This window comes from Dolichospermum sp. DET69 (assembly GCA_017355425.1).
Lineage (GTDB): Bacteria > Cyanobacteriota > Cyanobacteriia > Cyanobacteriales > Nostocaceae > Dolichospermum.
Map to the genome: position 1 here is coordinate 3,543,676 of CP070233.1, position 57,671 is coordinate 3,601,346.

Below are 57,671 nucleotides of genomic sequence, written 5' to 3' on the forward strand. Positions count from 1 at the left end.
GCTGTTGGGGGTAAAAATTGCTTTTTAATATAATCTTCAAATTTGGCAATTTGTCTATCTGTACGGGGTAAATCAATACTCACATAACCAGCTTGGGGAGCAATTAAAGGCGGATATTCTAACCCCAATTGTACTTGTAAATCAGCGGATAATCGTAATAGAGAACTGACTTTAACACCCAGATTTGGTTTAAGTTTTACTCGAATAAATGCTGGACTTACAGCAGCACCTTGATACTCAACACCAATACCAAAAGATTGCAAAGTATTAACCAAAGCTTCTCCTATTTCATCAGCATTAATATTTGGTAAACTCTCCCCCCTTTCTAAGGGGGGTTGGGGGGGATCAGATTCCACATTTGTAACTAAAGATTCCCCTGTTTCATCAGCATTAATAGTTGACGTAGTTCTCAACAGATCACATATATCTATCATTTTCTCTATACATTGATGCAAAGAAACATTAGTATTAAAAAAAGTCTGACATTTTTGTTGTTGAGGGCAAATTTCACATAAATGAGGTTGAGTTGTAACTGGTGGTGGGTTAGGATTTGGAGATTCCCAACTCAACCATTGTTGCATCTGTAATAGTTTGTAAGGAATTAATTGATGAACTGTATTTTCTAATTGTTCCCAAGAATATTTGTATTCTTTAAAATCAGGTAAAACACAATAAACAGCAGAATCAACAGGTGCTTTTTTCTTCTCCCATAACATATAACTATAGAGAGAAACTTGTGCTAATTGTGCTGCTGAATCTACAGGTTGATAGGTTTTAAACTCTATCATACAAAGGCGTTTGAGTTCAAAGTTAAAAACTAAACAATCAAATTCACCTCTTACCAGTTGTTTTGTGCTATTAGGTAAATTAAAATAATGTTCTAAAATGCGTTCTTCATTAATAAAAGTATTTCTAATCACTGTTTCTGCACTGCAATAACGGCGATTAATAATTAATAATTCCGTCAATTGTTTAATAAGTCCTTGTATTCCCTGCCAAACTTGTAATAAAGCGGGTGCTTTACTAGGATCTTGACTAATAGTATTTTGTAAATAAGGGAAAAATTTAACTTGGTAGAATATTTGTTGAATTTCTGAGGCTATTTCATCTACATTTATTCTGGTTGCATCTGGGTTGAATAAAGATTTAATTTGTGGTTCAATAATCAGTAAGTTAATAAAATCATCTGCTAATTTATGAAAAGCATTACCAATTCCTGATACTACATTTTTAGGGAAAAATATGGCTTTATCACCAAATTTATGGTTAAGGTAAAATAAACGAGGACATTCAAAAGCCAATCTCACTTTAGTCGGAGTTAAAGAAGAATTTTCTGATTGATGATTTACCATATTAAATATATTACTAATAGCATCAGGGTTAGATATTTGCAGTAAGCGACGATGAACAGCAGCGAGATATACTGTATCCATTGCTGCATAGTTTAGTTGTTTTTGAGAGAGAGGGCGTTGTCCCCAATCGCTTGTTCCTTCTTCAGCATCTACATGAGAAAAGTGACAGAGTTCAGTCGCTAAAGTTTTTAGTTTTAAGTTGGTAGTTTGTAAAACTTTACGGTTAATTTTTTGGGCTAATTTTAAAGTACAGGTAACATTTTGGGCTAAAGTTTTTCCCAGATATTTTAAATCAAAACCCGCACTATGAAATACTTTTTCAATTTGGGGATTAACCATAATTTGGTTAATAAAATATTCTGCTAAATCAGGTTTATCTAAAACATCAAAAAGGTAAGCATATTCACCTGTTAAGTCCGTAGGATTAGCCAATGCTTGAATTAGTGCTAATTTGGGATAGTGAGTATTCCAATCAGCAATTTCTGTATCTAGCCATAAAACTTTATAAGTTCCTAGTTGAGATATTTGATTGTAGATTTCAGAAGATTTTGTCAGGTAGTGCATTGGCTGATAATATCTTAAAAGATAAGTAGATTTAAGCAACTAAACAAATTAATTGATCTGGTAATTTAGCTTTTGGGTTAATTAACTTCACTTTCTTTTCTTGACATAATAGATCAATTAAATGTTGAATATCAGTTTCTTGAGTATCAGAAAACTGATTAGCAGCCTGTGAAATCAAAGTAGGTACTCCCATAAATTGCTGAGTTGTGACAAGATTTAATAAGAAATCCTTAACGGGTCTTAAATCTTTTTTGCCATTTCTATTGGTATCTGGTGGTGTTTCTTGTTTATAAACAATTCCTAAATTCTGAAACAAGGTACATTTATACAAAATTTGGGATTCACGAATTAAAACTTCTAGTTTTTGTACACTAATAGATTTACCACTAATTACTAAGTCTTGAGATTTTGCAGAATTTACCAAACTTTGGTATGTTGCCAAGTAATGAATAGACTGTAAATTTGGTTTGATATGAACATGATTAGTATCTGTAAATATCTGTCTATAGATTTGATTGCCAGCTAGGTTTGGCTTTCCTAAATCTCCACCACGAATTAAGTACATAGTTTGACATAGATTTTTTTGAATTGCTGTTTGACAAGCATTCATTATATGAAAAAAACTATTCATATTTGCATCTTCTGTCCACACTACTCCTACTCTTTCTTGTTTGTGAGACTTTTGATAACTCAAGGAATAATTAGCATACTTTCCGCTTACAAGTTTAGGCTTAATTTCTTGTATTTGTAAGGCAGATATAGCTTGTTGTAACATCTGAATTAGATCAGATGATGACAACAAAGATATTTTGGTAATTTTTTCCTGGTTTTTGTTATATTCTTTCTGCCATAGTAATTGAAATTCTGCTTGAGTTGTATCCTGATTACTTTTATCTGGATCTACTTGTGTTGGGGGAATAATACGTATAGTTTTAGGAGTCCCATTTTTATCTGGTATTAAAACATTTATGGGATTTATTGGAACTTCAACTATTGCTGGCTTTGGCTTTTCAGTTAATAGGGAAATTTTATATTTTTGATATTCATCACGACCTAGAATTAATGTATTTCTAGGCATGGTTTTACCACCAGGGTAATTTGTAGCTAAAATTTGTTGATTTAGAGGAAAAATAGCAGATTTAGGTTTGGGAGTTGCTAGTTGATGTAATGGATTCAGTTGATAAGCCCAAAGTGCTTCTGCTTGTTCTATATTAATACGTTTTAACTGAATTGTTTTATGTATTCCTGCTTTATCGGCTGGAAGAATCTTGTCAAAATGGCGTTTTAAAGTATCTGTAATAACACTGATAATCACTAAAAAGTTTTTTAAACTATCCCCGTGAATAGTTGTGTTGACATTGAAAAAAGGTTGTATATCCAGAAAACCTTCTGGTAACTGGGGCATAGTATCTAAATTGTCAAAACATAAAACTATTGGTTGGGTTTGTGTGGAAATTCTGCCAAAGTTAGCCAAAATATTTTTTGCAGCATCTTCTGTATCAATGCAGTTTTTTACTCTGATTTCTTTCATAGACTCTTCGCTTAGATCATCCCCGCGCAACCATTCGCAAGCTAAGTCATATAATTCTGGATTTGCGAGATCATGCAGCACTCCAAAAAAGATGTCAGGATTATAAATACCTGCTTTCTTATAAGTATCTTTGAGGTGTTTGATGAATTTTTGACGATTGCTTTGTAGTGCTTCCCAAAAATTATCATTAAATATTCGTTGTTTTATATTAACTTTACTAAATGCAGATAAACTTTTGAGCCATAACATTAACTGTGATTCTTTTTCACCTTCGGGAACTTGAATTAAACTATCAACAGTATGCCGTAAAATATGCCGCCAAATATAGGTGCTATCAGCCCAGTTACAGAGAATATAGGCAAAAAAGGCTTTCGGGTTAAGAGTACGTTTGAGCCGACCTAGTAAATAACTTTTACCAGAACCAGAATCACCCGCTAACAAAACTGTCCGACTACGATGATCTTTACCTACTAAGTCAAGTAAACCTTCAATCTCTATTATTGTCTCTTGATGAATTGACTCAACCATTAGCGTTGAATCTTGTTCGTCAGCCCAAAAATTAGTAGGTTTTAAATTGATTATGTCAAAAGGATTGACCTCACGTTTAATAATGTTGTTGATGTCTGTCATAGCTATAGGTTAGTGAGAGGGCAAACGAATGAAAAAAGAAATAGTTGAAATCGTTTTAATTGACAGTGATAAAGAACAGTTGACCACCAATATTTTGAGGGATACCAGCATCAATTTGCTTTGGTGTATAAGCACTGACTTCTTGCAAGGAACTCAAATCAATTTTGTCAGTTTTCTGCAATCTATACAATGCCTGATCTAATTCATCCCGTGACATTGGTGGTTGTAATTTTTGCCGTAAATGAAAAATAGGTAAATAATTCTCTGTACCCAATTCCTGATCTAATTTCTGAATAATTTTTAAAATTTCTTCATCACTTATATCTGACGGTTCACTTGCAGCTAGTGAAGCAGAAACTTGTTCTGACTTAACCCGCAAATTTTTTCGTAAAAAGTGCAGATAATTACCCAGCATATCTAAACTGACAGCAGGGTTAACTCCCTTGTTGGGAATATATTCATCCCGCAAAAACTCAATTCCTCTTTCAGTCAACCAAACCTCAGCTTTAATTCTTTGAATTTTGATTTCTGTCGCAATTAAACCGCGTTCACTTAAGCTTTTTAGTATCTCTCCTCGTTCAGCAGCTTTTAGAAAAGTTATTTCACTGGGGGCGATTTTAGCAGTAGCTTTACTGAGCTTATCCAACACCTTACGCTCTTTGTCAGTGATGGGTAAATCGGCTGATTCGAGTTTCAAGAGTGCTTGAGCAGGGGGTAAAATTTTAACTGTGGCAATCTCCCGTGAATAGTCTACCAGTTCACGTTCCCCCAAATCTCGACAAATTTTGTCCCTACCTTTGAAGGAACTAAAAGTGCTGGAACTCAATCCAGTACGATAGTCGGCACATCCCAAAAGCTTCAAAAGGAACTTTAACTCATTCGTTTCCATACGGGTAATCTTGCTGTATTTGACACCTGATTACTTTAACGCGAATCACAACAAATTAACATACATTTTCTATACTAACTCTAAGAGGTTGTTTGATAGCGTGGCGTAGTTGTGATTTTTACCCCCCTTAGAGGGTGTTTGAAAAGTATTAAATAAAACCAATAATCTCCAAAAACCTAACCCCCCTACCCCCCTTCCCTACGCTACGGTGTACACACAAGTCTTCTAGAGTTGCCCCACAACGTTTAGATCCCCCCAACCCCCCTTAAAAAGGGGGGCTAAATTCTTCAAAGTCCCCCTTTTTAAGGGGGATTTAGGGGGATCGGATCACGTTTAGCATCCTGTCTAGAGATGTGTGTACACCGTAGGTATAAAGGGGAGGGAACTAATTTTTCTTGTTTCCCCCAAATACATCGGGGGGATTAAGGGGGGTAATTTAACTTGTGTGTACACCGTAGCTTCCCTACGAGGGAAGGGGGGTTTCAAAGCCTCACCCCGCTTCGGGGAGAGGTTTACAAGAGGGGTTAATTTATACCTTGAAAACTTTTAAAACATCCTCTTAGATTTAGACATCAAATATCGTAAATCTTTTAAATTAATCACTGTACCAGCAATGACTAAATTTCCTTCACAAGCACTTTTAACTAAACTATTATATGTAGCTTTCTCAGTAGATAGGCTGTAATAAGATAGGAATCATCAATGATATTTGAAAAATTTTAAGTAGTGTAGGGTGGGCATTGCCCACCAAAACCCTTATCCAGTAGGTAATTCCCACCCTACCTAATTATAGAACGTCTCTACATTCTTTATGATAGATGCTTATTTGATCCCACTCATCTTCAGACAGAGGTTTTACCTCTATTTCCATAGAAAAAAAATCACAAGCTGCGGCTATTAAAGCCTTAATTATGGTTTCTTGATTGATAGTTTCAGGAAATTTTAGAGAATTAAAAGACTCTTCATTAAATACTTGTGCAAACAAATCTGCATCTGAATTTAACCGCATAGAACCATGCTGAAGAACTGCCTCAGCTTTCCGCAATTGAGCGCTACCAATGAGTTTAGAACCATCTGCTAAAACTAAATCTGCACCTGTCGCCGTCCCAAAACAATTAGGATTATGAATATAACCCCGCCCAGCTTGTCCATAATACAACTCTATCCCAAGCGATCGCCATCCTTGAATCAAAAACTCACAAATCTTTGCATACACATCTAGACGATTTCCCCCTAGTCCCGATGTCACCACAGAGTAAGTTAAATCACCTTGATGTAAAACCGCCCTCCCACCAGTAGGACGACGCACCAAATCCAATTTTTCACCTTTCCAGATTAAATTTTGCCAAAATTCGGGATAGTGGCGCTGATGATAACCCAAAGAAATTGCAGGTGGCGACCAAGTATAAAAACGTAAAGTTGGCAGATTTTTTCCCGCCTCATGCTGTGCCAATAACCAGCGGTCTATAGCCATCTGGACATCACCAGCGGCTGCTAAAATCGGAATAAGTCGCCATACCTGCTGTTCAGGCATTAAATTTCACATCCCTAAGCTAAAATTGTTTAAACTGCACCAAACTCAGATTGCAGATATTCATCATTATCATCAGCAATAGTAGCAACGATAGTAATGATCCGAGAAACTTCCCCTGGTGACAATTCAGCTAAGGTGCGTGTAGAAATCACCACTACTTGATTGTCAATAATCCCAAAACGGGCTTCAAAGGTACTGACACAGTTCAACTCTAAGAGATATCGGGTCAATTTTGGTTCATCTTTAGCTGGTAACTTTAGCACCGCAGCCCAGACTGTGATTGTATCTTCATCAGTAATTCCCGTTAACTGCACAAACACTTCCACACTGCCATACTGGAATTTCCACAGATATCCACCCTCAGCAGCACGACTAACCATTGCACTTTGATCTTGTGCTAAGGTATCAATTACATTTTCAATCACTTCCACATGGTTTGGGGCTGTGGTTTCTTGAATAAGTTCGTCCAGTAACTCATCTGGAGATGGGGTTTCGAGGTAGCTTGCCATACAGATTTTTTGCTAAAAATATAGTTACTGCTTTAATCTACTATTATGCTACCAGAAATGCCAGTATCTACCTTGCCTGTCGTCCAAAGTCAAGATGCCAAAATGCCAAGAACATGATACAGTATTGATGCAGATCACAGCCATATCCGTTGGGATCATCCTAAAACGTAGTAATACGGATTAGATGTGAACCAGACCACCCACAAGCGTAGTCAAAGGGTAAACGTTATTTAAGTCATGACACCTTGGGATTCGCTAGTTCCATGCTCTGTCGGTACTGATTAAACATTCCGAAAGGAACGTGTCTTTACCTTAACAAACTTAGATAACTAGGTTGAAGCAAACTTTACTTAGAAATAAGGATTGGTCAAACCGACCACAAACGTCAATAGTAGGAAATATTTTCCTGCTATTGACTACGAAACACTACATTATTCTGGGATTAGGACCTATGGCATGAAATAACCTGAAGTTATTGTTGAACAGGTAACACTTGGTTAATATTTCAATTATTTTTTCCCGGTTTCAGGCGTTCACATCCAGAACCATTAAACGTAAGTCACGTTTACCCTCATGGGGGTGTCAACATTAGGTAAAGATTTTAAAATTTATTGTCTACTGTGTCCCATTAATGACACAACAAACAAAAGTCTAGTTAAGTAAAGTGGTAGTCAATAACTCAAAAAGCTGATCTGATTTGCTTTTTAGTTACTTTGAATAGTTTCTTTATTTACTACTTAATTAAGTTTACATCATTCTCTGCCTTCTGTCGGTTACATAAGTTACCAATTTTATTGAAAACAGGTCATCAAAAACAGTTTATTTGGGATATGACAAAAATTACTCGCTGGTTTAGTCTAACAAGATGTAACGATGATGGAAAAGGAATAATTTGCTAATTTATAGCATCAAGGGATACGGAACTATGAGTTAAATTGTGCATTGCCTAATGTACAATAATTAATTAAAACGCAAGTTGACAAATTGGGGTGCTATCTGCTAGAAGGTTCTAGAATCTCACCTAAAAAAGCCGTAAAAAAACCAAAAAACTTTTGGAGATTTTTCCGGATTAGCCAAAAAATCTGCGATTATTGTTACACTGATTTCAATAAGCACTATGAATATTAAACTTGATCACAGCACTCCATGTCATTTAACTTCCTTCTTTAGCCTACTCATGAAAGAAGGTATTTCTCCCAATCAAATCGTTCTAGGCATTGTTCAATTAGCCACAGAGACTCAGGAGTTAGAGGGGATGATGGCATCAGCAGATTGTTTACGGTTGCTACTGGTACTGATGCCAGCACAAGAATGTGCTAAAGGTGTTTCCGAATATATATCATCTTTAGCAGCAGAAGGTGTTACTACCTTAATGCTGTTAGATGCTCTGAGCCTAGCTTGCTATGTTTGTGGACAATCAGATGAAGCTAACCTAGTTCACTTGACTTACAAGAGATTACAAGCTGATGCGATCATTTCCCAAATGCTTCGTGATTAAGAACTAAATTGTTAATTTTTCATCCTTTTTTACACAGTCTAACTATCTGCAAGTTAATTCATACTCGTACATGACAATTTTGTACTGAATATATCCGTTTGTTCATTAGCAAATCAGTCAGTTTAATTAATCTATATTTTCTCTGTGATTTTTAGTCAATGGCTGTTAGCTGTGGCTATGATTTGAATATTGCAATATTTCTCTTGAGTTTGATTGACAGCACCGTATCTATCGCTTATAATCTGGTCTAGAAGTTTCTAGCGCTGGGGCAATCCCTACATCAATAACTTCTCAACTTTCTCTTTAACCCTGTTGATATTCTATTAAAGCTGAAAACTAAAATAGATATCTGCCAAATTGCCAAAATATGAAATTATCGTCAAAAGATTTCGGGAATTTTATATTTTGCAAATGAAGCGAGCATTTGGTTTTCAGGAAAATATATTTTATATTATAAAGTAGAGACGTTCCATGGAACGTCTCTACGATTTTTTTCGGATATGTTTATTGCCAGAAAATTTTTATTCCCATTAAAAAACGCCTGGGAGTGTTGCCGTGTTTCCACCCCAGACGTTTTTTAAACTTGCTCCTCACACACAAATATAATTTATCACTATTTCAGTTAATTGGCAAGTACCTTAGACAACTATTTTGAAAATTGTTTTTAACAGGGAACAGGGAACAGGTGACAGTGGGGCAAGAATTATTACCAATGACCAATGACCAATGACCAATGACCAATGACCAATGACCAATGACCAATGACCAATGACCAATGACCAATGACCAATGACCAATGACCAATGACCAATGACCAATGACCAATGACCAATGACCAATGACCAATGACCAATGACCAATGACCAATGACCAATGACCAATGACCAATGACCAATGACCAATGACCAATGACCAATGACCAATGACCAATGACCAATGACTAATGACTAATGACTAATGTAAAAAGTGGCGTACACCAGTCAGAACCATTAATAAACCCAGTTCATTAGCGGCTTTGATAGAGTCTTTATCCCGGAGACTTCCTCCTGGTTGGATAACAGCAGTAATTCCGGCTGCTGCGGCTGCTCGGATGGTATCATCGAAGGGGAAAAAGCCGTCACTAGCGAGAAATGCTCCTTGGGCTTTTTCTCCAGCTTGTTCTAGGGCGATTTTTGTCGAACCGACGCGGTTCATTTGTCCAGCACCGACACCTAATGTAGTGCGATCGCTCGTAATTACGATAGCATTTGATTTAACGTGCTTGCAAACTTTCCAAGCAAATAGTAATTCTGCTAAGTCGCTGGAATTAGGTTGACGTTCGCTGACAACTTGCCATTGACTAGGATCAGCAATGATATCATCAGCGGATTGGACTAAAAATCCACCAGCGATCGCTTTCACAGTTTCTTTAGGTCCAGTCAACAAGTCTGGTAAAATCAAAACGCGGACATTGCCTTTTCTAGTTAAAATTTCTTGGGCTTCCTCGTCACAACCAGGAGCAACCACACATTCTAAAAATGTCTTTGTTAATTCATTCGCTGTGTCTGCATCAATCGGCCGATTTAAGGCAACAATTCCCCCAAAAGCCGAGGTAGAATCAGCATTAAAAGCTTTTTGATAAGCGTTAAAAATGTTTGGTGCTTCCGCAGTGCCACAGGGATTAGTATGTTTGATAATTGTAGCTGCGGGACTGTCGGTAAATTCAGCAATGATGCGGCGTGCAGCTTCTAAATCTACCAAATTATTATAGCTGAGTTCCTTCCCTTGTAACTTTATCGCTGCTGCCCAACCAGTGGCCTTATTTCCAGTTTGATACCATGCTGCGGGTTGGTGAGGATTTTCCCCATAACGCAAAGATTGGATTTGTGTACCAGAAATAGTAAATTCTTCTGTTTGTGTGCCAGCTAAATAGGCAGCGATTGCATTATCATAACTAGCAGTATGCAAAAATCCCTTTAACGCGCATTTTTGGCGGAATTCTAAAGATGCTGACCCATTTTGGCGTAATTCTTGCAAATACTCACCATATTGCTCAGGATTACATAATACTGTTAAATGGGCGTAATTTTTTGATGAAGCCCTTAACATTGCAGGGCCACCAATATCAATCTGTTCCACCGCGTCAGCTAAGGTAACACCTGGTTTCGCAATGGTTTCCTCAAAAGGATAAAGATTCACCACTACCAAATCAATCGCCCGAATTTGATTATCTGCCAAATCTGCGACATCTTGCTCTACATCTCGCCGTGCTAGAATACCGCCATGAATGCGGGGATGAAGAGTTTTCACCCGACCGCCTAAAATTTCCGGTGAACCTGTATAATCAGAAACTTTTGTAACTGGTATTCCTGCATCTTTCAGGGTTTTGGCTGTTCCCCCACTGCTGATGATATCAAAGCCAAATTCCTCAACTAAACTCCGGGCTAAATCAATTATACCAGTTTTATTAGATACACTCAGTAGGGCTAAACGCGCCATAATTCCCCAAATTCCTTTGGACTAAATTGCTTTCGTGAAGAATATTCTACCGAAAGTATGGTCAGATTGGTGACATACTCCACACACTCCCCTTCGGGTGAGTGTGGGCTTCTCAACGACTCCTCTATGAGGACATTGATTGAGCTTTGGGGGCGTGTGTCCCACGCGCCTTTATATTTATAGCCGCATTTAGATCCCGACACAAGCTGACCTTACAATTAGGGCAATTGTGCGTTCTTTCTGATAGCGGCTTTTTGACTTTGTGACTGCAATTAGAACATTCTTGGCTCGTACCGTTTGGATTTACAGCTATCACTTTCAAACCAGCATTTTCGGCTTTGTTTGAAAGTATAGTAATGAACTGTCCCCATCCAGCATCGTTAATACTTTTTGCCAATTTTGTTTTAGCAAGTCCTTTTATATTCAATTTTTCAACAACTACTACATCGTACTTTTTGAGCAGATTATTAGCAGTTTTAAAGTGAAAATCTTTTCTAGTATCACCAACTTTTTTGTGCTGCTTACTTAGTTTTTTAATAGCTTTTTTACGGCGATTAGAACCTTTCTTTCTACGAGAAACACGACGTTGAGCAGATTTTAATTTACGTTCAGCTTTACGCAAAAACTTAGGGGCTGCAATTCTTTCATCGTCTGAGGTGACAATAAAATCAATTAACCCGACATCAATACCAACAGTATTATTAGCATTAAAATCAGGTTTAATCGTGGGAACTATCTTGTCGTCAAGGCTTAGAGTCACATAATACCCGTCTGCTTTTTTGGTGACAGACACAGTTTTAATATCAAAACCATCGGGTATTTGCCGATGAACAATTACTTTTATATCTCCTATTTTTGACAGTGTAATTCTGTTATTAATAAAGTGATGTTGTTTAAATTGGGGAAAAGTAAATGTTTTGTATTGCCCTGCACTTTTCAATCTAGGTCTACCCGACTTTTTCCCATTAGCATCACATTTTAACCATCGATCAAAAGCTAATTCAACCTTTTTTGGAACTTCCTGTAGCACCTGAGAATGAATTTCTTTGTACCAAGGACGGTCTTCTTTAAGTTGAATTAATGATGCTTGCTGACTAAAGCGGTTAGGCTTATCTTTTAGTTCTGGTAAATAACAAACAAGAATGGAACATCTATCAATAGGAGAACGGTTTTGTTCGTACCAGTGGAAGCGTTGAGCCAGTTGATAATTATACTGATGCCGCAGCATATCTAGTGTTTTATCAATTTTTTCTGCTTGCTCTTTTGTTGGTTTTAATCGGTACTGATAAGATGTTCTCATTTTTTTGTTTCCTTTCGACCTGTTTTTATGATAGCATAAAGGATAGCCATTAACCACCCTTTATGAAAAATAAAAGATTAAGCCTAAGAATCAGTGAAAGAAGAATGCGAGTATTGCAAACTTACGCCGCAGCCAAAGATAAAACTATTACGTCCTTAGTCGAAGATTGGATAGATTCTCTTAAATCAGAAAATGTTCATTCGTCATTGACCAACGATCCTGATTGAAATGCGTTCAATTTCGCCCGTTGGGCAATTCCTCACTCACGCGCATTCATCCCACACTCCGGTATAGTGAGATGTGGGACTTCTGCTGTTTGTGTTAAAGCTCCCGACTCTAATAGAGGGATTTGGGGGACAAGGCAGACAAGGTGACAAGGGAGGAAAACCGGACAAGAAAGGGATGATTGGTCATAAAAAAAACCATAAATTGAGTATTTTGTGGACAAAATCCTCCTTGTCTTCCCGGTCTTGCCTTTACAGAGAATATTAAAAACCTATACTGTCAGATAAAGGGACGGAGATTTTTGCTTCAATGACCAACCTTATATAAACAATACCTATATATTTGCCCAATAAGTATCATATTTTTATATTCTTAGAGATTTAAACGCTGATCATCAGATCCAAATTACGGTAAATGCTCATATTGTCAATTAGGCAGAAGCTTTATGTATTATTGCCGCATAAATAATCTTTATCATAACAATAAAAATTTCTAGAGATTTAAACGCTGATCATCAGATCCAAATTACGGTAAATGCTGATATTGTCAATTAGGCAGAAGCTTTATGTATTATTGCCGAATAAATAACCTTTATCATAACAAATAAAAAGCTTTTTCTCTGTAGAAAAAGCTTTTGAGTTGTTTAGAATAGGTAGTTTATTGACACTATGGGGTAGTAGATTTTCTGAGTTATTTCTAGATCACCCTCTCACTCGGTTCTTCACATTCATACAAAACTAATTACAGCTTTTCTAGCAGGAAAAACAGCAATGAATAAGCAGATTCGTCCCTTTTATCGCCTTCTAGCACTAGCTATAGGTTCGATGGTTCTGGCAATTTTTGCCCCCACAGTTGTCCAGGCAGCAGATCCTGTGACACTGGAATCATTAGATGCAACAACTAAACAATTACAAATTTCCATTGATACTACCTGGGTACTACTCACAGGCTTTTTAGTATTCTTCATGCAAACTGGTTTTTCTATGTTAGAAGCGGGTTTGCTGCGCCAAAGAGGTGTAGTAAACGCCCTATTAGAAAACTTTATTGATGCGGCTGTCACCATTCTCATCTGGTGGGGTGTAGGATTTGGCATTGCCTTTGGCACAAGTGCTGGTGGATTCATTGGTACAGACACTTTTTTCTTGAGTCAATTACCAACTAATGGTGTTTTTACCAATGGTGGTTTACCAGGAATAGCTTCTGGACTCAATGCCTATACTTTGTTCTTCTTTCAGTTTGCCTTTGCGGCTACAGCCAGTACAATTACCACTGGGGCAATGGCTGGGAGAACAGACTTTATTGGTGATTTAATTTACAGTGCTGTTATGGCTGCATTCAGCTATCCCGTGGTTGTGCATTGGGTATGGAATTCCAGTGGTTGGTTAGCGAAAATTGGTTTTCATGACTTTGCTGGTAGTGCCGTAGTTCACACTGTTGGCGGTTGGACAGCCTTAGTAGGCGCTTATTTACTCGGACCCCGGCCTGGACGGACTCCTTGGGGACAAATTCCTCCTGCCCATAACTTAGGTTTAGCAGCTTTGGGAACAATGATTCTCTGGTATGGCTGGTATGGCTTTAACCCCGGTTCAACTCTGGGTACTGGTAGTCCTGGGTTAATTGGTTTGATTACCCTGAATACTACTCTTGGTGCTGGTGCTGGGGCATTATCAGCAATATTTTATCAATATACACGTTCCCATAAATGGGATTTAGTCTATTGTCTGAATGGTTCTTTGGCAGGACTGGTAGGGGTTACAGCAGGTTGCGCTTTTGTCGCACCTTGGGCTGCGGTTGTGATTGGTTTAACTGGCGGGATTTTAGTAGTTTTAGGCATTGATATTATTGAATCATGCAAAATTGATGACCCCGTGGGAGCATTTGCTGTTCATGGTATTAATGGCATGATGGGTACATTGGCAGTTGGCTTTTTAGGTCAATCAGAATTGACTTTAAACAAAAAAGCTGGACTGTTATTAGGGGGTGGTTTTGATTTACTGGGTGTGCAAATTTTAGGTGTAGTTGCAATATCAGTTTTTACTATTACTTTTGCCCTAGCAATGTTCTCTGGACTTAATGCCATTGGTAGACTGCGTGTTAATCCTGAAGCTGATCAAATCGGGATTGATAACTATGAACATGGTGCAACTGTATGGCCTGATGTCTATGCAGTTGAGGAGTTTGTAGAGGAAGAAAAAAGCCACTCTAAAAATCCTCAAACAAGTCTGTAGGGTTTGGGAAATCAGTTGTTGGTGGGTTAGCTTGCACCTTAACCCACCCTCGTCGAACACAAAAACGCTAACCGAAAAAAAAGTTACTTTAGGGTATTGACAAAAATTTTTCGGTGTGTTATCGTAAAGTTGATAAGGAAGAACTATTTAATAATAACTAAATAACTAGATCCCCGACTTCTTTAAGATGATGTTTTAAAAGTTTTCAAAGTATAAATTAACCCCTCTTGTAAACCTCTCCCCTATAAGGAGAGAGGCTTTAAAATCCCCATTCCCTTGTAGGGAAGGGGGGTTAGGTTCAAGGTGTAAATTAACCCCTCTTGTAAACCTCTCCCCTATAAGGAGAGAGGCTTTAAAATCCCCATTCCCTTGTAGGGAAGGGGGGTAGGGGGGTTAGGTTTTTGGAGATTGTTGGTTTTATTTAATACTTTATGGCTAACGCCACGCTATGCCTCCGGCACACTTCGTGAACGCTATCAAACACCCTCTAAGAAGTTGGGGATCTAAATTCTATTACTTCTTAGCTGCTGGTTGAGTACCAGGAATTGTGATATCTATTGTTGTTACCTTGTCGGCTAAATTGGTTAGTGGTTGTTTCATTGCTGCTTTATTTCCAACTACTAAAGTGACTAAATTTTTTGGTTGTAGGTATTTCTGCGCTACCCGTTTAACATCTGCGGCTGTGGTGGCAGTGACGGCTTTTTGATAGCGAAAGAGGAAATCAGCGGGATAACCATAATATTCGTAGCGCATTAACCTAGATAATGTTTGGCTAGGATCTTGAAAATTGAAGACAAAGGAATTTAGCGTTGAGTCCTTGGCTTTATTTAATTCTTGGGCTGTAATATTTCCAGTTTGCAACCGTTTGATTTCGGTTTGCAGTGATTTGATAAACTGGACTGTGGTTTCTGTGCGAGTTTGTCCCCCAGCCACAAATGTTCCTGGATAGTCAAAACGGGGACTCCACATCCCATACACAGAATATGCTAAACCTTGGCGCGATCGCAATTCATTAAATAAGCGTCCTCCAAATCCATTTAAAACGCCATTCATTACGTCCAAAGCTGGATAATCAGGATTATCGAATTTTCCGCCTAAATGGCCGAGTAAAACACTACTTTGGGTGAGTTGGGGTTGATTCACGAAAAATACACCACCTAAATTAGCTTGTGCAACTTCTGGTAGTTGGGTTTTAGCAATTTCTGGATTTGATTTCCAGTCACCAAATTTGGCTTGAATGAGCGATCGCATTTTTTGAGGATTAAAATCGCCAACAATCCCTAAAATTAAATTATTGGGGTGAAAATATTGCTGGTAAAACTTGAGTAAATCATCACGGGAAATTTTATCAAGAGTTGCATACTCAACTGTCCGCGAGTATGGACTTTCTTTCCCATAGATTAATTTTCTCAACTCTCGACTGGCAATACTATTAGGGTTATCATTTCGTCTAGCAATACCACCGCGAATCTGAGTTTTATCCAAATCCAACTTTTCTTGAGCAAAAGTTGGTTCTCGCAGTACCTCAGTAAATAGCCCAAAAGCCATTTCTAAATCTTCAGTCAATGCCTCAAAACTAGCACTACCAGCAGCTTCACCCATATCTGTTTCTACAGATGCTGCTCGTTGTTCTAAAATCTCATTTAACTGATCAGCAGAATGCTTTTGAGTGCCACCACTTCGCAATGTTGAACCAACTAAACTAGCTAAACCTGCTTTTTCGCCTTCCAACCGGCTACCTGTTCTAATCAATGCTGTACCAGTTACTAATGGTAGTTCATGATCTTCCATTAAATAAACTACCAAACCATTTTCTAGGACATACCTTTCATACTTGGGTAATTTAACTGCTGAAACTGGGGCAAATTTTAACTCATCGTAATGCTTTGCTGCTGTTGCTGCCCAAGAAAAATTTTCTGAAGAAAAATTAAAATTTACTAGCAAACAAGCAACAACCATTCCCAAGATAAAAACGAATCTTTGTCCCTTGGAAAAGTGGAATTTTTGGCTTTTCAAATCAAACCTTAACATATCTGTCTTCAACTTTGAATTTTAAATTTCTATCTGGCTTATTTTGACAACAACTTGCCAACTATGCGATTTTCTGGGGTAAAAGTTGCTTTGGCTACTCTTTGAATATCTTCAGGAGTGACAGCGGCAATTTTGTCTAATTGCTGGAATAAATTGCGCCAAGAACCGGTTTTTACTTCATATTCCAACAATTGTGCTGCCATACCTGAGTTAGAATCAAGGCTCCGTAATAAACCCGCTCTAGCTTGGGTTTTTAGTCTGGCTAATTCCACCGCAGATACAGGTTCAGTTTTCAAGTTATCAATTTCTTGTCGTAATGCGATCGCCACTTGATCCACTGTTTTTCCTGGAGATGTGAGAGCATAAAAGAAGATCAGATTGGGATATTTATCTCCTGGAAATCCACTAGAACCTTGGGCATTTAGGGCTAAACTTTGTTTTTCTACCAAAGACTTATACAGTCTTGATGTTCTCCCGTCACTCAATAAACTACCAATTATTTCGTAAACTGCATTGTCGGGATGAGTCACAGCCGGACGATGATAACCTTCTAAATACCAAGGTTGGGTAGCTAATTCTAAAGTAACTTCCCTGGTAGCGGTTTGTTGGGGTTCTACTGGTAGTTTTTGCTGTGGTTTGGGTTTAGCTTGATAACGTCCAAAATAAGTTTGTGCCAGTTTTTTCACTTCAGCAGGATTGACATCTCCCACAATGGCAATAGTTAAATTACTGGGAGCATAATAAGCATCAAAAAACTTCTTAACATTCTCTGGTGTTAAGTTGCGAATATCTTGATCATAACCAATTACTGGTCGGCGATAAGGATGAACTTTGAAAGCAGCATCTATAAATTTTTCCACCATTTGGCCGATAGGTGAATTTTCTACTCGCAACCGTCTTTCTTCTAAAATTACCTCTTTTTCTTTATAGAATTCCCGAAATACAGGATCTAAAAAACGATCAGATTCCAAGGACATCCACAGTTCTAATTTATTGGCAGGAAAACTATAAAAATAGCGGGTAGCTTCGGAGGAAGTATTGGCATTTAAACCCACACCTCCAGCTTGTTCGACAATTTGCCCCATTTCGTTTTGTTTAACTAATTTGAGTGCCTGGCCTTCCATGGCTTTAAATTCAGTTTCTAACCGCGCTATTTCGGCTTTTTTGCCGCTGGTTTTTGCAGTTTTAATTTGGTTATCTAACTGTTCTAATTTTTGTAAAAGTGGTGCTTCAGCTTTATAGTCTGTAGTGCCAATCCGCTTTGTGCCTTTAAATGCCAGATGCTCTAAAAAGTGGGCTACACCTGTTTGTCCATCTGGTTCATCAATACCACCGACATCAGCATAAGTGAGAAAGGAAACTACTGGGGCTTGATGTCTTTCTAAAACAATGAATTTTAGTCCATTATCGAGGCGAAATTCTGTGAGCCGATTAATTACTTGTTCTAGGTAGGGTTGAATTGAATTTTCGGATTTTTGCAGGGCTATGGCCATTTCTGGCATCCATCCCCAATTAAATAAGATCAACGCCAAAGCAGTTGCTAATAGCCGACGGCATGGGGATTTTTTCAGGTTATCCATGAATGATTCTAAAATTGTCTGGTGCATAAGCAAAAGTTAAAGTTAATGTAAATTTACATTACTGGAAAAATTGAATAATTAACACGAAGAGATTTAACCTTCTATTAAGCTTTCTGTAATTTTTACATTCTCCATTGCACAATAGGGCTACAAATCTTGTTTTGGAGATATCAAAATAATTACCATGCGAGTTTTTAATTCTCCTCCATCGTCAGAAATACAGACGCGCACACGTATTTTGCAAGCAGCACAACGGTTGTTTGCTGCGAAGGGATTCGAGGGAACCACAACCCGTGATTTAGCGCAAACCGCAGGGGTAGCTGAGGGAACTCTCTTTCGTCATTTTGCCAATAAAAAAGCAATTTTGGTGGAAGTGGCCACGAGCGGTTGGGTGGATATTCTCACGGATTTGCTGACCGAGTTAAGCGAAATGGGTAGCTATAAGGCGATCGCCCAAGTTATGCGCCGTCGGATGTGGAATATGCAAAAAAACGCCGATATTATGCGCGTTTGCTTTATGGAAGTGCAATTTCATCCAGATTTGCGCGATCGCATTCAAACAGAAGTCATTGATAAAATGACTTCTGTTGCTGAAGCATTTTTTCAAACTGCAATAGATAAAGGCATCTATCGTCAGATGGATGCCAAAATTGGAGCTAAAGTTTTTTTGGGTTTATTTGCGATCGCCGGTTTTTCTGATCATACCCTTATAGAACCCAACGCCTCCCCCCAAGAAATGCAAAAAATGGCGGAAGGATTAGCGGATATATTTCTTAACGGTGTTCTAGCAAAGGAATAGATAACAGTTGACGGTTGACAGTTGACGGTTGACGGTTGACAGTTAACAGCGAACAAGAGGTAAGGATCTTTACCACTGACCACTGACCACTGACCACTGACCACTGACTACTGACCACTGACTACTGACCACTGACTACTGACCACTGACCACTGACCACTGACCACTGACCACTGACTAATTCCCCATTGCTTGCGCTTGATGACTCCACTGTTGCACTAATTCAACTGCTGGACACAAATCGCGGTTATGCAATGTTGCTACTTGCAAACGCATAACTTGTCTATGTAATCTGTGAGTAGGAGTTTGCGCTAATTGAGCAATGGAAATAACACCAGAGTGAAGCAATATACCGCAATATTGAGTTCCTACACTGGGAACACGGGCTAAACCTGCTAAAACTACCCATTTATTCACAGAATGGATATTTACCTGTAATTTACCTGCTAATACTATTCTCTCTTCTGGAGTTTTTCCTCTTTTAATTAGTTCTTCTGTGGTGTTGATGCCACAATTTTTTAGTTGTGCTTGATCTTCTGCGCTTAATCCTGGTAAGTCTTTAACAGGCCAATCGGATTTTTGAAGTAAATTTCTATTAGTTGCACGGTTAATGGTCATTTTTTGAGTTTTTAGTATGGGTTAATTTATGTAAAAATTCAGGATTTACCGGGATTTTACTTTTTGAATTTTCACATTTTTATCAAATAGCCATCCTTCTTTAGGACAGTATTATGGACATTATGACCTAGAAAAATTCAAACCTGCAATTTGTTTATTGCTCAACTTCCTTGATTAAAGGACGTTCACAGTCAATAATACCCGATAACTGTCATCTTACGATCCAAAAACTTAATTACAAATATTAACTTATTGGATAATTCACCAAAAAAAAGGGGTTACTGAATCAGAAGAAAGAAGGCGTGCTGTATGGCTTTCAACCTAATTTTTGTATTTCATTCCAGCGAATATCCCTATGATAATTATCAGTATTGGCAAACTTTTATCTCCCCTATTTCGTTAAAAAGTCAATCCTTAACCTATAGTTAATTTTCCTTGCATTACTGTTACAGCTTGTCCAGATATAAAGACGCGGTTTGCTCCTGGATAGTATACTTTCACTACTCCACCCCGACTGGAAGCTTGATAGGCTAAAAATTCATCTTTTCCCAATTTATCTCGCCAAAATGGGGCTAAACAACAATGTGCCGCACCTGTTACCGGATCTTCATCAATACCTAAACCTGGGGCAAAAAAGCGAGAGACAAAATCATATTTTGAGTCATAATTAGCGATGCTAGTAACAATAATATCAGCCTTAGTCAAGGTTTTCATCTGTTGAAAATTCGGCTGCATTTCTCTGACTAATTGCTCAGATTCTACTTCCACTAAATAGCTAAGAGAATTTTGGACAACAGATTTACAAGTTACTCCTAAAACTTGACTTAATTCTGGAAATAATTCGACAGGTTGGGAAATATTCACTGGAAAATCTAACTGAATCCAATCATTTTCTAGTTTAGCTACAAGTATACCACTTTTTGTATAGAAACGCGCCTCTTGATTTGGTAGTAAATGTCCTTGAGACCATAATACATGAGCGCTGGCCAAGGTTGCGTGTCCACACAGAGGAACTTCTACTTTTGGTGTAAACCACCGTAAATTAAAACCGTCATCTTGTTTAATTAAAAAAGCGGTTTCTGATAAATTCATTTCCTGGGCAACATTTTGCATCCATGATTCAGATTGTGGATCATCTAAAACACAGACAGCAGCCGGATTTCCCTTAAATGGGATATTGGTAAACGCATCTACTTGGGTAATAATTTGGTTCATTTTTAGTCAAGATCTAGCAATTTATAATTCTGTGTGGGATTTTAGCCACTGTTCCAAATCGTTAATATCTCCAAAGTCTAATAATGCTTCTCCCAGGTCTTCTAACTGTGCTATTGTTAATCCGTTGATGGTTTCTATATAGCGCACTGGCAATTCATATTTGCCACCACTGCTTAATTTTCCAAATCTCTTAGATAATATTCGCAGCAGTAAGTTTTTCTCACCTTCTTGTTGACCTTCTTCTTTTGCCTCTTGATAAACTCTTGTTTGCTTGATATCACTAAGTAAAAACATCGCTTCAACCTCCTGACGGCTTAATTGTGAAAATTTCGACACCAAAACAGTTTCCAATAACTCTATAATACCTTTTTTTTCTCTATCATTGCTAATCTCTGTCTTGGTTCTTGCCATAAGATTTTGTACTAATTGTGGTGCTTGGTTTTCTTTACTCACAATTAATTCAATTAACCCCATACCGATTGAACCTGTTGGAATTTCATCTAAATAAATTCTTTGAATTCGACCACTATTAACTAATTCTTGTTGATAATTAGTTAATACTTCCACATCCAAACTACGTTTAGCAAATAAAGCCACTGCTTGCCAATCTTGTTGCGGTTTGTATTGATTGAGATAAATGTTAATTTCTGTGATTAATTCCCAATAAAATTCTGGTTTGTTTTGGAATTGAACTTCCACAAAATAGATAGGTTTTTCGGCACTATCGGCCATAAAAATGCCATCAAATCGAAAGGCTTTTTCTTTAACTTCCACAGAAGTGAACTGATAACCTTCAGCATTTTCTATGGGTTGTCCCAGGAGTTCAAATAATAAACTGTGGAAGGTGAGAAAGATTTGGTAAAATATGGTACCTGTGTGCATTATTTATGATTTTATGTGAGATTTTAACCATTGTTCTAAGTCGTTAATATCTCCAAAGTCTAATAATGCTTCTCCCAGGTCTTCTAACTGTGCTATTGTCAATCTGTTGATGCTTTCAATGTAGCGGACTGGCAATTCATATTTGCCACCACTGCTTAATTTTCCAAATCTCTTAGATAATTGACGCAGCAGTAAGTTTGTTGCTTCTGCTTGTCTACCTTCTTCTTTTGCTTCTTGATAAACTCTTGTTTGCTTGATATCACTAAGTAAAAACATCGCTTCAACCTCCTGACGGCTTAATTGTGAAAACTTCGACACCAAAACAGTTTCCAATAACTCTATAATACCTTTTTTTTCTCTATCATTGCTAATCTCTGTCTTGGTTCTTGCCATAAGATTTTGTACTAATTGTGGTGCTTGATTTTCTTTACTCACAATTAATTCAATTAACCCCATACCGATTGAACCTGCTGGAATTTCATCTAAATAAATTCTTTGAATTCGACCACTATTAACTAATTCTTGTTGATAATTAGTTAATACTTCCACATCCAAACTACGTTTAGCAAATAAAGCCACTGCTTGCCAATCTTGTTGCGGTTTGTATTGATTGAGATAGATGTTAATTTCTGTGATTAATTCCCAATAAAATTCTGGTTTGTTTTGAAATTGGACTTCTACAAAATAGATGGGTTTTTCGGCACTATCGGCCATAAAAATGCCATCAAATCGAAAGGCTTTTTCTTTAACTTCCACAGAAGTGAACTGATAACCTTCAGCATTTTCTATGGGTTGTCCCAGGAGTTCAAATAATAAACTGTGGAAGGTGAGAAAGATTTGATAAAATATGGTATCTGTGTGCATTATTTATGATTTTATGTGAGATTTTAACCATTGTTCTAAGTCGTTAATATCTCCAAAGTCTAATAATGCTTCTCCCAGGTCTTCTAACTGTGCTATTGTCAATCTGTTGATGCTTTCAATGTAACGCACTGGCAATTCATATTTGCCACTACTACTTAATTTTCCAAATCGTTTCGATAATATTCGCAGCAGTAAGTTTGTTGCTTCTGCTTGTCTGCCTTCCTGTTGACCTTCTTCTTTTGCTTCTTGATAAACTCTTGTTTGCTTGATATCACTAAGTAAAAACATCGCTTCAACCTCCTGACGGCTTAATTGTGAAAACTTCGACACCAAAACAGTTTCCAATAACTCTATAATACCTTTTTTTTCTCTATCATTGCTAATCTCTGTCTTGGTTCTTGCCATAAGATTTTGTACTAATTGTGGTGCTTGATTTTCTTTACTCACAATTAATTCAATTAACCCCATACCGATTGAACCTGTTGGAATTTCATCTAAATAAATTCTTTGAATTCGACCACTATTAACTAATTCTTGTTGATAATTAGTTAATACTTCCACATCCAAACTACGTTTAGCAAATAAAGCCACTGCTTGCCAATCTTGTTGCGGTTTGTATTGATTGAGATAAATGTTAATTTCTGTGATTAATTCCCAATAAAATTCTGGTTTGTTTTGAAATTGGACTTCCACAAAATAGATAGGTTTTTCGGCACTATCTGGCATGAATATGCCATCAAATCGAAAGGCTTTTTCTTTAACTTCCACAGAAGTAAACTGATAACCTTCAGCATTTTCTATGGGTTGTCCCAGGAGTTCAAATAATAAACTGTGGAAGGTGAGAAAGATTTGGTAAAATATGGTATCTGTGTGCATTATTTATGATTTAATCCCGTTTCTGCTAAATGCTTAATTAGTGTAGACTGTGGTAATGGTCCTTGCAAGTGATTCCAAGGTAAAATTTTCTCAGTTGACCAATTGCTATAAACATAAAAATCTAAGTCGGGAATTTGTCCTTTCAGTTGTTTAAAAGCCCGTTTATAACTTCCCAAAGAGTCACCAAAATCACGGGTTAATTCTAATAATGGGGAAAGTCGGCGATCGCCTCTGGACAACAAAGCCTGTATAATTGACCAATTATAGCTTTCTGGTCGAAACTCTATCCCTTGAGGCTTAATATATTTTTGTAATAATTGTAACCTCTTTTCTGCTTGTTTATTAACCCCAAACCATTGAAAAGGTGTATGCGACTTAGGGACAAAGGTACTGCAACCCAACGTTAACCGCAAACCAGGAGCAGCTTTTTTGACACTTTGCATCATTTTTACAGTTGCGTCCACATCTTCGGCTTCTTCTCCAGGAATTCCCACCATTCCATAGAGTTTTAAACTAGATAAACCACCAGCTTTTGCATTGATAGCTGCTTGAATAATTTCATCATTATCCAATTTTTTATTGACAATTTTCCGGACTTTTTCTGAACCACTTTCGACCGCAATTGTCAATGATCTTGTATCTCGTTTCGCCAAAGTTTGGGCTAATTTAACTGTAACTGTATTGGTTCTCACAGAAGCCACACTCAAACGCACATCATCATATTTTGGCTGACTAATATAATCTAATAATTCTGTAAATTCTGGATGTTGGGTGACAGAAGCACCCAATAAACCCAAGCGATTTGTAACTTTTAATCCCCGTTCAATTCCAGGAATTAAAGAATCTTCTAAACTGGCAGTTCTAAAAGGTAAAGTTAAATAACTGGCTAAACAAAAGCGGCACATTTCGGGACAACTTCGCACCACTTCCACCATATAAATATTTTCCCAAGCGGCTTTTTCGGTAACGACAGTAGAAGCAGAAAGAGTATTACCTCGGTAAGTTTGCTTTTGGATAATTGTGGGAATTTCTGACGAAATGGGATTAATTGATTTTATTTCTCCATCTGGTGTGATATATTCTATTACATATAAACTAGGAATATAAATTCCGGGAACTTGGGCTAATGTTTTTAATTGAGTTTCTCTATCAGCATTTCTAACTTTTTTATAAGTATCTATAAAATCACCAAGCAGATTTTCACCATCTCCCAACAGAACCACATCAAAAAATTCTGCATAAGGTTCAGGGTTAGCCGTAAGAACAGGTCCACCACCAAAAATTAAAGGATGATTTTGACTACGAGAATTAGCACGAATGGGAATTTCTAAAGATTCCAAAAGATTAAAAATATTCACATAATCTAATTCCCAAGACATCGAAAAACCTAATAATTCTGGATGTCTAGGGAGTTGTTCCCGAATATCAGTAAATAAACGACTTACCTGCAAATCCTCACGCATAGCCAAAGTTGCCCATACCACCTGATAACCCAGACTCGTTATCCCCACCGTGTACTCATTGGGAAAGGCGAAAATTACAGGAATAGCGTCGTGATTAGGGGTTGCGGGGGTAAATAGAAGGTGTTCCGAGTCAAATACAGATGAGGTCACAGCTTTTTTAGTAGAGTTATCTATATTTAATTTTAAGCCATAGAATAATCAAGTTAAAAAATAATGTCACCCCATTAGCGAGAATCACTGGTAAAGCCCCGAGAATAATCCCATAGATTAACCACAGAAATAAGCCACTCATGAAGACAATCAGCATCACATAGGACACATCTTTTGCTGATTTTGTCCGCCATATTTGGAACATTTGCGGTAAAAAAGCAATAGTGGTCAATGCCCCGGCAACTAATCCTAAAATGGTGATAAAATTCATGTTTAAAAATATATCCTAAATTTAAAGATTATACTCCATTAATTGCAGATATTTAGCCAAATATAGCAGTCCGATATAGCGGTATGCAGTTGAATGAGATACAAAATTTTCCTAAGAGGTTGTTTGAAAACTTTTTCGTGTGGTATCTAACACCCGCAGATCCCCCTAAATCCCCCTTAAAAAGGGGGACTTTGAGGAATTTAGCCCCCCTTTGTAAGCTACGGTGTACACACATCTCTAGACAGGATGCTAAACGTGATCCGATCCCCCTAAATCCCCCTTAAAAAGGGGGACTTTGAAGAATTTAGCCCCCCTTTTTAAGGGGGGTTGGGGGGATCTAAACGTTGTGGGGCAACTCTAGAAGACTTGTGTGTACACCGTAGCCTTTGTAAGGGGGATCTCGATTAATTCTGATACTTTTCAAACATCCTCTAAGAAACCATACAGAAAAAGACTTTTAACTCTGTTCCCTACTATAGGATAAATTAACTATGCCAGAAGTTTTGATAGATGATGTTATTTGATTATTAAATTCAAAAAAGAATATTATTTCTAAGTTATTGTTTTGCTGCTAATTCGGGCATTATATAAAGATAGTCATCAATTGCTATATCTAATTAGTGAGAAATCGAAGATGAAACGATATATGCCTTTTTTGATTATTGCCTTTATTCTCTTTATAATCCTGGGAGATAAGGTATTACCAGGTAAATTAGGGAAATCTAGCATTCAAACCCGCATAGCTTTAAATGACTTTGCACTTAACCTATTTCCCACCGTTAAGCCTCCTAAAAACCCTTATGAACGAACAGAGAAGCAGCTAGAAGAAACAGAACAAAAAAGGTAGAAATATCAATCAACTTGAGGACAATCATCCCATAAAGTGGTAATTTCTCTTAAACTCTGATGAGTGCCATTACCTAAGATTAAATGATCTAAAATGGGAATGGCTAGAAGTTCCGCACCGGCTAATAATTGACGAGTCAATTCTATATCGGCTTCACTGGGTTCTAAACTACCAGAAGGATGATTATGGGCAACTATTACCCGTGTAGCACCTTGACGAATAACTTCTCTAAAAATATCACGAGGTGAGGCTAGAGTTTCTGTTGCAGTACCAATAGTAATTACCCTTGTTCCTAATAACTTATTTTTCACATCTAATAATAACACGGCAAATCTTTCTTGATTTTGCCACATCAAGTCTTGACTAAGCACAGCAGCCGCAGCAATGGGACTATCAATGACTGTTCCATCGGAAGGACGGGATAAAAAAGTCCGTTTACCTAATTCAATTGCAGCCAAGATAGTTGTCGCTTTTGCCGGTCCCACACCGGGAATTTCCATTAACTCAGCGGGGGAAACATCTCGTAAAGCGGCTAAGGGATCACACTGACCTTTGCCTAATACTTGTAATATATATTGCCCTAAACCAACTGCGGATAATTTACCAGGTCCTTGACCAGTACCCAGCAAAATAGCGATTAATTCCGCTGTAGCTAAAATTTTCGGTCCGTGAGTTATTAATCTTTCACGGGGGCGTTCATTTTCGGGTAAGTCGGCTATTCTCAGGCAATAAGTCATACCAATCGGGGATTTTGAATTGGGAATAATTGGGTAGAGCCATCCTTATTTATCCCTTATTTCCAGTGACAATTATTCCTGCTTGACAAAATCTTTATTTTTTGTAGAGATTACCTGAGTGATACTGAATGAAAAATGTAAATTAATTACTGGTATATTTGCGTAGCTTTGAGCATATGGTAAGTAATAATTAACTGAGTGAGGGCGAGGGGGTAACTTTGCAATGTTTCGCCAGTTGTCCCCGCTATTTTACCTAATTCTGGATTGCTTTCGCGATCGCACACACTATTCAAATGCGGCATATCGTTACACATAATCCGTTCGATTTTATTCACCTGTTCCAATGTTGCATGACCGTCAACCTCTAAAACATCTACCGGTTTTCCCATATCTCTATCCAGTCCCAAGCGGATAGCTGATTGGGAATCACTACGCCCTGCATGGATAATTTCCGTAAAATCGGGATGAGGAATCGAAGGACGCAGCACCAAGCGCACATTTAAACGTCCATTAGTTTCATCAACTTCATCATTGGGAGGATAGAAACTGACCACAATATCTGACCATTGCCGCTGAGGACGAATATACATTTCTGAATCTGGTTCGCGTTTGTCTAATTCCGCTAATACCTGTTCTGGAGAATAACCACGTTTTTGCGTATCTCGTTTCACCTTCCAATCAGCACGCAGTGATTCAGGAGGGGCAAGATAAACCTTTACATCATAAGCTTCACGGGCTGCACGGGTAGAATAACCTAGTAACCCTTCGATAATCACAAATTTACTGGGCTTGATATATTGCGGCGGCTCAAAAGTCCCTGTGGAGTGGCTGTAAACCGGCTTGAGAATTGCCTGTCCTGTGCGTAGCAGCGATAAATGTTGCTGCATGATATCCAGATAGTTACAATCGGGATGGAGGGCTGTAATCCCCAATTCTGCCCGTTGTGTGCGATCATAACGATGGTAATCGTCCGTACAGATAATAGTTACATTTTCAGGACCTAGTACCTGAGCAATACCTCTAGTCAGAGTTGTTTTCCCAGCAGCACTATCACCAACAATACCCAGAATAATTGGACGGCTCATGAATACCCTCTCTGACGCGAGTAAGTTTATAGAATAATCCTTAATTTTAGAAGGCAGATAACCAATTTATTCAGAAAATCCTCTGTTTGCAACATCTCTACACAAACTTTTCAACCACCAATATAACCCACATTCCGCACCCTTAACTGTCACAATCGGTTATTACGGAAATTAATTAATAAAAAAGGAGTAAAAAATTACCTTTGGCTCAAAAAAAATGGATTTTGGATAGGAAAATTTATTAGATGTATTCTCAATAAGGAGCAATAAATACAAGAGTGGTTTGGTAGAGAATTTTAATAATATAATTATATGCTGATAATATTAATATATAATTGTAACTTATGTTTATCTAAAAATAAAGTTAAAAACGCCATGAAAATTTCAGAACATTAATTTTATTAATGAACCAAATGGTCTAATTAAAATATTGATAATATTGATAAATCAACTTATATATCTGTAGTAATTACGGCAATTTTCTGGGAGGAATAGGAGAATGTACTTCATTTCTGATGTTAAATTATAAAATTCTCTTTTTTCTTGAAAAGTAACAAGATGAACTGATTGAAAACATTGAAATATCCACCGCATGGTTGGATTGTTTATGGCTTTTCCCAATTGATTTTTTACAGTATAGTTTAAGGATTTTAAAGCGGCTCTAATTTCTCTTTGTGCTAGAGTATAAACTAGCAAACATAACCCCATTATCATTGCCAAGGCTTCTATTCTTTCTGGGCTTTTGAGAAAAATACTATCTGCTAAAAATAAAGGATTTTTGAGAAAACTAAATCCTCTTTCACATGATTGCTGCGCTTTATATTCAGATAGCATTTTCTCATCGCTCAGTTCCTTTTCACACAGAACATTCGTAGCAATTATAAACCTTCCTGCACTTAACATTTCTTGCTCAATAACATCTTTATTTTCATCAACCGTTGCTGAAATTTGATAGTATTTTGATTGATTTTCTTCTTTGATGTTGGGAATTTTTTCCGTAATTTCGATATTTGCTACCTGATGATATTTAAATTCTTTACTTATTTTGGTTAATTCTTTTCTAGCATCAGCAGCGCAAGCAAATTTTTCTTGTGCTAGTTTTTTTAACTTAGCTTCAGTATTTATCAAAGCTTTTTCTATTTTCTTAGATAATTTCTGTAAGTCAGATTTTTTTCTATCTTGACTTTGTACAACTAACCATCTTTGTTCTATGTCTCCATAAGTTATTTTTCTTTGGGCATAAGAATATCCTGATTTTTCACTTTTAACAAATTCCGATTCTGCTAAACTCATTACTAAGCTTTTTGCCAATTTTATCGTCAATGGTACTCGCGTCAACCATTTGATACTCGACATTAACTTGATATTTGATTCTGTATATAATGCGCTATCTGCTACTATTAAACTATCAACTTGTATTCTTTTCTGATACTCAACTGCAATTTCTCCAAACTTTTTAGAATCAACTTCATTTCCTGACACTGCTTTTATATATATTGGTATATCTCCATCTCCTGAACATATTAATTGTGTAATAAATTGTTTTAAATCTGGTCTATGGTCACGGGAATAACCATAGGTTAGGTTTATTGTTTGAGGTGATTTTTTCTCTTCATTTTCTTTTTCTAATGAACCTGATTCTTTTTGATTTTTGAAGATTACTTCTGGTAAACTATATTCATATTCTCCATCTACATGAAATGATGTTGAATCCAAGTGTGATGATAAAAGTGATATCTGATATATTTCTACCGTATTTAAACTGACTGCTAAAAATACTGTATCTAGTCCTTTTATAAATAATTTATCTAATACTCTCCCCAGCTTATCATCATTGAAATATTCTGGTTTTGCTCCTGCACCAATTAAGTGTTCACAAGCGATTAATTCAAAGAATTTTGGGAACATATATAAAGGCTGTGACATCATGCTTAATCCGTTTAAAATCATCGCCTTTACTACCTGACCCGCACTGACTTTTTCTTCTGGTTCTGACCCTAGTAAATTATTAATTATTTCTACTATCCCAATTGAATCTGCTATTCCTGCTACTATTCCCAAATGATCAATCTTCTTCAATTCAAGGTCTTTTATATTAAACATGACAACAGAAACTCCACAAAAGTATCTGTTTTGTATTTTCTCATTTTTCTGTTGAGTCAACACATTTTTTTAGTTTTTTCATCGTAATTGAGGATAAACTTTTCAATGATTTTGAACTCAGTTTTCTATCAAAATAACCTAAGAACCAATAATTTCATACTTGGTCGTAAATATTTAACTATATCTCTAGCTTAATAGTAATAATTCCTATTTAGCTTAAACAAATCCTCTCGGCAATTAGTTCCTATGTACTAACTACATCCGTTTCCTTGGGGTGTGACAGTTGTGGGTGCGGAATGTGGGATATAATTATTTTCCTCTTTATCCTGTCAATCCTTAAATCCTGGACATCCTGATATGGCTACGCCACGCTACGCTATCAGACAATCAAGACTTGACAAATCTCAAAGACTAGGCTATATTTATGTTATGAGTGGAAAAGTGTGCGCCCATATATAGGCAACCTGATAATTTTGTCAATGTCTGAATCAGGATATCCACCGATTTGAGGATTTACAGGATGTTGTTGGATGATTGTTTGTGGGAAGTTGGGATTTTGGAGATGATTTTGTCAGAATCAGGATATCCACCGATTTCAGGATTTACAGGATGTTGTTGGATGATTGTTTGTGGGAAGTTGGGATTTTTCAGGATGTTGTTTAATGATTGTTTGTGGGGATTTTGGAGATGATTTTGTCAGAATTAGGATTTAAGGATTTTCATTCAGGATGAGTAATTGGTAATTGCGAAAATGCTGTAAACTAACCATCGAAAGAAGAGCATAAAACAACATCTTTAAAATATCCCAACTTCCAAAAATCACCACTTCCTCAAAAACAATCTTTCAATCACATCCTGTAAATCCTCAAATCCTGGATATCCTGATTCAGACTAAAAAAATCACCACTTCCTCAAAAACAATCTTTCAATCACATCCTGTAAATCCTCAAATCGGTGGATATCCTGATTCAGACTAAAAAAATCACCACTTCCTCAAAAACAATCTTTCAATCACATCCTGTAAATCCTCAAATCCTGGATATCCTGATTCAGACTGAAAAAATCACCACTTCCTCAAAAACAATCTTTCAATCACATCCTGTAAATCCTCAAATCCTGGATATCCTGATTCAGACTGAAAAAATCACCACTTCCTCAAAAACAATCTTTCAATCACATCCTGTAAATCCTCAAATCCTGGATATCCTGATTCAGACTGAAAAAATCACCACTTCCTCAAAAACAATCTTTCAATCACATCCTGTAAATCCTCAAATCCTGGATATCCTGATTCAGACTAAAAAAATCACTACTTCCTCAAAAACAATCTTTCAATCACATCCTGTAAATCCTCAAATCGGTGGATATCCTGATTCAGACTAAAAAAATCACCACTTCCTCAAAAACAATCTTTCAATCACATCCTGTAAATCCTCAAATCGGTGGATATCCTGATTCAGACTAAAAAAATCACCACTTCCTCAAAAACAATCTTTCAATCACATCCTGTAAATCCTCAAATCCTGGATATCCTGATTCAGACTAAAAAAATCACCACTTCCTCAAAAACAATCTTTCAATCACATCCTGTAAATCCTCAAATCCTGGATATCCTGATTCAGACTAAAAAAATCACTACTTCCTCAAAAACAATCTTTCAATCACATCCTGTAAATCCTCAAATCCTGGATATCCTGATTCAGACTAAAAAAATCACCACTTCCTCAAAAACAATCTTTCAATCACATCCTGTAAATCCTCAAATCCTGGATATCCTGATTCAGACTGAAAAAATCACCACTTCCTCAAAAACAATCTTTCAATCACATCCTGTAAATCCTCAAATCCTGGATATCCTGATTCAGACTAAAAAAATCACCACTTCCTCAAAAACAATCTTTCAATCACATCCTGTAAATCCTCAAATCCTGGATATCCTGATTCAGACTGAAAAAATCACCACTTCCTCAAAAACAATCTTTCAATCACATCCTGTAAATCCTCAAATCCTGGATATCCTGATTCAGACAATTAAGCTTTTATATCACCTTTTAATGCTTCTAGACAATTACCTAAGGGAATTTTTAAATCTTCTAGGCTTGTAACTGAGTCTAGAGGATTTGGGGGTTGACATTTGATTTTAAATTTGTTATCATAGAACCGATAAGGAAGAACTATCATAAAATAATTAATAAATATAAATCATGTCAAAACAAACCCTGGGTTTAGAACAAAACTTATATGATTATTTGCTGGCAGTTTCCCTGCGCGAACCAACTATTTTAACCCAACTGCGTCAAGAAACCGCTCAAATGCCCAGGTCTATCATGCAAATATCCCCTGAACAGGGGCAATTTATGGCATTATTAATTAAATTGATAGGAGCAAAAAGAACCTTAGAAGTCGGTGTATTTACTGGCTACAGTTCCTTAGTAGTGGCTTTGGCTTTACCCGCAGATGGTAAAATAGTCGCCTGTGATGTCAGTGAAGAATATACAAGTGTTGCCCGTCGTTATTGGCAACAAGCGGGAGTTGCTGATAAAATTGATTTGCATATTGCCCCAGCTTTAGAAACTTTAGATAAGTTATTGACAGCAGGGGAAGCAGGAAGTTTTGATTTTGCCTTTATAGATGCTGACAAAGGTAACTATGATAATTATTATGAGCGATCGCTGGAATTAATTCGCCCAGGTGGACTAATTGCCATTGATAATGTGTTGTGGTCAGGTAAAGTTGCAGAGACAGAAATACAGGATAATCAAACTAACAAAATTCGGGCTTTAAATCGCAAACTACATCAAGATTCCCGAATTACCTTGAGTTTAGTTCCCATAGCCGACGGATTAACCTTAGCGATGAAAAATTAGTCCGAATAGATAGCGCAGGAATCTCGCTTACTTCTATTTATAGCTAAACTAGGAATATAACTTGAAAATATCAAATACAATGTCCAATCATCCTTCAGTTATAAGTGTCTCTTCTGAAATTATGAGTGGTACTCCTGTTTTTACGGGAACAAGAGTTCCTATACAAACACTCTTAGATTATTTAAAAGCAGGAGACTCAATAGATGATTTTTTAGATGGTTTTCCCACTGTTACTAGGGAACAAGTCATTACATTCTTAGAAGAAGCAGGAAAACAAATGATTAACAAGGTAGCTTAGGATGAAACTGCTTCTAGATGAATGTATTGACCGCAAGTTAACTAAGGAATTTGTAGGTTATGAAATCAAAACAGTTCCCCAAATGGGATGGGCAGGAACTAAAAATGGTAAACTACTAGCTTTAGTAGAACAGGAATTTGATGTTTTTATTACGGTTGATAGAAATTTATCTTTTCAGCAAAATTTGTCTCAGTTTAATATTGCTGTAGTTGTTTTGCAAGCATCTTCTAATAGATTAATTGATTTGAAACCTTTAGTTCCTAAGATTTTAGATATTTTATCTACATTAGTGAAAGGTCAAGCTGTAGTTGTTAGTCTTGAATGATAAGAAACTGAAATAAGATCCCCGACTTCTTTCTGGATCTTGTAAATAAATGATAAACTGATCTCAGAAGTCGGGGATCTGGATATTATATTTTTCTAAATTTCCAACTTATCACCCCGAATCGCATAATCTAATAACTCCATTGGGTGCATAATAGAAATAGTTTTCCCTTGTAAATATTTACTAATCTGCAAACTACAACCAGGGTTAGGAGAAGCAATTAAATCAGCACCAGTATTGATTAAATTCTCAGCTTTTTGTTTACCTAACTCTTCTGCAACTTCCGGTTGCAACATATTATAAACACCCGCACTACCACAGCATAAGGCCGCGTCTATGGGTTCTTTTAAAATCACACCCGGAATTTGTTTTAACAGTTGACGGGGTTGGACACTAATTTTTTGACCATGTAATAAATGACAAGCATCTTGATAAACTAAAGTGAGAGTTTTATCAGTTAATGGTGAAAGTTTTGCAGTTAAACCCACATTAGCTAAAAACTCCTGTGAGTCTTTAACTTTTGCGGCAAATGCTTTCGCTTTTTCGGCATATTCTGGATCATCAGCTAAAATATGTCCATATTCCTTTAAAGTATGACCACAACCAGCCGCATTGATAATCACAAAATCCACATTAGTATCAGCAAAACTATCAATCATTTGTCTGGCTAATGTTTTTGCTTGTTCAGTTTGTCCTTGGTGTTCAGGAAGCGCAGCACAACAACCTTGAGATTTAGGAATTACAACTTCACAACCATTTGCAGTTAAAACCCTCACTGTCGCTTCATTTACACCAGAGAAAAACAGCCTTTGCACACAGCCTAAAATTACACCCACCCGATATCTTTTTTCATCCTTGGCTGGGATGATATCTGGTAAATTATCCTGAAAAGATTTAAGAGTAATTTCCGGTAAAATAGATTCCATAGCTGCTAACCGGGGAGATATAGCTTTAATTAACCCAGTTGCTTGTAATAACTTAGAAATCCCTAACTTTTGATAAACTAATAAAGGAAAAAGTAAAATTCTTAAAAGATCAGGATTAGGAAACAGAGAAAAAATCAATTGTCGAACTAACTTATCAGGTAAACTGCGGTTATAATTCCTTTCCACCTGATGACGAGTAGCCGAAATTAACTTATCATACTGCACACCAGAAGGACAAGTAGACACACAAGCCAGACAACCCAAACAAGAATCAAAATGTTCAACAGTAGCCGGATTGAGAGCAATTTCACCCTCATTAATAGCATCCATTAAATAGATTCTTCCCCTGGGAGAATCCATCTCCTTACCTAATACCCGATAACTAGGACAAGTAGCCAAACAAAAACCACAATGAACACAACTATCAATCAACTTTGGATCAGGTGGATTACTATTATCAAAACCCTTCAAATTCTTAATACTAGCAACATTATTAACCAAACCTTCCGAAACTTGCATTTTATTCTTCCCTCTTTCTTCGTTTCTTCGTCCCTTCGTGGTTCATTCTCTTAGAGGATGTTTTAAAAGTTTTCAAGGTATAAATTAACCCCTCTTGTAAACCTCTACCCGAAGCGGAGAGAGGCTTTGAAACCCCCCTTCCCAGCCTTCGGCACGCTGCGCTAACGTAGGGAAGGGGGGTAGGGGGGTTAGGTTTTTGGAGATTATCGGTTTCATCTAATACTTTTCAAACACCCTCTTAAATCTTAAATCCCACCCACAAACCGACCAGGATTTAAAATACAATTACCATCAAACTGTTTTTTAATACCCCGCATTACATCCAAACTATTGCCAGTATACCCCCAAACATCAAACTTTTCTTTTACCTCAACAGGCGCAGACAAAATACTCAAAAAACCAGAATTTGCTTGACATAAATTCCGCAAAGGTAAAATTTGCTCCGATTTTTCCAACCGCACCAAACCCAAACCACTGCTAATATGAATTAACCCAATATCTATTTGATTGAGAATCTCCACCGCAGCAGTTGGTAATACTCCTATTTTGCAAGTGATTGGAGATTCTGTAACATCAGAATGTATTTGTTCTGGTAATCGTTGCCATAAATCAGCTTCATGATTTTCTGCATAAATTACTCCATGTAAACCTAGTTTTTCACCAATTATTAACAGTCGTTTTGACTGTTCTTGGACACTTTCGCTAATACTTTGAAAACGGGCAATTAATCCTATACCTGTCCCCAAATCTAAATTGGTAACTAACTTAGTTGATAATAAATCAGCTTGAGTTGGTGTTAATTCCGAACTTTGCAAAGTTCTCACCGCTTGGGATATGGCTTCAGGTTTACCAGTTAATATAACAGTTCCTGAACTTTCGGGAATAGGATAAACACGAAATGTGACTTGGCTGATAATTCCTAAGGTACCGTAAGCGCCAGTAAATAATTTCATTAAGTCGTAACCAGCCACATTTTTAACAACTCGTCCCCCAGCTTTGGCGATTTGACCATCTGCACGGATAAAAGTTATACCTAAAAGTTGGTCACGCACACCGCCATAACGTTGACGCAGAGAACCTGTATCGGCAGTAGCAACAATACCACCAATGGTAGCAGAATTAGGAAAAGCCGGATCAAGTGCTAGAAATTGGTGATGTTTAGCTAAAATCTCCTGAAGCTGGGCAAATTTCATCCCTGCTGCGACAGTGACAGTTAAATCACCTACAGCGTGTTCTATGAGTTGGTTAATGCGTTCGGTGCTGACAATAATATCAATATTTTTAGCTAAACCACCCCAATTGATTTTACTACCGCTACCACAGCTTAGAACACGCCATTTGTGACTGTTGGCAGTGGTGATAACGGCGGCTAATTCTGCTTGGCTATGGGGATAAATGACACAACTAGGCTGGCTTTTGGGGTCTATTCCTTGTTGGATATTATGCTGTTGGGTGGGGCTGAGATTTTCCCACGATAAAACTGCGTTTTCGGTGCTGAGAATAGAAGTTAAGGTAGATATTATTGAATTCATTAGTCTCTTTTTTATTCTTAATTTAATATGAATTATATTTTGCGTAAAGCTAAGAGGTTATCTCGTTCCCAGTCTCTGACTGGGAATGCCATGATGTAGGCTCTGCCTAATTGTATTATTAAAGGCAGAGCCTTATGGAATTCATTCCCATACAGAGTATGGGAACGAGAGATATTTCACAAATAAATGTAGGGGTTTAGCAGTGCTAAACCCCTACTCATACTAAACTATTAATCTCAGTTGATTCTAGAAAGTGAAGGTAGTCCGTAAAGTACCAACGTATTCAGTCCCATTCTGGTCATTATGCTCAGGATTTAAGATTACCAATACACCAGGAGTCAGAAGAATATTGTCAGAAATCTTCATCTTGTACAGTCCTTCCAAGTGATAAGAAGTGTCAAAATCTCTAGTAACACCAGCACCTGTACCACCAGTTAATTTAGGTGATTGACCGAAGATTAAACCTAAAGTATTACCTTCTTTACCAAAGTCTTTAATACCCAATGTACTAGCCCAGTACCAGATTTCTCCACTTCTACTAGCACCACTTAAAGTGCTGGCAGTAGTATAACCACCCCAAGCACCTAATGTGATTTTAGGACTGGGTTGCAAGGTAGCTTGTACACCGTAATTGTTGGTTTCAGTTCTTGGTTCACCAGTAAAAGGAGCATTAGCTCTAGCGCTACCTGTACTACCAAGAAGACCAGTACTAGCACCAAAGTAGGAATGAGCATAGGTTAACCCAACATTGATAGCTTTGTTAGGCTTGAAAGCCAACTGACCAAAGATAGTGTTACCACCATCGAATAGTCCTCTTCCAGGTGCGGGGTTAGCAGCATTATCCCTACCTGTTGCAAAATAAGCTGCACTCAAAGCGATTTTATCGCTGGGAGTGACGTTAACTGTGATACCACTACCATCATTAGCTTGACGATAAATTGGGCTGAAACGTCCGTAGCGAGATAAAGCACCTGAACCACTGCTTCTAAAGTCAGGGTTGAAAACGTTAACGTTTTCGTTTAACTCAGCACCAGTAGCATCAACTTTGACGCGAATTTTTTCGCTCAAGTTGAAGGCGTAGTTGAGTTTGTCAATAGTTACAGTGTTATTACTGTTATTACCAGTAGCACTACCATCATGACCTAGACGGGTCATGTTAGTACCTGTACCAGTAGTACCTGAATTATTTGGAGAAATATTTACCCCTTGCAAACGAGTTTGCAACTGGTCTGTCCCTGTAAAACTGCTGTTCAAGCTCAACCGCACACGGTTAGAGAAAGTTGTGTTGGAATCTACATCTGGAGATGCGGGATTAATATTATTAGCAGTAGAAGCAACTGCTACCTTATCCCCAAAAGCTTGAGACAAGCTGAAAATTGCTTCACCAGATAGTTTAGTGGTGGTGGAGAACTGATTAGCTTCTAATTCGCCAGTACGAGCTTCTAAAGCATCTACTTGACCGCGAATAGTTGCTAGTTCAGTGGAATATTCTTCTTGCAAACGCTGTAAGGTAGCTAAATCTTGCTTGCTTACCATGTCAGCGGTTGCGGTAGCAATGAGTTCATTAACGCGGTCTAAGCAGGAGTTTAAACCAGCCGCAAATTCATAACGACTCAAGGCCCGATTACCACGGAAAGTACCGTTAGGATAACCAGCTACGCAACCGTAGCGTTCAACTAAAGACTGTAAAGCTTGAAACGCCCAATCTGTGGGTTGTACGTCGGAAAACTGAGAAACGGATGTTACTTGAGCCAGGTTGTTAGACTCTTGGGACAATTGAGCAACACTTGTTACTTGTTCCTTAGCTTCACCAGCAAAGGCACTGTTACCTGTCAATAAGGTCAAAGCTAGGACAGGACTAACCTTGAGGATATTCCAAAAAGCTTTTTTCATAAATTTCAATCTCTCTCACACCTATAATGAATCCAGTCTATGGTAAAGTCCCAAGGGAACTTATACATAAATGTTCTATAGTAATTCTACATCATTAATGGCAATTAAAACAACTAAATATCAAAATTTTTATACAAGGTTATGATTTATTTATTATTTGATAAATTTGAGATTATACCCTGTCTATGGTATGTATTGATGGCGATCAATATCCAATTTACGATCGCTGACCTGTAACAATATATGTGACTCGTTGAGCAATATTAGTTGCGTGATCTGCCATCCGTTCTAGGCAACGGATTGCTAAAGTTAACAGCAGAATTGGCTCCATGACTCCGGGAAAATTTTCCAAGTGGGCAAAGGTTTGATAAAGCTCCTCATAAGCATTATCTACAGCATCATCTAAGTGCTTCATTCTTTGTCCGCTAGTTTCGTCTAAGTCTGCCAGAGCGACTAAACAAGTTGCTAACATTGCTTGGGCGTGCTGAGACATAATCGCAATTTCTGGTAAAGAACTATGTTGCGGATAGGGGAATAGTTTGATGGCAATTTCCGCTAAATCTTTGGCATAATCTCCTATCCGTTCTAAGTCACGAACTAATTGCATAAAAGCACTTAAACATCGCAAATCTTTCTCTGTGGGGGCTTCGCGGATGATAATAGTTGTGCAGTCTGATTCTATTTGTCTATAAAAGCGATCTATTTTTTTATCTAATTTGGGTATTTGTTCCGCTGCGATTAAGTCACCAGCAAACAGAGCTTGATGACTCAGCCGAAATGATTGTTCTACTAAAGCACCCATGCGTAACAAATCCCGTTCTAAACGCCTAATAGAGCGTTTTATTTGCGGTACTTCATGATTTTGTGTATCAAATACAGTTTTCACAGTGGTTATATAAAATGTGTATATATTTTTTTAACTATAATCTTGACTAGGCGAGTTTGTCATGATCTGCGAAAAGTGAATTTGTATCCAAGCACTACCTGTTTCTGGGTGGTTCATGGCTTTAATTACACCACTATGTGCAATCACTATTTGCTGGACAATGGCTAAACCTAACCCAGTACCAGCAATTCCGGTTGTAGAATTATTGACTGGGGAACGATAACGGGCTTTATCCCCGCGATAAAACCGTTCAAATACATGAGGTAAATCTGCAATAGCAAAGCCGACACCGGAGTCAATAATATTTATTTCCAAGATTTTTCCGTTATCAGTAGAAATTATTTTAGTTTCAATGTCAATAGTGGTCGCAGCGGGACTATATTTAATGCTATTGTCTAGCAGGTTGATAAATACTTGATAAAGTCGGGATTTATCTGCCTGAATATAGATGCTTTCTGGACCAGAATAGTTAATATTTAAAGATTGACGTTGGGCTATTGGTTCTAGGGTTTCCCATGCTGAAATAATGAGCGATCGCATTTCCACCAATTCTAAGTTTAACTGCATGGTGGGATTGTTTTCTATTTGCGTCAGTTCTAACCAGCTTTGAACTAAATTAATCAGTCGGTCAACTTCTTGTAACAGCCTATTAACCCAACGATCTAAAGGTGGTTCTAAACGGGTTTGTAGAGTCTCTACAACTAGACGAATGGCAGTTAAGGGTGTTCGCAATTCATGAGCTAAATCGGAAAAAGAGCGATCGCGTTCTTGCTTCAAATCTAACACAGGTTGACAATTTTCCAAAAATACCCCCACTTGTCCTGCTGGCAAAGGTAAACTAGAAGCCCTTAAAAACATAGACTTTACCGCTGTCATCACCTTAGCATCTTCACAAGCAGGATGAAAAACCCATTCCTGTACCTGTGGTTTTTGCCAATCACGAGTTTGTTCAACTAATTGATCTAATTCATAAGACCTAACCAATTCTAACAACAAACGCACTTGTCCTGGTTGCCATCTTTGAAGATATAAAATTTTTCGCGCTTGCTGATTGCACCATAGCAGTTGATTTTCCTCATCTACTTGCAAATATCCCAGCGGTGCAAAATCTAACACTTCCTTATACGTGGATAATGATTGCTGCAAATCCTGTCGTTGTTTATTGACCAGATAAATCTCCTGCCATAAACGAGGTCTTAGCAGCAGTTTAATGCTGGAAATTTTATGATCATGAGAATTTAACGGTTGCAGTAATCGTTCCAAGTACCAGTTCAGATGAACCTGTTGCCAAACCCAAAAACCAAGGCCGACAGCTAAACCCAGTAAAAATGCCAGTAAAAACATCGAAGTCGTTAGTTGGTGTATTACTACTCAAAACTAACAACTATCGTCACCAATTATTCAAATCTATAACCAAAACCCCTCACAGTCACAATATATTCTGGATGACTAGGATCTTCCTCCAACTTTTCCCGTAACCAGCGGATATGAACATCCACAGTTTTGCTATCCCCAACAAAATCTGGACCCCATATCTGATCTAGCAACTGCTCCCGTGACCATACACGACGGGTATAACTCATAAATAATTCTAGCAGCCGGAACTCCTTTGGAGACAGGTTTGCCTCTTCTCCACGGACTGTTACCCGACATTCTTGAGCATTTAAAGTTATATCTTTGTGTTTGAGTACGGAGGCTTGTGGTAATGCGCTTAAACGTTGACGACGAATTAACGCCCGACACCGCGCTACTAATTCCCGCATACTAAATGGTTTTGTCAAATAGTCATCAGCACCCACTTCTAAGCCCAGCACTCGGTCAGTTTCTGTACCTTTAGCACTGAGCATCAAAATTGGCACTGAGTTGCCTTGGTGACGCAAAAAACGACAAATATCTAGACCATTAATTTGCGGTAACATCAAATCCAATAGTACCAAATCTAAAGATAGTTCTTCAGAATTATCTTCACAACTTTTCAGATATTCTATCGCTGCTCTGCCGTCACTGGCCGTAATTACGTCATAGCCTTCCCCTTCCAAGGCAACAACTAACATTTCCCGAATCAGTTCTTCGTCTTCGACTATGAGAATACGGTTTGTTTGTCCAATATCTGCTCTGGCAGAATATTTAGCTAATTCACTGGTATACATTAACTTTTTCAGTGTATAACAAAGTCTAGTATATTATAAATCATCCCAATCATAGATTTATTTTAATTTTCTTTGTCTTTGGGTTAATTGTAAATTTTTGTGTCAGTAAGCCCGCAATTCCCCTTGACAACCGCAGAGTTATCTACTACGCTTATAGTACAAAAATACTAAAAGCAGAGACATGACAGAAATAGCCCTAGAACAAGCTAAAAGTCAAGCAAAAGCTAAATAAGTGTTAGCGAAGCGTAACGCACCTTATAGGGTATTTTAAAAGCCTGGCGACTAGAAGTCGCACCTACACAGACAAAACCCACCTCCGTGGGTTAAAATTGTCTAATTATGAATGCTACCATCAGGCATAATAGCACCTGTTAAGAAGGTTTCACTCATATCTGTGTCATCTAAATTAGCTCCAGTTAAATTTACCTCGCACAAATTAGCTTCGCTTAAATCAGCACCACTCAAGTTTGCACCTTGTAAATCTGCTTTCCACATTCTTACACCTCCCATTTTCGCACCACTCAGATTTGCACCTTGTAAATTTGCAGATGAAATTGAGGCCATGTGTAAATTAGCATCACACAAGTTAGCACCACTTAACAATGCACCACTGAGGTCTGATTCATTTAAATGAGCCGTTTTTAGAGTAGCTTGAGTTAAATCAGCACCACAAAGAATTACTTCGGATAAATGCGCTCTTTCTAATGTTGCTCCTTGGAGATTTGCTTTACTCAAATTAGCTCCACTTAAAGAAGCTGCTGTTAGATTTGCTCCTCTTAAATCTGCTTTACCGAAGTCCACACCACCTAAGTTAACTCCTTGTAAATTTGCTCCTGGTAAAGCAATGCAGTTAAAGCTTCTTTCTCCTGTTGCGTACCTAGCTAAAAGCTCTTTAACATTCATACTTTTTTAGACCTTGGTAGTAAACAACTCAAACTTCAATATTAATTAAAAGATAATTATTGATGATATTGTTTAATTTCGTCCTCTATTTAATCTAATCATAAATATATCTCCAATTATCAATTTATTCATATTTTTTAACTTGATGACAATTAATTAAATGCAGGTTCAAATGCTACAATAAAATCACCAATCTCATTACTATCCAGTATTTATGAATAATAGTAATTTAAAATTAGGTAAATATTTGACTTTAGAAGAATTTTGTACCTGCACTCAAACTTATCATAAATATCCTGAAAATATCAACCCATATCCACATAATATATCAGAAGTTATTCCTGCCTTACAAGATTTAAATAACTTTATCATTGACCCAACGATAGATTATTTTGGTAGAAAAAGATTTCGTCTTACCTACGGTTTCTGTTCTACTGATTTAAAAAAGTATCTTGAGAAAAAAGACCCGATTACAGGTCAAAAAAACGGGCGTGTAGCTCCTAATCTTGACCAACATCTCAGTTATGAAATTAATAAAAATGGTAAATACTACTGTGAAAGATTAGGTGCGGCTTGTGATTTTCTGATTACAGATTTACCAAGTACAGAATTAGTAGAATGGATTTTACAAACTAAACTACCTTTTGATTCTCTCTATTTTTATAGTAGTCAACAACCGATTCATATTAGTTATGGACTTCAACATAAACTGGACATTTGGACATTTAATAATTTAGGAATACCGACTAAAAAAGGTATTGAAAATTGGGTAAAATTAGCAAAAGCAAGGAATTAAAAGTCAAAAATATTGGCTATTATAAATCACGGCTACACAGACAAAACCCACCTGCATGGGTTAGAGCAATTACCTCTTCATGAATCTGTTAATTTTCAAGAACTTGCTTCTCAATTTGATAATATTTCTGGAAGAGATATCAAGAAAGCAGTTTTACAAGCTGTAGTTGCTGCTGCTTGTGAGGATAAACTAGATGATGAAAAATGCGTTACTCAATCACATCTTGTAGACGCTATGAAACAAATCATTTCTGCAAAAGAAGCTGCTCAAAAAGATAAAGACAAGAATCAACTTACCCCTGTCACAAAGAATGTAGAATTACCACCTGATAGTACTGTTGAATAATCAATAATGTCACTATAATTCAGCGATCACCCTTATTTTACCAAAGAGCGATCGCTGAATTATTATCACAAATTATATTTATAGTGAAATCAAAAATATTATTTTGAGTCTGAATAATTTTTTCTCCATTCTTGTTAATCGAGTTTGTGCTATATTTTTTACCTCAATAAATGTTATTGGTATTCTTTCAGGAGAACCAATATCAACAGATAATATTGATGAAGTTAAATTTAACCCTCAACCCCTTGACACAAAATACCTAAAATCTTGTTTAACTCCTTAATATAATAATTATTCAAATCAATAAATATATCAGTCCCTTCCAACTTCAAGAATTTCCATATATCTCCTGTTGTCACAGCCCCATAAATAGTTTTAATTTCATTACCTTCCTGTTCATTAAACAACTGTGCTGCTAACATTGCTGCTGCACATTGACCCAAACCACCTTTAATATTTTCATTTTTAGCTTCTACAATAATTAGCACAGGAGCATTAATTGTTAACTGTTCCCTAGAACGACTGATAACAAAATCACAATAACCATTTAAACCTCTCTCAACATCAACATTAAAATCCGTACCAGAAAATAAACTAATTTTATAATTAGCTTTACGTCTAACCTCTAATAAAATTGGCGTAATAATCATTTCTGAGCGTGCTTTCTCCGTATTTATTGCTAACGCGAGTTCCGTAGTTTCTTCTAAAGTGTTGGTTAATTTTTCACTGATTTCTATAGGTTCTACAGTCGCAAATAAATCAGATTCTTCATCAATTGTAATGTTAAAATTTTTCTTAAACTTAGTTAAGCTAAAATCACTATAAGCCATTGCTATTACCTAATTATTTTCAACAGGTTATCTAAAATTTAATATCTCTTTAATTATAGCAGTATACTTTTCAGGAATAGGTGCATCCTTACACTTAGTCTCAATATCCCTGACCCAGCTTTGACTCATACCTACAGCATTAGCAAAGTCTCTTTGACTTATTTTTTTAGCTGTTCTTATTTGTTTAACCGATCTGCCATTTATTTCCTTAATAACAGGTATATCCCTAACTGTTACTTTACCATTACTTACTCCCGAAGTTTTAGCTACGCTAGAATTATTTATGACAACATCAACCGGATTTTGTATTTTTAAACATAATAAAAAAGCTTGATTTTTGGTGTGTATAATTTATTTACTGGTGACTGCTTGGTTTTTAAAAACTATAGTTTTTGATTAGTCGTAAATGTAGTTTTTGTATACTACTTATTGAAGTGCGGAATGTGGGTTTTAATTTTTAATTAAATCTATATTTGTGCTGTTAATTACGACATCAATTATTTTTCAGATATAAAATGTGTTTCTAATCAGTTCGTAGCCAAATATATTTTTAATGCTTGTGTAACTACCGTTTCAAAAGTAACTCTCAAAAGTATTTTTTACCATTTTAGGTATTGATAATGACTTACAACTCAGAGGAAATGCAGCAGATTCTTGAAGTAGCTTTTAGACGGAAGCAACAGGGAGAATATACAAGAGAACAAATTATAGAAATAGCCTCAGAATTAGGTGTTTCTTCAGAATCGCTACAAGCGGCAGAACAAGAATGGTTAAAAAATAACGTAGAAGTAAAAAAAGAGCAAATGTCTAATAGTCAACAACAGAAAGGATTTAAATCACACCTATTTGCTTTTATAGCAATTAATGGTTTTTTGGTACTGTTAAATTTAGTAGTAAGCCCTGGATACTTCTGGGCAATTTTCCCAATGTTAGGATGGGGATTAGGTTTATTATTGCATGGAATTAAAGTTTATATAAGTAATTCCTAAATGAGTAATAAACGATAAGAGGTTGTTTGAAAACTTTTTCGTGTGGTATCTAACACCCGCAGATCCCCCTAAATCCCCCTTAAAAAGGGGGACTTTGAGGAATTTAGCCCCCCTTTTTAAGCGGGGTTGGGGGGACTTTGAGGAATTTAGCCCCCCTTTTTAAGCGGGGTTGGGGGGATCTCGATTAATTCTGATACTTTTCAAACATCCTCTAAGATACCTAACTTGTTACCCCAATTCATTATTGATTGTAGGGTGGGCATTGCCCACCAAAACATAACTGTATATTTTAAAAATCAAATATTAGTTCTCTACATCACTTTTGATTTTTAATTAATTTATTAGACTTTAATGGCAAAAATAACAAAGATAAGTAATCATTGCTTTTGACTAATTCCCAAATTAACAAAGGAATTATAGAACTAAAAACAAAAATCAAAAATCTGATCAAAGAATTGGGAGGATAGTATAAGTTTAAAAAAGTATATGCTTGATTTATAAAAACATAATGAAACATTAAAATAAATAGACTACCAGTACCGATATATCCAAATATTTGTCCAATAATTTTATATCTAGATATCAAACTTGAAATACATAAAACTATATATATTCCCAAAATTGCTTCGAGAGTTGATATGATTAAATCATCGTATCTTCTGAAATTCAAATCAATTGTATAATTAAAATGATATTGACAAAAACTAAATATAAACAAACTAATTAGGAAATATTTGGCTTGAAATTTTAAATCAAAAACCTCTTGCTTGAGTAAAAATCCTAATAAAAAGAAAAAACCACTAATAAAAACAATATCAATACTAAATGGAAGACCTGGTAATAAAAAATCCTGACCAGATAATTCTAATGGGAATTTACCAATGCTGATAGGTATGTTCCGCAAAACATCCCGGGTCAAAAAACCTATTACAAGTAATAATAACAGCAGCAAAAATTGAAAAATTTTCTTGATATCACTTAATTTAGTAATTTTTATAAATAACCATGAAAAAATTGAAACAGCCCAAAGATGAGTAAGAAACCATAAGGGAGTCCATACAATAGGAATTGTAGAACTACTACTATAAATAATTCCAACTAAATAATTGATGATTGAATCATTTTTAAAAATAAAATATCCAATTATCAAGGTTGTTAAATATGGCTTAAAAATTGAGTCAAATTTAGTCAAAATTAGTTTTTTAAATTTGCCATCCGCATTAAAGAATAAGCCCGATAAAAACAAAAATAATGGCATATGAAAGGAAAATATTATGTTGACTAACTTGCCTTTTATATTGGTATCATTGTTATGACCAAATACAACTAATAATATGCCTATACCTTTTGCTATATCTATATGCTGTAGTCTATTATTCATAATTGCCCTGGAAAATGAAATTTTGCTATTTATCAAATTATTAAAGAAGTCAAATATTCAAAAAAATCAAGGGTAGTTCCTGGAAACTACCCCTAATTCTCCCTCATATTTAAGATTTACTAGAGCGCCCTTTTGGGGTTGATAATAATTACTCAACTATATTAACTATCTCGGAACTAGCTAATGTTGGTGCGGTAAAAATTTGAGAATACAAGTTTGTAGGTTGTTGACGAGCAACAACTGGTAAGACTTGACGCGCATGAGTGGCAATTTCTACTGTTTTCACATCATAGGTTTGTGTAATCATCTTAGGATAAAAACCAATACCGATGATAGGAACTAACAAGCAAGCGGTGATAAACAATTCACGGGGCTTAATATCAAGAACTACAGCATCTAAATGTAAGTCTTCATTTTTGTCACCGTAGAACACTTGACGTAACATGGAAAGTAAATAAATTGGGGTGAGAATTACACCAACGGCTGATAGAAAGATGATGACAATTTTGAAGCTGGAACTGTAAACATCACTGGTAGCAAGACCTAAGAACACCATTAACTCACCGACAAAGCCACTCATACCGGGTAAAGCCAGAGAAGCCATGGAAGCGATAGTAAAGAGAGCAAAAGTTCTCGGCATTACTTTAGCCATACCACCCATTTTATCCATCATCAAGGTGTGGCTGCGTTCGTAAGTTACACCGGAGAGAAAGAATAAACTAGCAGCAATTAAACCATGAGAAACCATTTGTAATACAGCACCGCTGATACCGATTTCTGTATAAGAGGCAATGCCAATTAACACAAACCCCATGTGGGCAATTGAAGAGTAAGCCAAACGGCGTTTGAGGTTGGTTTGGGCAAAGGCGCAACAAGCCCCGTAAACAATATTAACTACACCTAAAACTGCTAAAACCGGAGCAAAGGTGACGTGAGCATCAGTTAACATTTCTACGTTGAAGCGAATCAGGGCGTAACCACCCATCTTTAACAATACACCAGCTAAAATCATTGAACCGGGAGAAGATGCTTCACCATGAGCATCAGGCAACCATGTATGGAAGGGGAAAATTGGCAGTTTTACACCGTAAGCAATTAAGAAACCGGCATATAGTGCTAGTTCTAAGGCTTTGGGATATTCTTTCATTCCCAATTCGGTCATATTGAAGGTGAAGTTATCACCATAGAAAGCCATTGCAAAACCAGCTATCAGTATAAATATAGATGCTGCTGCGGTATAGATAATAAATTTGGTAGCTGCATAGCGGCGGTTTGCACCTCCCCAAATGGCAATTAGTAAGTAAACGGGTACTAACTCAATTTCCCACATCAAGAAGAACATTAACAAGTCTTGGGCGAGAAATACACCTAATTGGGCGCTGTACATGATTAACATCAACGCATAAAATAAACGCGGCTTGGTGGTTACTTTCCAAGCCGCGAATACTGCGAGTGTGTTAATTAAGCCTGTTAAAATTATCAAGGGCATTGATAAACCATCAATCCCTAGAGACCAGTTCAAGCCAATTTGGGGTATCCAAGCATAGCTTTCTGTCATTTGCAGGGCTGAACTTTGAAAGTCGTAACTCTGCCAAAGGGCAAAAATCATGAATACAAAGTCTAATAGTGCTACTCCTAAGCCGTACCAGCGGAGTGTTTTGCCCTCCTTATCGGGAATGAGGGGAATTGCTAGGGCTGCCACCAACGGCAGGAAAATTATGGCTGACAACCAAGGAATTTCCATTGCATTCATCACTTTTGACAATATGTTTTTGATTTTGCTTTTATTTACATTATATTAAGGAATCGTTACGTCTGTAAACAATTCCTTATGAAGATTTCCAATTTGGAGCATAACTAGTAATAAATACTTACTGAATTATGCTGCGATTCCATTCTAAATGTAAACTTTTGCAACGTCAATAAAAAAACAGCGGCATTAATCGCTGTCTTTAGTTATATTGGACAGCTTGAGGATAAGCTGATTTTTTATCCAAGTTATCTATATTTCTTAAACAATACGGTTGACAATCATCCACACTTCTCCATCTGATCTTACGAAAGGGACAGAAATGGTCTTAAAGCCTGTAATGAAAGGTTTGTAGTAAACTTGCCAATACATGGGACTAAGTTCATCAGCACAGGTTTTGAGGAGTTTAATTTCCTTTGCTAGTTCCCAAGCTAGTTCATTAACTCGTTCAGCATGAATTTGAGCAATTTTTTTGGCTTCTTCTAGCTGTTCTTGCTGTTGGGATATGCGAATAGACATTGGCAAATACCGATTAATATGGGCTTTCTTTTGTTGTATTTGCTTTTCTAGGAAATACATTGCATCATCTATGCCTTTAAGTTCCGCAGACAATTGAACGTTTTCCCTAGCTTGACGACGGTAAGCTTCCACTATGGCTAGGGGTGAATCATTTTCTGGCGTTACATGATGATTTGTCAGTGCAGCGCGTTCTTGTTGCAGTGCTTGGATTTGAGATTGTAGTGCTGCTATTTCTGACTGGATTTTATCCATAGATATAATTGGTAATGGGTAATTGGTAATGGGTAATGGGTAATGGGTGATTAGTAATGGGTTTTTCAGCACCAATTACTAATCCAAAATCTAAAATCTAAAATCTAAAATTTACAATCATCACATATACTGATCCTTCAATTTTCAATCATCTGGTCTATCTTCGGTAAATTGATCAATTGCCTCTACCATTCCCTCTGAATAGGGTTCAAGGACTGTGGAACAAGCATAAAGATCAGCAAGTGCTTGAGAAAATTCTTCGGAATTGGGATCAGTATTTTTGATGGCTTGAATTGCTTGAATTGCTTTTTCTAGCTGGGGTTGATATTCATTCAAAAATATTTCTAATCTTTCGTAAGGATTTTTATAGAGTGCTATCATTTTCCTAATCTCCTTTCTAGTTTCGCAATATTTTGGCGACAATTTGCCACTGTTTTCTCCCAATGGGCAATTAAACCTTGATCTTGTCCTTGTATTGATTTCTCCTTTTCTTTAGCAATTTTTTCTAGATGTTCCTCTAAGGCTTGATGTTGCCCTTTTAGTTTTTTGCGGGTTTCCTGATTTTTGCCCATAATTCTAATTTTAGACTCTTCCTCTGACTATACTTAAAACGGCTTAATTATTTGATTTAAGCGGGTAGGGGTAAAGCAAAAGCTAAACCCCTACAAATCTAGGTTTTTCATGATTTTACAAAAGTCTATGTCTTAACCATTTTGAGTATAATTTAATTGTTGGTGCTGCTGATCAAATATATGAATAAGCTGCACGCAAAGGCGCAAAGAATAAAGGTTGCAAAGGTTGATAGTTTGCGTCGCCATATTTCCCAGTTTCATATTTCAATTCAGTAACGCCTAATTGTTATAGTGCGATCGCTATTTTAGTTAGATAAGAACTATACTTGTCCCTTCGCTATTGTATCTAATAATATCACGGTTTTATCCGCTCCAATTATATTTTATACATTAATTGTTTGTCAATTACTACAAAAAATAAAAAATAAGGTACATTTGTGAATCATTGGTTCTAGTCAACTTACTCTCACATTGAGTTAGGATTGAAAAGTCACTCCCAATATTGAAAATTAAAATGGATAACAAGCAACTATTTATAGACGGATACTTAAATAGAATATCTGAGCAATTTAACGTAAATAAAGATATAGCATTTGAAATTTTCTCAATGGCTGCGATTACAGAAAGACCATTTCAAGAAGTATATGATGACATTCAAATCAGGCAAAAGCTCGATCTCAAGGGCAAAGATGGTGGGATAGATGGGGCTGTGTTTGTAGAGCAAGGCGGCTACTATACACTAATGATATTTCAGTGTAAGAATAGTCGCAGTTTAAAAAATAACGAACTTGATAAATTTCGTCATGACGTAGATGATGCCTTTATCTATGGAATAACTAAGCCAAATTCGGAATTACTTCAACCTAAAATAAATGAATATCAGCAGCTATCTAGAGATGGTTTTTTAATCGAAATTAAATATTATTTTGTGTATAATGGTTCTAAGAATGATCCTAAATATGCTTCAAATCATCCCAACTATCTAGCTTATCATAGGCCAGATGACTTTGAAATTTGGGATGCAGAAGCAATTTACGAAAAAATCAGTCAGCTAATTAAAGCACAAGCTAAACGTAAAGATATTAAGTTTATTTTTAATCCTCAAATATCAAACATCATAACTTCTGATAGACAAGGACAAGGCTTATATACATATTCTGTTGGTAACGTGAGAGCCGCTAATTTTCGGATTGAAGCTGATGAACTTTGTAGTTTAGTTGAACAAGAATTATCTATTAATAATACTTATGAGTTTCTATTTTCAGAGAATATTCGTTCTTTTTTAGGCTTCAAAGTTAGACCAAATCAAAGGATGAAAGAAACATTAACTGATCCAGATTCAGCGATATATTTTCCTCTGCTTAACAATGGGGTAACAATCATTTGTGAAAGAATGGAAATTCCATCTACTTTACAAAGTGGAAAATACATCTTACCTACTTATAATCCTATAATTGTCAATGGTTTACAAACAACTCGTGTTATCTACGAAGTCCTCAAGGAAATTAAACGTAAAGGAATTAATAAACTTCAAAATGTTTTTGTAAATGTCCGTTTATACGAAACAAGTGATATTGAGATAGTGGAGAAAATTACGGATGCTACTAATACTCAAACTCCCATTTCTTACAAAGATAAAGTAAGTAATAAAGATTTCAATTTATATGTAAAAGAAGTATTCGCTAATCAGGGAATTGCTTATATTACAAAACGTGGTGAAGTTTTCTCCAATTATCTTAGCAGGCAGTTAAAGTCTACCATTGAAAGTGATACCCTCTTGCGATTTTGGTATGCAACTTTTTATGAACAGCCAGAAATAGCTAAAAATAGTATATATGAAGTTATGGAAGCTATTTTTGATGCTACAAATAATCATAACCATCCATTACATAAATTATTCAATGGTGAAAAAGATTCACCCATATATTTACAATTAATCTATGCTTATAAAATTTATCGTTATGTTCAAAGTAAAAAAGAGGCTCAACAAGCAATAAGAGAATATATTAGTCATGCTACTGAGTTACTGTCCTATGGTATTTATAAGTATTTAGAAAATGATTTGACAAGTATCAATAATTCAGACAAATTAGAAGCAGCATATCAATTTACTCTCAATGTTGTCCACCAGATTATACAAGAGCAGATAGAGTTGTATAAGCAGCAAGAAAAATCATTTTCCTACAGTGGTTATTTTCGCAAAGCAAAGTGCAGATTTGAATACAACCTGAAAGCTGGCATTGTTGATGATGACTCGATTATAGAAAAATTGCAACTTTCAACTTAGAGACTTCCAATTAAAAAAATATCCCAAAATTTCTCGTGGTGCGGGCATCTTGCCAGCTAATAATACAAGGACGGGCAAGATGCCCATCCCACAAGATTGCATAGCGCAAGATGCCCATCCCACAAGATTGCATAGCGAACGCGAGAACGTCCCGGAGGAAACTAGCGCTGCTGCAAGCAGTTCATCTTTTTTGTGCAGTTCTCTAATGGTCTTAGTGTAGTTTGAGATGGGACATAAGCTAAAAAACATCTAATTTACATAATTGAATTAAACATAACTCTTGTGGGGTGGGCATCTTGCCCGCCCAGCTTATGCAACTTTAATGCTCATTAGCTTAACATTCTTGCTGAATGGCTGCAAGTGACTTTTTTATCACAACCAAGATACCTCAACAGTTTGCTCCAGCCAGATTTTTATTGTCTTTTTTAATTTACGAATCACAATATACTTGCCCCTTGCGTATCCAGAGGGAGCGATCGCACAGTTGAGTTTATGCCCTTTTCTATCCAGGCTTTTGCCATTGCTATCTCTACTGATTTGGCATAACTTGTATCAACTAAAGCTAAAAGTGTCGGACCTGCGCCACTAATTACCATACCATAGGCACCAGCAGCCACAACAGCGGCATTGACAGCATCATAACCAGGAATCAAGGATTGGCGATAGGGTTGATGTAACTTATCTTGTAAGGCTGCTTTTAACCATTCTTCCCGATTAGTTGCTAAACCCCGCAACAATAAACCTAAATGGGAAATATTGAAAATTGCATCAGCACGACTGATTTCTGTAGGTAAAACTCCCCGTGCTTCTGATGTTGATAATTCAAAGTTAGGAATTGCTACCACTGCAATTATATCTCGATGCCAGGGAATATCGCAAATTTCCCAACCTTTACTGCTGGTGGCCGCTAGACGACAGCCACCTAATAAGGCTGGTACTACATTATCAGGATGTCCCTCCATGGCGATCGCTAATTCCATCACCTGCAACTCAGATAAAGGCGCACCCGCCAATTCATTGGCCGCAACTAACCCCCCAACAATAGCAGTTGCAGAACTACCCAACCCTCTCGCCAAAGGTACACCCAACTTAATTTCTATTTTCACCGCTGGAGGTGTTTGTTTTATATATTCATATAGTTTGACAAACGCCAGATATAAAAGATTACTCTCATCAGTTTGTACTTTTTCTGCTTCTGTGCCGGAAACTTGAATAATTAACCCATCTGTATCGAGAATAGTAAACTTAAATTCATTGTACAGCTTCAATGCTGTACCAATACAATCAAACCCTGGTCCTAAATTCGCCGTTGTGGCGGGAACTTTAACGGTAATGCTAGAAACTACAGACATCTAAGTTAATTCAAAATTCCAATATGAACTACCCTATCTTACAGGTTTTTTGGTATCATCAGGATGACTATGACTTATACCAATTTAATCTGAAGTTGGATAGAATAATGGAACGCAGATGAACGCAGATGAACGCAGATGAATTGATATTAAAACTTTTGTCTGATTTTCATGAAAGCAGCACCTGTAACTAATGCGGCGCATTGTCCCCAGTAACTTACATTAGAGAAGGCACTATTACCTGGAAGATTTAAACTACCTATTCCATAAAATGACTGTTGGATAAACCACCAAAATAGGTAGAAAATTACTGGTAATTCAACAGGTATATAGACAACTAATAAAGTTAAAACTGAATATATTTTTGCCTGGGGAAATTTTATCATATAAGCACCTAAAATAGATGCAATAGCCCCATTTGCACCAATGATTGGTACTGTTATATCTGATGATAATATAATTTGGACTATGCCACAAAAAAAGCCGGCAGTTAAGTAAAGTAGTAGATATTGTTTATGTCCCAAAATACTTTCTACTGTTTTTCCAAATACCCATAAAAATAGCATATTTCCGATAATTTGGCTAAAACTTCCATGCAGAAATAGCGATACAGGTAAGGAAAGTAACCGCCAAAATACAATTATCCAAGCCGCAGAATTGTAAAAAAAAGCGTTAGCAATTGCAATATTTGTTTGAGCCGGAATTATTCCCCAATTATTAATTAAATCTCCTAATTCATTACTCCAGTCTAATTTGATTTCCCAAAGAAATATTACTAGGTTAATCCCAATCAACCAATAATTAATAATTGGTTTTTGCCAACTGCGAATATTGTCATCTATCGGAATCATTTTAACTTTAGTATTTTGGATTGGTGATTTTTCCTCATTTCTTTATTTTTTTATGAGAATATTGCCATATAGCGGTTCTCGGTCGGATGAAATACAATGAGGGCGGGGAAACCCCGCCCCTACAGGGTTTGTAATTTAATAACTGTATCTCATCTAAGTGCATACCGCTATAATTTAACATAATAGTTAAACAGGCTGATGAAATGCTAGGAAACACCCTTGTCGGCAGATACCAAATCACCAACTATCTGGGAGGTGGCGGATTTGGTGAAACTTATGTTGCTAATGATACTCAATTACCCGGATCACCTCAGTGTGTAGTCAAGAAACTCAAACCCCAGTCTACTGATATTTTGCATCTGGAAATAGCTAGAAGGTTATTTGACACAGAAGCCCAAGTTTTATACAAATTAGGAACTCATGATCGCATTCCTCAACTTTTAGCTTACTTTGAAGAAAATGCCGAATTTTATCTGGTTCAAGAACTGATTATTGGTAATGATCTCAGTCAAGAATTAAAATCAGGTGTTATTTTTACTCAAGATCAGGTTATTTCTCTCTTACAAGAAATTTTGGAGATTTTGGATTTTGTCCATCAACAAAAGGTAATTCATCGTGATGTTAATCCTCGGAATATTCTCAGACGACAACAAGATGGTAAGTTAATTTTAATTGATTTTGGTGCAGTTAAACAAATTACGACTAAATTAGTAAATTCTCCAGATATTACTAAAGCTACTGTTGCTATTGGCACACCTGGTTATACTCCTGGAGAACAAGCACAAGGAACACCAAAATTTAGTAGTGATGTCTATGCTTTAGGAATTATTGCTATTCAAGCTTTAACCGGATTATCACCTGATCAATTAGAAAAAGATGCTGAAACTAATGAAATTATTTGGCAAAATTCGGCGACTGTATCTCCAGAATTTAGCCAATTTTTAAATCGGATGGTGTGTTATGATTTTCGCCAACGTTATGCTTCAGCAACAATTGCATTACAAGCTTTACAAGAATTAAATAAAAATACATCTGGAACTATAATTGTCGCTCCTGCTATTTTAGCAAATCAAGTTAAAAAGCTCAAAACTACCAAATCAATATTCTGGAAATTGCTATTAGGAATATTTGTGTTGGGTATTGGGACTGGAGGGACAATATTCATGATTAACCGGATGAATAATACTAACGCCATAGAATTATATAATCAGGGAAATACTTTAATTCAATTACAACGCTATGAAGAAGCTTTAGGTGTTTATGAAAAAGCTGGAGAACTGAAACCTAATTATCCTCAAGCTTGGTATGGTCAAGGTAAGGCATTATTTCAGTTAAAAAAATATCCAGAAGCTTTATTGGCTTATGATAAGGCTATTCAAATTCAACCTAATTATTTAGAAGCTTGGACTAATCGAGGTTTTGTTTTGGTCAGTCTCAAGCGTTATCCAGAAGCACTTGCTACTTTTGACAAAGCTTTACAATTTAAAAATGATGACCCAAAAATTTGGCAAGCTAAAGGTGATATTTTTATAAAAACTAATCAATATAATGATGCAGTTAAAGGTTATGAACAAGGGATTAATTTACAACCTGATAATCCTGAATTATGGTACAAAAAAGGATTAGCATTACAAAATCTTAAGCAGTATGAAGAAGCAATTGCAGCTTACAAAAAAACTGTAGAATTAAAACCAGATTCTGAATTAGCTTGGTATAATTTGGGAAATTGTGCGGTTAATTTAAATCGCTATGAATTTGCTTTACAAGCTTATGATCAAGCTGTACAGTATAATCAAAATAATTCCGCAGCTTGGTTATCCAGAAGTAATATCTTGATGACATTACGCAGATATCCAGAGGCCATTGATTCTTTTAGTCAAGTGATTAAATCTAATCCTCAACAGTATCAAGCTTGGTATAATCGGGGTTGGGCATTACATCAAGTTAAACGTTATCCAGAGGCGATAGAATCTTATAAAAAAGCTATTAATTTAAAGGGAAATGATTATTTAGTATGGTATAATCTAGGAAATACACAATATAATTTACAAAGATATCAAGAAGCGATCGCTTCCTATAATAAAGCAATCCGCTATAAACCCAATCATTATGAAAGTTGGTACAGTAAGGGCAATGCTTGGTTAAATTTGCAACAATATCCACAGGCGATCGCTTCCTACGATAAAGCTATAGAATATAAACCAGACTACCAACAAGCCATCGAAGCGCGGACAAAAGCCCAAAATATCCCCGGATTTCTCCCCCAATTCTGGCGACAAAAACCGCAGACTTTACCAAAATCCAGGTAAAATCTAAAATATAAATCCAATCACAATTTATCAACAGCAAAATCTCAAGTGATTTCAGCTTGAGCCAAAATTATGGACGTATTAGAACTAAAACGCGAAATCGAAACATTGTCTAGCCGCCTGGGTAAAACCCAGGACTATCTTTGACGTACCTGCACTCAAAGCCAAAATTCACGACTTAGAGCAAATTTCCGCCCAAACAGAATTTTGGGAAGACCAAACCCAGGCACAAAACACTCTACAAGAACTCAATGATCTAAAATCCCATTTAGATCAGTATTACAAGTGGCACAATAACTTAGATGATACCAGAGCAGTGGTTGAGCTATTGGAACTAGAAACCGACACAGCACTTTTGCAAGAAGCGGAATCTACCATTACCAAACTCAATCATGATCTTGACCAATGGGAATTACAACAACTACTTTCCGGCATTTACGACGATAAAGGCGCGGTTTTGACAATTAACGCCGGTGCTGGTGGTACAGACGCGCAAGACTGGGCATTTATGCTCATGCGAATGTATACCCGGTGGGGAGAAGATCATGGTTATAAAGTCACTTTAGCTGAAGAATCAGAAGGTGAAGAAGCCGGTATCAAATCCGCCACTCTCGAAATTACGGGACGTTACGCTTATGGTTACTTGCGTTCGGAAATGGGTACTCACCGTCTAGTGAGAATTTCTCCCTTCAATGCTAACGGAAAACGGCAAACCAGCTTTGCTGGAGTCGAAGTCATGCCACAAATAGATAACACTGTCAAGTTAGACATTCCAGACAAGGATTTAGAAATTACCACTACCCGTTCTGGGGGTAAGGGTGGGCAAAATGTCAACAAGGTAGAAACCGCAGTCCGCATTGTGCATTTACCTACTGGTTTA

At 36.7% G+C, this 57,671-nt stretch carries 50 protein-coding genes and 1 pseudogene (2 of these 51 only partly in view); 14 read left to right on the forward strand and 37 right to left on the reverse strand.

The features are described from left to right. The 5 genes from EZY12_16140 to EZY12_16160 form a co-directional block, all read right to left on the reverse strand. Positions 1-1,916, reverse strand: the 5' portion of a protein-coding gene (locus EZY12_16140) for a PD-(D/E)XK nuclease family protein (GenBank protein ID QSX66345.1). 739 nt of this gene lie to the left of the window's left edge; the window shows 1,916 of its 2,655 coding nt (coding positions 1-1,916); its start codon is at positions 1,914-1,916; its stop codon lies beyond the left edge, outside the window. Between the two features lie 31 nt (positions 1,917-1,947). Beyond that, positions 1,948-4,077 (reverse strand): ATP-binding protein, encoded by a 2,130-nt coding sequence (locus EZY12_16145; GenBank protein ID QSX66346.1) that lies wholly within the window; start codon positions 4,075-4,077, stop codon positions 1,948-1,950. Between the two features lie 55 nt (positions 4,078-4,132). Continuing rightward, a complete protein-coding gene (locus EZY12_16150) occupies positions 4,133-4,966 on the reverse strand; it encodes a transcription factor RcaD (protein QSX66347.1) in 834 nt (277 codons plus the stop codon). Between the two features lie 787 nt (positions 4,967-5,753). Then, positions 5,754-6,500, reverse strand: coding sequence for a lipoate--protein ligase family protein (locus EZY12_16155; GenBank protein QSX66348.1), 747 nt, complete (start codon positions 6,498-6,500; stop codon positions 5,754-5,756). A gap of 29 nt (positions 6,501-6,529) precedes the next feature. Next, on the reverse strand, positions 6,530-7,009 hold the full coding sequence (locus tag EZY12_16160) for a YbjN domain-containing protein (GenBank protein ID QSX66349.1): 480 nt from the start codon (positions 7,007-7,009) through the stop codon (positions 6,530-6,532). 1,117 nt (positions 7,010-8,126) lie between these two features. On the opposite strand from EZY12_16160, the gene EZY12_16165 reads away from it, so the two are divergent. Continuing rightward, the gene (locus EZY12_16165; protein ID QSX66350.1) at positions 8,127-8,507 is read left to right on the forward strand and encodes a hypothetical protein; all 381 of its coding nucleotides are present in this window, start codon (positions 8,127-8,129) and stop codon (positions 8,505-8,507) included. Positions 8,508-9,213: 706 nt separating this feature from the next. On the opposite strand, the gene EZY12_16170 is transcribed toward EZY12_16165, so the two are convergent. The 3 genes from EZY12_16170 to EZY12_16180 form a co-directional block, all read right to left on the reverse strand. Then, positions 9,214-9,444 carry a hypothetical protein gene (locus tag EZY12_16170; protein ID QSX66351.1) on the reverse strand — a complete coding sequence of 77 codons (231 nt, stop codon included), beginning with the start codon at positions 9,442-9,444 and terminating at the stop codon, positions 9,214-9,216. Positions 9,445-9,461: 17 nt separating this feature from the next. Continuing rightward, complete coding sequence (purH, locus tag EZY12_16175; protein QSX66352.1) at positions 9,462-10,985, reverse strand: bifunctional phosphoribosylaminoimidazolecarboxamide formyltransferase/IMP cyclohydrolase; 1,524 nt, start codon at positions 10,983-10,985, stop codon at positions 9,462-9,464. A gap of 124 nt (positions 10,986-11,109) precedes the next feature. Then, positions 11,110-12,285: a transposase gene (locus EZY12_16180; GenBank protein QSX66353.1), complete on the reverse strand. Its 1,176-nt coding sequence runs from the start codon at positions 12,283-12,285 to the stop codon at positions 11,110-11,112. Between the two features lie 62 nt (positions 12,286-12,347). Here EZY12_16180 and EZY12_16185 point away from each other — a divergent pair, with 62 nt between their 5' ends. Further along, positions 12,348-12,512, forward strand: a complete 165-nt coding sequence (locus tag EZY12_16185) for a hypothetical protein (GenBank protein QSX66354.1) — start codon at positions 12,348-12,350, stop codon at positions 12,510-12,512. Between the two features lie 768 nt (positions 12,513-13,280). Continuing rightward, complete coding sequence (locus EZY12_16190) at positions 13,281-14,738, forward strand: ammonium transporter (GenBank protein ID QSX66355.1); 1,458 nt, start codon at positions 13,281-13,283, stop codon at positions 14,736-14,738. A 513-nt stretch (positions 14,739-15,251) separates the two neighbouring features. On the opposite strand, the gene EZY12_16195 is transcribed toward EZY12_16190, so the two are convergent. Further along, positions 15,252-16,769 carry an insulinase family protein gene (locus EZY12_16195; protein ID QSX66356.1) on the reverse strand — a complete coding sequence of 506 codons (1,518 nt, stop codon included), beginning with the start codon at positions 16,767-16,769 and terminating at the stop codon, positions 15,252-15,254. Between the two features lie 38 nt (positions 16,770-16,807). After that, entirely contained in the window at positions 16,808-18,349 is a 1,542-nt protein-coding gene (locus EZY12_16200) for an insulinase family protein (GenBank protein ID QSX70700.1), read from the reverse strand. 184 nt (positions 18,350-18,533) lie between these two features. Here EZY12_16200 and EZY12_16205 point away from each other — a divergent pair, with 184 nt between their 5' ends. Next, positions 18,534-19,148, forward strand: coding sequence for a TetR/AcrR family transcriptional regulator (locus EZY12_16205; GenBank protein ID QSX66357.1), 615 nt, complete (start codon positions 18,534-18,536; stop codon positions 19,146-19,148). 177 nt (positions 19,149-19,325) lie between these two features. Here EZY12_16205 and EZY12_16210 read toward each other — a convergent pair whose 3' ends face one another. The 7 genes from EZY12_16210 to EZY12_16240 all read right to left on the reverse strand — a co-directional run bounded on the left by EZY12_16210 (position 19,326) and on the right by EZY12_16240 (position 25,487). Further along, entirely contained in the window at positions 19,326-19,766 is a 441-nt protein-coding gene (locus EZY12_16210) for a DUF4332 domain-containing protein (GenBank protein QSX66358.1), read from the reverse strand. 414 nt (positions 19,767-20,180) lie between these two features. Beyond that, positions 20,181-20,981 carry a PhzF family phenazine biosynthesis protein gene (locus tag EZY12_16215; GenBank protein QSX66359.1) on the reverse strand — a complete coding sequence of 267 codons (801 nt, stop codon included), beginning with the start codon at positions 20,979-20,981 and terminating at the stop codon, positions 20,181-20,183. Between the two features lie 21 nt (positions 20,982-21,002). Then, positions 21,003-21,863, reverse strand: a complete 861-nt coding sequence (locus tag EZY12_16220) for an Rpn family recombination-promoting nuclease/putative transposase (protein ID QSX66360.1) — start codon at positions 21,861-21,863, stop codon at positions 21,003-21,005. Positions 21,864-21,866: 3 nt separating this feature from the next. Next, entirely contained in the window at positions 21,867-22,727 is an 861-nt protein-coding gene (locus tag EZY12_16225; GenBank protein ID QSX66361.1) for an Rpn family recombination-promoting nuclease/putative transposase, read from the reverse strand. A gap of 3 nt (positions 22,728-22,730) precedes the next feature. Next, positions 22,731-23,603 (reverse strand): Rpn family recombination-promoting nuclease/putative transposase, encoded by an 873-nt coding sequence (locus tag EZY12_16230; protein ID QSX66362.1) that lies wholly within the window; start codon positions 23,601-23,603, stop codon positions 22,731-22,733. Continuing rightward, positions 23,603-25,216, reverse strand: coding sequence for a radical SAM protein (locus tag EZY12_16235; protein QSX66363.1), 1,614 nt, complete (start codon positions 25,214-25,216; stop codon positions 23,603-23,605). Before EZY12_16235 ends, EZY12_16230 begins: the two co-directional genes overlap by 1 nt. A 16-nt stretch (positions 25,217-25,232) precedes the next feature. Next, complete coding sequence (locus tag EZY12_16240; GenBank protein QSX66364.1) at positions 25,233-25,487, reverse strand: SemiSWEET family sugar transporter; 255 nt, start codon at positions 25,485-25,487, stop codon at positions 25,233-25,235. A 634-nt stretch (positions 25,488-26,121) separates the two neighbouring features. Here EZY12_16240 and EZY12_16245 point away from each other — a divergent pair. Then, positions 26,122-26,334: a hypothetical protein gene (locus EZY12_16245; GenBank protein QSX70701.1), complete on the forward strand. Its 213-nt coding sequence runs from the start codon at positions 26,122-26,124 to the stop codon at positions 26,332-26,334. Positions 26,335-26,339: 5 nt separating this feature from the next. Here EZY12_16245 and radC read toward each other — a convergent pair whose 3' ends face one another. From radC to EZY12_16265, 4 genes are all read right to left on the reverse strand, one after another. Next, positions 26,340-27,071 (reverse strand): DNA repair protein RadC, encoded by a 732-nt coding sequence (gene radC, locus EZY12_16250; protein QSX66365.1) that lies wholly within the window; start codon positions 27,069-27,071, stop codon positions 26,340-26,342. Positions 27,072-27,217: 146 nt separating this feature from the next. After that, positions 27,218-28,156 (reverse strand): phosphoribulokinase, encoded by a 939-nt coding sequence (locus EZY12_16255; GenBank protein ID QSX66366.1) that lies wholly within the window; start codon positions 28,154-28,156, stop codon positions 27,218-27,220. A 447-nt stretch (positions 28,157-28,603) separates the two neighbouring features. After that, positions 28,604-30,259, reverse strand: a complete 1,656-nt coding sequence (locus EZY12_16260) for an IS1634 family transposase (protein QSX70702.1) — start codon at positions 30,257-30,259, stop codon at positions 28,604-28,606. 2,031 nt (positions 30,260-32,290) lie between these two features. Then, the gene (locus EZY12_16265) at positions 32,291-32,440 is read right to left on the reverse strand and encodes a hypothetical protein (GenBank protein ID QSX66367.1); all 150 of its coding nucleotides are present in this window, start codon (positions 32,438-32,440) and stop codon (positions 32,291-32,293) included. A 23-nt stretch (positions 32,441-32,463) separates the two neighbouring features. On the opposite strand from EZY12_16265, the gene EZY12_16270 reads away from it, so the two are divergent. The 3 genes from EZY12_16270 (at position 32,464) to EZY12_16280 (ending at position 33,749) form a co-directional block, all read left to right on the forward strand. Next, positions 32,464-33,126, forward strand: a complete 663-nt coding sequence (locus EZY12_16270) for a class I SAM-dependent methyltransferase (GenBank protein QSX66368.1) — start codon at positions 32,464-32,466, stop codon at positions 33,124-33,126. Positions 33,127-33,205: 79 nt separating this feature from the next. After that, positions 33,206-33,424, forward strand: coding sequence for a DUF433 domain-containing protein (locus EZY12_16275; protein ID QSX66369.1), 219 nt, complete (start codon positions 33,206-33,208; stop codon positions 33,422-33,424). 1 nt (position 33,425) lies between these two features. After that, positions 33,426-33,749 carry a DUF5615 family PIN-like protein gene (locus tag EZY12_16280; GenBank protein QSX66370.1) on the forward strand — a complete coding sequence of 108 codons (324 nt, stop codon included), beginning with the start codon at positions 33,426-33,428 and terminating at the stop codon, positions 33,747-33,749. 95 nt (positions 33,750-33,844) lie between these two features. Here EZY12_16280 and EZY12_16285 read toward each other — a convergent pair whose 3' ends face one another. From EZY12_16285 to EZY12_16315, 7 genes are all read right to left on the reverse strand, one after another. Then, entirely contained in the window at positions 33,845-35,194 is a 1,350-nt protein-coding gene (locus EZY12_16285; protein ID QSX66371.1) for a (Fe-S)-binding protein, read from the reverse strand. A 245-nt stretch (positions 35,195-35,439) separates the two neighbouring features. Further along, entirely contained in the window at positions 35,440-36,726 is a 1,287-nt protein-coding gene (locus tag EZY12_16290) for an FAD-binding oxidoreductase (protein QSX66372.1), read from the reverse strand. A gap of 246 nt (positions 36,727-36,972) precedes the next feature. After that, positions 36,973-38,619 (reverse strand): iron uptake porin, encoded by a 1,647-nt coding sequence (locus EZY12_16295; protein QSX66373.1) that lies wholly within the window; start codon positions 38,617-38,619, stop codon positions 36,973-36,975. A 217-nt stretch (positions 38,620-38,836) separates the two neighbouring features. Continuing rightward, positions 38,837-39,505: a phosphate signaling complex protein PhoU gene (phoU, locus tag EZY12_16300; protein QSX66374.1), complete on the reverse strand. Its 669-nt coding sequence runs from the start codon at positions 39,503-39,505 to the stop codon at positions 38,837-38,839. Positions 39,506-39,535: 30 nt separating this feature from the next. Further along, positions 39,536-40,849, reverse strand: coding sequence for a histidine kinase (locus EZY12_16305; GenBank protein QSX66375.1), 1,314 nt, complete (start codon positions 40,847-40,849; stop codon positions 39,536-39,538). Between the two features lie 53 nt (positions 40,850-40,902). Then, positions 40,903-41,655: a response regulator transcription factor gene (locus EZY12_16310; GenBank protein ID QSX66376.1), complete on the reverse strand. Its 753-nt coding sequence runs from the start codon at positions 41,653-41,655 to the stop codon at positions 40,903-40,905. A gap of 333 nt (positions 41,656-41,988) precedes the next feature. Beyond that, a complete protein-coding gene (locus tag EZY12_16315; protein ID QSX66377.1) occupies positions 41,989-42,558 on the reverse strand; it encodes a pentapeptide repeat-containing protein in 570 nt (189 codons plus the stop codon). A 214-nt stretch (positions 42,559-42,772) separates the two neighbouring features. On the opposite strand from EZY12_16315, the gene EZY12_16320 reads away from it, so the two are divergent. Further along, positions 42,773-43,354, forward strand: coding sequence for a hypothetical protein (locus tag EZY12_16320; GenBank protein QSX66378.1), 582 nt, complete (start codon positions 42,773-42,775; stop codon positions 43,352-43,354). A 12-nt stretch (positions 43,355-43,366) separates the two neighbouring features. Next, complete coding sequence (locus tag EZY12_16325; protein ID QSX66379.1) at positions 43,367-43,699, forward strand: hypothetical protein; 333 nt, start codon at positions 43,367-43,369, stop codon at positions 43,697-43,699. A 230-nt stretch (positions 43,700-43,929) separates the two neighbouring features. On the opposite strand, the gene EZY12_16330 is transcribed toward EZY12_16325, so the two are convergent. Together EZY12_16330 and EZY12_16335 are read right to left on the reverse strand one after the other, a co-directional pair. Further along, positions 43,930-44,529 (reverse strand): hypothetical protein, encoded by a 600-nt coding sequence (locus tag EZY12_16330; protein QSX66380.1) that lies wholly within the window; start codon positions 44,527-44,529, stop codon positions 43,930-43,932. A 27-nt stretch (positions 44,530-44,556) separates the two neighbouring features. Next, positions 44,557-44,844 (reverse strand): annotated as a pseudogene (locus EZY12_16335) (helix-turn-helix transcriptional regulator). A 305-nt stretch (positions 44,845-45,149) separates the two neighbouring features. Here EZY12_16335 and EZY12_16340 point away from each other — a divergent pair. After that, the gene (locus EZY12_16340) at positions 45,150-45,518 is read left to right on the forward strand and encodes a 2TM domain-containing protein (protein QSX66381.1); all 369 of its coding nucleotides are present in this window, start codon (positions 45,150-45,152) and stop codon (positions 45,516-45,518) included. Positions 45,519-45,834: 316 nt separating this feature from the next. Here the strand turns inward: EZY12_16340 and EZY12_16345 are convergent, their stop codons facing one another. From EZY12_16345 to EZY12_16365, 5 genes are all read right to left on the reverse strand, one after another. After that, positions 45,835-46,899 (reverse strand): acyltransferase family protein, encoded by a 1,065-nt coding sequence (locus EZY12_16345; protein ID QSX66382.1) that lies wholly within the window; start codon positions 46,897-46,899, stop codon positions 45,835-45,837. Between the two features lie 148 nt (positions 46,900-47,047). After that, positions 47,048-48,652: an NAD(P)H-quinone oxidoreductase subunit 4 gene (locus EZY12_16350; protein QSX66383.1), complete on the reverse strand. Its 1,605-nt coding sequence runs from the start codon at positions 48,650-48,652 to the stop codon at positions 47,048-47,050. A gap of 258 nt (positions 48,653-48,910) precedes the next feature. Then, positions 48,911-49,420 (reverse strand): hypothetical protein, encoded by a 510-nt coding sequence (locus EZY12_16355; protein ID QSX70703.1) that lies wholly within the window; start codon positions 49,418-49,420, stop codon positions 48,911-48,913. A 144-nt stretch (positions 49,421-49,564) separates the two neighbouring features. Continuing rightward, complete coding sequence (locus EZY12_16360) at positions 49,565-49,801, reverse strand: hypothetical protein (protein ID QSX66384.1); 237 nt, start codon at positions 49,799-49,801, stop codon at positions 49,565-49,567. Then, positions 49,798-49,992 (reverse strand): hypothetical protein, encoded by a 195-nt coding sequence (locus EZY12_16365; protein QSX66385.1) that lies wholly within the window; start codon positions 49,990-49,992, stop codon positions 49,798-49,800. The genes EZY12_16360 and EZY12_16365 overlap by 4 nt, the downstream gene beginning before the upstream one ends. A 514-nt stretch (positions 49,993-50,506) precedes the next feature. On the opposite strand from EZY12_16365, the gene EZY12_16370 reads away from it, so the two are divergent. Beyond that, a complete protein-coding gene (locus tag EZY12_16370) occupies positions 50,507-52,279 on the forward strand; it encodes an AIPR family protein (GenBank protein ID QSX66386.1) in 1,773 nt (590 codons plus the stop codon). Positions 52,280-52,716: 437 nt separating this feature from the next. On the opposite strand, the gene EZY12_16375 is transcribed toward EZY12_16370, so the two are convergent. Next, positions 52,717-53,631 (reverse strand): homoserine kinase, encoded by a 915-nt coding sequence (locus EZY12_16375; protein ID QSX66387.1) that lies wholly within the window; start codon positions 53,629-53,631, stop codon positions 52,717-52,719. A 149-nt stretch (positions 53,632-53,780) separates the two neighbouring features. Next, positions 53,781-54,482, reverse strand: a complete 702-nt coding sequence (locus EZY12_16380; protein ID QSX66388.1) for a rhomboid family intramembrane serine protease — start codon at positions 54,480-54,482, stop codon at positions 53,781-53,783. 203 nt (positions 54,483-54,685) lie between these two features. Here EZY12_16380 and EZY12_16385 point away from each other — a divergent pair, with 203 nt between their 5' ends. Next, a complete protein-coding gene (locus EZY12_16385) occupies positions 54,686-56,791 on the forward strand; it encodes a tetratricopeptide repeat protein (GenBank protein QSX66389.1) in 2,106 nt (701 codons plus the stop codon). A gap of 72 nt (positions 56,792-56,863) precedes the next feature. Next, positions 56,864-57,671, forward strand: a protein-coding gene (prfB, locus tag EZY12_16390; GenBank protein ID QSX66390.1) for a peptide chain release factor 2 whose coding sequence is annotated in 2 segments (ribosomal slippage) — positions 56,864-56,935 and positions 56,937-57,671 — 1,113 coding nt in all (it continues 306 nt past the right edge of the window). Because the reading frame shifts where the segments join, the coding sequence is not laid out codon by codon here.

Bases quoted from the DNA above. Each gene is read 5' to 3' on its own strand.
- EZY12_16145 (QSX66346.1), bottom strand. From the start codon at position 4,077: ATGACAGACATCAACAACATTATTAAACGTGAGGTCAATCCTTTTGAC.
- EZY12_16150 (QSX66347.1), bottom strand. From the start codon at position 4,966: ATGGAAACGAATGAGTTAAAGTTCCTTTTGAAGCTTTTGGGATGTGCC.
- EZY12_16155 (QSX66348.1), bottom strand. From the start codon at position 6,500: ATGCCTGAACAGCAGGTATGGCGACTTATTCCGATTTTAGCAGCCGCT.
- EZY12_16160 (QSX66349.1), bottom strand. From the start codon at position 7,009: ATGGCAAGCTACCTCGAAACCCCATCTCCAGATGAGTTACTGGACGAA.
- EZY12_16165 (QSX66350.1), top strand. From the start codon at position 8,127: ATGAATATTAAACTTGATCACAGCACTCCATGTCATTTAACTTCCTTC.
- purH (QSX66352.1), bottom strand. From the start codon at position 10,985: ATGGCGCGTTTAGCCCTACTGAGTGTATCTAATAAAACTGGTATAATT.
- EZY12_16180 (QSX66353.1), bottom strand. From the start codon at position 12,285: ATGAGAACATCTTATCAGTACCGATTAAAACCAACAAAAGAGCAAGCA.
- EZY12_16185 (QSX66354.1), top strand. From the start codon at position 12,348: ATGAAAAATAAAAGATTAAGCCTAAGAATCAGTGAAAGAAGAATGCGA.
- EZY12_16190 (QSX66355.1), top strand. From the start codon at position 13,281: ATGAATAAGCAGATTCGTCCCTTTTATCGCCTTCTAGCACTAGCTATA.
- EZY12_16195 (QSX66356.1), bottom strand. From the start codon at position 16,769: ATGTTAAGGTTTGATTTGAAAAGCCAAAAATTCCACTTTTCCAAGGGA.
- EZY12_16200 (QSX70700.1), bottom strand. From the start codon at position 18,349: ATGGATAACCTGAAAAAATCCCCATGCCGTCGGCTATTAGCAACTGCT.
- EZY12_16205 (QSX66357.1), top strand. From the start codon at position 18,534: ATGCGAGTTTTTAATTCTCCTCCATCGTCAGAAATACAGACGCGCACA.
- EZY12_16210 (QSX66358.1), bottom strand. From the start codon at position 19,766: ATGACCATTAACCGTGCAACTAATAGAAATTTACTTCAAAAATCCGAT.
- EZY12_16215 (QSX66359.1), bottom strand. From the start codon at position 20,981: ATGAACCAAATTATTACCCAAGTAGATGCGTTTACCAATATCCCATTT.
- EZY12_16220 (QSX66360.1), bottom strand. From the start codon at position 21,863: ATGCACACAGGTACCATATTTTACCAAATCTTTCTCACCTTCCACAGT.
- EZY12_16225 (QSX66361.1), bottom strand. From the start codon at position 22,727: ATGCACACAGATACCATATTTTATCAAATCTTTCTCACCTTCCACAGT.
- EZY12_16230 (QSX66362.1), bottom strand. From the start codon at position 23,603: ATGCACACAGATACCATATTTTACCAAATCTTTCTCACCTTCCACAGT.
- EZY12_16240 (QSX66364.1), bottom strand. From the start codon at position 25,487: ATGAATTTTATCACCATTTTAGGATTAGTTGCCGGGGCATTGACCACT.
- EZY12_16245 (QSX70701.1), top strand. From the start codon at position 26,122: ATGAAACGATATATGCCTTTTTTGATTATTGCCTTTATTCTCTTTATA.
- radC (QSX66365.1), bottom strand. From the start codon at position 27,071: ATGACTTATTGCCTGAGAATAGCCGACTTACCCGAAAATGAACGCCCC.
- EZY12_16255 (QSX66366.1), bottom strand. From the start codon at position 28,156: ATGAGCCGTCCAATTATTCTGGGTATTGTTGGTGATAGTGCTGCTGGG.
- EZY12_16260 (QSX70702.1), bottom strand. From the start codon at position 30,259: ATGTTTAATATAAAAGACCTTGAATTGAAGAAGATTGATCATTTGGGA.
- EZY12_16265 (QSX66367.1), bottom strand. From the start codon at position 32,440: ATGATAGTTCTTCCTTATCGGTTCTATGATAACAAATTTAAAATCAAA.
- EZY12_16270 (QSX66368.1), top strand. From the start codon at position 32,464: ATGTCAAAACAAACCCTGGGTTTAGAACAAAACTTATATGATTATTTG.
- EZY12_16275 (QSX66369.1), top strand. From the start codon at position 33,206: ATGTCCAATCATCCTTCAGTTATAAGTGTCTCTTCTGAAATTATGAGT.
- EZY12_16280 (QSX66370.1), top strand. From the start codon at position 33,426: ATGAAACTGCTTCTAGATGAATGTATTGACCGCAAGTTAACTAAGGAA.
- EZY12_16285 (QSX66371.1), bottom strand. From the start codon at position 35,194: ATGCAAGTTTCGGAAGGTTTGGTTAATAATGTTGCTAGTATTAAGAAT.
- EZY12_16290 (QSX66372.1), bottom strand. From the start codon at position 36,726: ATGAATTCAATAATATCTACCTTAACTTCTATTCTCAGCACCGAAAAC.
- EZY12_16295 (QSX66373.1), bottom strand. From the start codon at position 38,619: ATGAAAAAAGCTTTTTGGAATATCCTCAAGGTTAGTCCTGTCCTAGCT.
- EZY12_16305 (QSX66375.1), bottom strand. From the start codon at position 40,849: ATGTTTTTACTGGCATTTTTACTGGGTTTAGCTGTCGGCCTTGGTTTT.
- EZY12_16310 (QSX66376.1), bottom strand. From the start codon at position 41,655: ATGTATACCAGTGAATTAGCTAAATATTCTGCCAGAGCAGATATTGGA.
- EZY12_16315 (QSX66377.1), bottom strand. From the start codon at position 42,558: ATGAATGTTAAAGAGCTTTTAGCTAGGTACGCAACAGGAGAAAGAAGC.
- EZY12_16320 (QSX66378.1), top strand. From the start codon at position 42,773: ATGAATAATAGTAATTTAAAATTAGGTAAATATTTGACTTTAGAAGAA.
- EZY12_16330 (QSX66380.1), bottom strand. From the start codon at position 44,529: ATGGCTTATAGTGATTTTAGCTTAACTAAGTTTAAGAAAAATTTTAAC.
- EZY12_16340 (QSX66381.1), top strand. From the start codon at position 45,150: ATGACTTACAACTCAGAGGAAATGCAGCAGATTCTTGAAGTAGCTTTT.
- EZY12_16345 (QSX66382.1), bottom strand. From the start codon at position 46,899: ATGAATAATAGACTACAGCATATAGATATAGCAAAAGGTATAGGCATA.
- EZY12_16350 (QSX66383.1), bottom strand. From the start codon at position 48,652: ATGAATGCAATGGAAATTCCTTGGTTGTCAGCCATAATTTTCCTGCCG.
- EZY12_16355 (QSX70703.1), bottom strand. From the start codon at position 49,420: ATGGATAAAATCCAGTCAGAAATAGCAGCACTACAATCTCAAATCCAA.
- EZY12_16360 (QSX66384.1), bottom strand. From the start codon at position 49,801: ATGATAGCACTCTATAAAAATCCTTACGAAAGATTAGAAATATTTTTG.
- EZY12_16365 (QSX66385.1), bottom strand. From the start codon at position 49,992: ATGGGCAAAAATCAGGAAACCCGCAAAAAACTAAAAGGGCAACATCAA.
- EZY12_16370 (QSX66386.1), top strand. From the start codon at position 50,507: ATGGATAACAAGCAACTATTTATAGACGGATACTTAAATAGAATATCT.
- EZY12_16375 (QSX66387.1), bottom strand. From the start codon at position 53,631: ATGTCTGTAGTTTCTAGCATTACCGTTAAAGTTCCCGCCACAACGGCG.
- EZY12_16380 (QSX66388.1), bottom strand. From the start codon at position 54,482: ATGATTCCGATAGATGACAATATTCGCAGTTGGCAAAAACCAATTATT.
- EZY12_16385 (QSX66389.1), top strand. From the start codon at position 54,686: ATGCTAGGAAACACCCTTGTCGGCAGATACCAAATCACCAACTATCTG.